The 57,537-nt window shown below is 65.5% G+C and carries 48 protein-coding genes, 2 tRNA genes and 3 rRNA genes (2 of these 53 cut by a window edge); 36 read left to right on the top strand and 17 right to left on the bottom strand.

Features of this window, described 5'->3' with window-relative positions:
- The 21 genes from ACF3ND_RS01305 to ACF3ND_RS01205 form a co-directional block, all read left to right on the top strand.
- A protein-coding gene (locus tag ACF3ND_RS01305; protein WP_394063505.1) for an NAD/NADP octopine/nopaline dehydrogenase family protein crosses the window boundary here: on the top strand, window positions 1–364 show its final stretch. 719 nt of this gene lie to the left of the window's left edge; the window shows 364 of its 1,083 coding nt (coding positions 720–1,083); its start codon lies off the left edge, out of view; it ends in the stop codon at window positions 362–364.
- Window positions 364–1,371, top strand: coding sequence for a 3-hydroxybutyryl-CoA dehydrogenase (locus ACF3ND_RS01300; protein WP_394063503.1), 1,008 nt, complete (start codon window positions 364–366; stop codon window positions 1,369–1,371). The genes ACF3ND_RS01305 and ACF3ND_RS01300 overlap by 1 nt, the downstream gene beginning before the upstream one ends.
- Complete coding sequence (locus ACF3ND_RS01295) at window positions 1,368–2,342, top strand: ABC transporter substrate-binding protein (protein ID WP_394063501.1); 975 nt, start codon at window positions 1,368–1,370, stop codon at window positions 2,340–2,342. The genes ACF3ND_RS01300 and ACF3ND_RS01295 overlap by 4 nt, the downstream gene beginning before the upstream one ends.
- On the top strand, window positions 2,339–3,103 hold the full coding sequence (locus ACF3ND_RS01290) for an ABC transporter ATP-binding protein (protein ID WP_394063499.1): 765 nt from the start codon (window positions 2,339–2,341) through the stop codon (window positions 3,101–3,103). The genes ACF3ND_RS01295 and ACF3ND_RS01290 overlap by 4 nt, the downstream gene beginning before the upstream one ends.
- Complete coding sequence (locus ACF3ND_RS01285) at window positions 3,100–3,885, top strand: ABC transporter permease (RefSeq protein WP_394063497.1); 786 nt, start codon at window positions 3,100–3,102, stop codon at window positions 3,883–3,885. The genes ACF3ND_RS01290 and ACF3ND_RS01285 overlap by 4 nt, the downstream gene beginning before the upstream one ends.
- Window positions 3,886–3,889: 4 nt before the next feature.
- Window positions 3,890–4,705: an ABC transporter permease gene (locus tag ACF3ND_RS01280; RefSeq protein ID WP_394063495.1), complete on the top strand. Its 816-nt coding sequence runs from the start codon at window positions 3,890–3,892 to the stop codon at window positions 4,703–4,705.
- Between the two features lie 115 nt (window positions 4,706–4,820).
- Window positions 4,821–5,294 carry a MarR family winged helix-turn-helix transcriptional regulator gene (locus tag ACF3ND_RS01275; RefSeq protein ID WP_394063493.1) on the top strand — a complete coding sequence of 158 codons (474 nt, stop codon included), beginning with the start codon at window positions 4,821–4,823 and terminating at the stop codon, window positions 5,292–5,294.
- 433 nt (window positions 5,295–5,727) lie between these two features.
- Window positions 5,728–6,930, top strand: coding sequence for an ABC transporter substrate-binding protein (locus tag ACF3ND_RS01270; protein ID WP_394063491.1), 1,203 nt, complete (start codon window positions 5,728–5,730; stop codon window positions 6,928–6,930).
- Window positions 6,931–6,938: 8 nt separating this feature from the next.
- Window positions 6,939–7,808, top strand: coding sequence for a branched-chain amino acid ABC transporter permease (locus ACF3ND_RS01265; RefSeq protein ID WP_394063489.1), 870 nt, complete (start codon window positions 6,939–6,941; stop codon window positions 7,806–7,808).
- Between the two features lie 11 nt (window positions 7,809–7,819).
- Window positions 7,820–8,758, top strand: coding sequence for a branched-chain amino acid ABC transporter permease (locus ACF3ND_RS01260; protein WP_394063487.1), 939 nt, complete (start codon window positions 7,820–7,822; stop codon window positions 8,756–8,758).
- The gene (locus tag ACF3ND_RS01255) at window positions 8,755–9,513 is read left to right on the top strand and encodes an ABC transporter ATP-binding protein (RefSeq protein WP_394063485.1); all 759 of its coding nucleotides are present in this window, start codon (window positions 8,755–8,757) and stop codon (window positions 9,511–9,513) included. Before ACF3ND_RS01260 ends, ACF3ND_RS01255 begins: the two co-directional genes overlap by 4 nt.
- Complete coding sequence (locus ACF3ND_RS01250; protein ID WP_394063483.1) at window positions 9,510–10,226, top strand: ABC transporter ATP-binding protein; 717 nt, start codon at window positions 9,510–9,512, stop codon at window positions 10,224–10,226. Before ACF3ND_RS01255 ends, ACF3ND_RS01250 begins: the two co-directional genes overlap by 4 nt.
- A gap of 1 nt (window position 10,227) precedes the next feature.
- On the top strand, window positions 10,228–10,920 hold the full coding sequence (locus ACF3ND_RS01245; RefSeq protein WP_394063481.1) for a 4'-phosphopantetheinyl transferase family protein: 693 nt from the start codon (window positions 10,228–10,230) through the stop codon (window positions 10,918–10,920).
- Between the two features lie 56 nt (window positions 10,921–10,976).
- Complete coding sequence (locus ACF3ND_RS01240; protein ID WP_394063479.1) at window positions 10,977–12,617, top strand: (2,3-dihydroxybenzoyl)adenylate synthase; 1,641 nt, start codon at window positions 10,977–10,979, stop codon at window positions 12,615–12,617.
- A gap of 2 nt (window positions 12,618–12,619) precedes the next feature.
- Complete coding sequence (locus ACF3ND_RS01235) at window positions 12,620–12,865, top strand: phosphopantetheine-binding protein (RefSeq protein WP_394063477.1); 246 nt, start codon at window positions 12,620–12,622, stop codon at window positions 12,863–12,865.
- 25 nt (window positions 12,866–12,890) lie between these two features.
- A complete protein-coding gene (locus ACF3ND_RS01230; RefSeq protein ID WP_394063475.1) occupies window positions 12,891–16,814 on the top strand; it encodes an amino acid adenylation domain-containing protein in 3,924 nt (1,307 codons plus the stop codon).
- A 3-nt stretch (window positions 16,815–16,817) separates the two neighbouring features.
- Window positions 16,818–18,068: an enterobactin transporter EntS gene (gene entS, locus ACF3ND_RS01225; protein ID WP_394063473.1), complete on the top strand. Its 1,251-nt coding sequence runs from the start codon at window positions 16,818–16,820 to the stop codon at window positions 18,066–18,068.
- 97 nt (window positions 18,069–18,165) lie between these two features.
- Window positions 18,166–19,563, top strand: coding sequence for an ATP-binding protein (locus ACF3ND_RS01220; protein ID WP_394063471.1), 1,398 nt, complete (start codon window positions 18,166–18,168; stop codon window positions 19,561–19,563).
- Between the two features lie 60 nt (window positions 19,564–19,623).
- A complete protein-coding gene (locus ACF3ND_RS01215) occupies window positions 19,624–20,829 on the top strand; it encodes an isochorismate synthase MenF (RefSeq protein ID WP_394063469.1) in 1,206 nt (401 codons plus the stop codon).
- Between the two features lie 13 nt (window positions 20,830–20,842).
- Window positions 20,843–21,481, top strand: coding sequence for an isochorismatase family protein (locus ACF3ND_RS01210; protein ID WP_394063467.1), 639 nt, complete (start codon window positions 20,843–20,845; stop codon window positions 21,479–21,481).
- Window positions 21,482–21,497: 16 nt separating this feature from the next.
- Window positions 21,498–22,286: a 2,3-dihydro-2,3-dihydroxybenzoate dehydrogenase gene (locus ACF3ND_RS01205; protein ID WP_394063465.1), complete on the top strand. Its 789-nt coding sequence runs from the start codon at window positions 21,498–21,500 to the stop codon at window positions 22,284–22,286.
- Between the two features lie 686 nt (window positions 22,287–22,972).
- Here ACF3ND_RS01205 and ACF3ND_RS01200 read toward each other — a convergent pair.
- The 7 genes from ACF3ND_RS01200 to apaG form a co-directional block, all read right to left on the bottom strand.
- Window positions 22,973–24,547, bottom strand: coding sequence for an alpha/beta hydrolase-fold protein (locus ACF3ND_RS01200; RefSeq protein WP_394063463.1), 1,575 nt, complete (start codon window positions 24,545–24,547; stop codon window positions 22,973–22,975).
- Window positions 24,548–24,741: 194 nt separating this feature from the next.
- Window positions 24,742–26,274 carry a methyl-accepting chemotaxis protein gene (locus tag ACF3ND_RS01195; RefSeq protein ID WP_394063461.1) on the bottom strand — a complete coding sequence of 511 codons (1,533 nt, stop codon included), beginning with the start codon at window positions 26,272–26,274 and terminating at the stop codon, window positions 24,742–24,744.
- Between the two features lie 182 nt (window positions 26,275–26,456).
- The gene (locus tag ACF3ND_RS01190) at window positions 26,457–27,890 is read right to left on the bottom strand and encodes an EAL domain-containing protein (RefSeq protein WP_394065756.1); all 1,434 of its coding nucleotides are present in this window, start codon (window positions 27,888–27,890) and stop codon (window positions 26,457–26,459) included.
- 507 nt (window positions 27,891–28,397) lie between these two features.
- Window positions 28,398–29,129: a DsbC family protein gene (locus ACF3ND_RS01185; protein WP_394063459.1), complete on the bottom strand. Its 732-nt coding sequence runs from the start codon at window positions 29,127–29,129 to the stop codon at window positions 28,398–28,400.
- A gap of 41 nt (window positions 29,130–29,170) precedes the next feature.
- Window positions 29,171–30,364, bottom strand: a complete 1,194-nt coding sequence (locus ACF3ND_RS01180) for an FAD-dependent monooxygenase (RefSeq protein WP_394063457.1) — start codon at window positions 30,362–30,364, stop codon at window positions 29,171–29,173.
- Window positions 30,361–31,644 (bottom strand): murein transglycosylase A, encoded by a 1,284-nt coding sequence (locus tag ACF3ND_RS01175; protein WP_394063455.1) that lies wholly within the window; start codon window positions 31,642–31,644, stop codon window positions 30,361–30,363. Before ACF3ND_RS01175 ends, ACF3ND_RS01180 begins: the two co-directional genes overlap by 4 nt.
- A gap of 31 nt (window positions 31,645–31,675) precedes the next feature.
- Complete coding sequence (gene apaG / locus ACF3ND_RS01170; protein WP_394063453.1) at window positions 31,676–32,050, bottom strand: Co2+/Mg2+ efflux protein ApaG; 375 nt, start codon at window positions 32,048–32,050, stop codon at window positions 31,676–31,678.
- A gap of 117 nt (window positions 32,051–32,167) precedes the next feature.
- Between apaG and rpe the strand changes: the two genes are divergently transcribed.
- Window positions 32,168–32,863 carry a ribulose-phosphate 3-epimerase gene (rpe, locus tag ACF3ND_RS01165; protein ID WP_394063451.1) on the top strand — a complete coding sequence of 232 codons (696 nt, stop codon included), beginning with the start codon at window positions 32,168–32,170 and terminating at the stop codon, window positions 32,861–32,863.
- Between the two features lie 69 nt (window positions 32,864–32,932).
- Here rpe and ACF3ND_RS01160 read toward each other — a convergent pair whose 3' ends face one another.
- Window positions 32,933–34,735, bottom strand: coding sequence for a GGDEF domain-containing protein (locus ACF3ND_RS01160; RefSeq protein WP_394063449.1), 1,803 nt, complete (start codon window positions 34,733–34,735; stop codon window positions 32,933–32,935).
- A gap of 209 nt (window positions 34,736–34,944) precedes the next feature.
- On the opposite strand from ACF3ND_RS01160, the gene ACF3ND_RS01155 reads away from it, so the two are divergent.
- The 10 genes from ACF3ND_RS01155 (at window position 34,945) to ACF3ND_RS01110 (ending at window position 44,551) form a co-directional block, all read left to right on the top strand.
- On the top strand, window positions 34,945–35,625 hold the full coding sequence (locus tag ACF3ND_RS01155) for a phosphoglycolate phosphatase (RefSeq protein WP_394063447.1): 681 nt from the start codon (window positions 34,945–34,947) through the stop codon (window positions 35,623–35,625).
- Between the two features lie 223 nt (window positions 35,626–35,848).
- On the top strand, window positions 35,849–37,369 hold the full coding sequence (gene trpE, locus ACF3ND_RS01150; protein ID WP_394063445.1) for an anthranilate synthase component I: 1,521 nt from the start codon (window positions 35,849–35,851) through the stop codon (window positions 37,367–37,369).
- Window positions 37,370–37,407: 38 nt separating this feature from the next.
- On the top strand, window positions 37,408–37,971 hold the full coding sequence (locus ACF3ND_RS01145) for an anthranilate synthase component II (RefSeq protein ID WP_394063443.1): 564 nt from the start codon (window positions 37,408–37,410) through the stop codon (window positions 37,969–37,971).
- Between the two features lie 4 nt (window positions 37,972–37,975).
- Window positions 37,976–39,010 (top strand): anthranilate phosphoribosyltransferase, encoded by a 1,035-nt coding sequence (trpD, locus tag ACF3ND_RS01140; protein WP_394063441.1) that lies wholly within the window; start codon window positions 37,976–37,978, stop codon window positions 39,008–39,010.
- Window positions 39,007–39,807: an indole-3-glycerol phosphate synthase TrpC gene (gene trpC, locus ACF3ND_RS01135; RefSeq protein ID WP_394063439.1), complete on the top strand. Its 801-nt coding sequence runs from the start codon at window positions 39,007–39,009 to the stop codon at window positions 39,805–39,807. The genes trpD and trpC overlap by 4 nt, the downstream gene beginning before the upstream one ends.
- Window positions 39,804–40,265, top strand: a complete 462-nt coding sequence (locus ACF3ND_RS01130; RefSeq protein WP_394063438.1) for an HIT family protein — start codon at window positions 39,804–39,806, stop codon at window positions 40,263–40,265. The genes trpC and ACF3ND_RS01130 overlap by 4 nt, the downstream gene beginning before the upstream one ends.
- Window positions 40,266–40,415: 150 nt before the next feature.
- Entirely contained in the window at window positions 40,416–41,573 is a 1,158-nt protein-coding gene (locus ACF3ND_RS01125) for a cytochrome P450 (RefSeq protein ID WP_394063436.1), read from the top strand.
- A gap of 167 nt (window positions 41,574–41,740) precedes the next feature.
- Complete coding sequence (locus ACF3ND_RS01120; RefSeq protein WP_394063434.1) at window positions 41,741–43,489, top strand: ribonucleoside triphosphate reductase; 1,749 nt, start codon at window positions 41,741–41,743, stop codon at window positions 43,487–43,489.
- A gap of 127 nt (window positions 43,490–43,616) precedes the next feature.
- Window positions 43,617–43,799: an anaerobic ribonucleoside-triphosphate reductase gene (gene nrdD / locus ACF3ND_RS01115; protein ID WP_394063432.1), complete on the top strand. Its 183-nt coding sequence runs from the start codon at window positions 43,617–43,619 to the stop codon at window positions 43,797–43,799.
- Window positions 43,796–44,551, top strand: a complete 756-nt coding sequence (locus ACF3ND_RS01110; RefSeq protein WP_394063430.1) for an anaerobic ribonucleoside-triphosphate reductase activating protein — start codon at window positions 43,796–43,798, stop codon at window positions 44,549–44,551. Before nrdD ends, ACF3ND_RS01110 begins: the two co-directional genes overlap by 4 nt.
- Here ACF3ND_RS01110 and ACF3ND_RS01105 read toward each other — a convergent pair.
- From ACF3ND_RS01105 to ACF3ND_RS01095, 3 genes are all read right to left on the bottom strand, one after another.
- Window positions 44,548–45,045, bottom strand: a complete 498-nt coding sequence (locus ACF3ND_RS01105; protein WP_394063429.1) for an SCP2 domain-containing protein — start codon at window positions 45,043–45,045, stop codon at window positions 44,548–44,550. The two genes, ACF3ND_RS01110 and ACF3ND_RS01105, sit on opposite strands and share 4 nt — an antisense overlap.
- A gap of 66 nt (window positions 45,046–45,111) precedes the next feature.
- The gene (locus ACF3ND_RS01100; protein ID WP_394063427.1) at window positions 45,112–46,014 is read right to left on the bottom strand and encodes a U32 family peptidase; all 903 of its coding nucleotides are present in this window, start codon (window positions 46,012–46,014) and stop codon (window positions 45,112–45,114) included.
- A gap of 20 nt (window positions 46,015–46,034) precedes the next feature.
- Entirely contained in the window at window positions 46,035–47,075 is a 1,041-nt protein-coding gene (locus ACF3ND_RS01095; protein WP_394063425.1) for a peptidase U32 family protein, read from the bottom strand.
- 209 nt (window positions 47,076–47,284) lie between these two features.
- On the opposite strand from ACF3ND_RS01095, the gene ACF3ND_RS01090 reads away from it, so the two are divergent.
- Complete coding sequence (locus ACF3ND_RS01090) at window positions 47,285–47,506, top strand: DUF2249 domain-containing protein (RefSeq protein ID WP_394063424.1); 222 nt, start codon at window positions 47,285–47,287, stop codon at window positions 47,504–47,506.
- Between the two features lie 3 nt (window positions 47,507–47,509).
- Window positions 47,510–48,877 (top strand): hypothetical protein, encoded by a 1,368-nt coding sequence (locus ACF3ND_RS01085; RefSeq protein WP_394063423.1) that lies wholly within the window; start codon window positions 47,510–47,512, stop codon window positions 48,875–48,877.
- Here ACF3ND_RS01085 and ACF3ND_RS01080 read toward each other — a convergent pair.
- The 6 genes from ACF3ND_RS01080 to ACF3ND_RS01055 all read right to left on the bottom strand — a co-directional run bounded on the left by ACF3ND_RS01080 (window position 48,834) and on the right by ACF3ND_RS01055 (window position 55,324).
- Window positions 48,834–49,586, bottom strand: coding sequence for a Crp/Fnr family transcriptional regulator (locus ACF3ND_RS01080; RefSeq protein ID WP_394063421.1), 753 nt, complete (start codon window positions 49,584–49,586; stop codon window positions 48,834–48,836). The two genes, ACF3ND_RS01085 and ACF3ND_RS01080, sit on opposite strands and share 44 nt — an antisense overlap.
- Before the next feature lie 394 nt (window positions 49,587–49,980).
- A 5S ribosomal RNA gene (gene rrf, locus ACF3ND_RS01075) occupies window positions 49,981–50,093 on the bottom strand.
- A gap of 181 nt (window positions 50,094–50,274) precedes the next feature.
- Window positions 50,275–53,156 (bottom strand): 23S ribosomal RNA (locus ACF3ND_RS01070).
- A 378-nt stretch (window positions 53,157–53,534) separates the two neighbouring features.
- Window positions 53,535–53,610: transfer RNA gene (locus ACF3ND_RS01065), tRNA-Ala, on the bottom strand.
- Window positions 53,611–53,620: 10 nt separating this feature from the next.
- Window positions 53,621–53,697 (bottom strand) — tRNA-Ile (locus ACF3ND_RS01060).
- Between the two features lie 90 nt (window positions 53,698–53,787).
- Window positions 53,788–55,324 (bottom strand): 16S ribosomal RNA (locus ACF3ND_RS01055).
- Together the 16S, 23S and 5S rRNA genes with 2 tRNA genes alongside form the textbook arrangement of a ribosomal RNA operon.
- A 1,142-nt stretch (window positions 55,325–56,466) precedes the next feature.
- On the opposite strand from ACF3ND_RS01055, the gene ACF3ND_RS01050 reads away from it, so the two are divergent.
- Both ACF3ND_RS01050 and ACF3ND_RS01045 read left to right on the top strand, forming a co-directional pair.
- On the top strand, window positions 56,467–57,204 hold the full coding sequence (locus tag ACF3ND_RS01050) for a uracil-DNA glycosylase (protein ID WP_394065875.1): 738 nt from the start codon (window positions 56,467–56,469) through the stop codon (window positions 57,202–57,204).
- A gap of 36 nt (window positions 57,205–57,240) precedes the next feature.
- On the top strand, window positions 57,241–57,537 hold the 5' portion of the coding sequence (locus ACF3ND_RS01045; RefSeq protein WP_394063419.1) for a hypothetical protein. 33 nt of this gene lie beyond the right edge of the window; 297 of the gene's 330 nt are visible here — the first part of the coding sequence; its start codon is at window positions 57,241–57,243; its stop codon lies off the right edge, out of view.

Raw genomic sequence — 57,537 nt, 5'->3', positions numbered from 1 at the left:
GCGCGAAGCCCTGGGCTATGGCGCGCCGCACTTCCCGCTGTCCGACCACTACGAGAACGACCAGTGGATGTACGGCGACCGCTCTTCGCACGCCAAGCTGGTCAAGAGCGGCGACTGGCGCGAGAAGATCGACCTGCAGGAGCACCGCTACATGCGCGAGGACACCATGCTGGGCCTGGCCTTCCTGGCCTCGGTGGCCGACTGGGCCCAGGTCGACGCGCCCGTGACCCGGGGCCTGCTGGCCGTGGCCGGCGCCATCGTCGGCCAGGACCTGCGCCGGGGCGAACGCACGCTGGGCGCCCTGGGGCTGGACGGACTGAGCCGCGCCCAGATGCAGGAGCTGCTGGCCAACGGGAGGGCCTGATGAACGCCTCCGCCCCCATCGTCGCGGTGGGCGCGGGGCGCATGGGCCGGGGCATCGCCCTGGCCTACGCGCTGCGCGGCCATGCCGTGACCCTGCTGGATTTCAAGCCCCGCGGCGCGCAGGACAGCGCCCGCCTGGAAGCCGACATACGCCGGGAACTGCGCGCCACCCTGGAGCAGCTGGCCGAGCTGGGCCTGTTTCCGGCCGAGCAGGCCGACAGCCACCTGGCCCGCATCGCGCTGGCCCGCCTGGACGAGGCGGCCGGCGTGCTGGCCGGCGCGGACCTGGTCTATGAAGGCGTGCCCGAAACCCTGGAAGCCAAGCGCGACGCCCTGGGGCGCATCGCGCGGCATGCGCGGCCCGACGCCCTGATCGCGTCCACGACCTCCACCATGCTGGCCTCGGACCTGGCGCCCATGGTCAGCCATCCGGAACGCTTCCTGAACGCCCACTGGCTCAATCCCGCCTTCCTGATCCCGCTCGTCGAAATCAGCGCGCACCCCGGCACCAGCCAGGACGCGCTGGAGCGGCTGCGCGGCAATCTGGAGTCCATCGGCAAGGTGCCGGTGGTCTGCGGCTGCCATCCCGGCTTCATCGTGCCGCGCCTGCAGACCCTGATCATGAACGAGGCCGCCCGCATGGTGGACGAGGGCGTGGCCAGCGCCGCCGACATCGACAAGGCCACCCGCTACGGCCTGGGCTTTCGCTTCGCCAGCATAGGTGTGCTGGAGTTCATCGACTACGGCGGCAACGACATCTTGTATCACGCGGGCAATTACCTGGCGCAGAACCTGGATCCCCAGCGCTACGCCGTGCCCGACATCATCGCCCGCTACATGGAAAGCGGGCGCAACGGCCTGCGCAGCGGGCAGGGCTTTCACGATTACCCGGCCGAGCAGGAACAGGCGTACCGCCGCGATGTGCTGGCGCGCGTCCTGGGCATGCTGCGCCACGTCGGCCTGGCCCCCGCCGGCGCCGATCACCTCGCCAAGGAGACACAGGAATGAAAAAACGCGCTGCACTGCTGTTCGCCCTTATCGCCTGCCAGGGCCTGGCGCAGGCCCAGGACGTTCCCACCCTGCGCGTGGGCTGGACCATTCCGGGTGAAGAAGCCAAGTACCTGATGGCCAAGCGCCCCGAGCTGTTCCCCAACCTGGGCAAGGCCTACCAGATCCAGTGGACCCAGTTCCAGGGTACCTCGCCCATGGTGCAGGCCATGCGCGCCAAGGTGCTGGACTGCGCCACCATGGCGCCCATGTCGCTGGCCAACGGCGCCATCGAAAGCGGCCTGAAGGCCTACATCGTGGCCCAGCACGTGCACTCGGACGCGGGGCACTTCTCCGTGTACTGGGCCGTGAAAGAGGACAGCCCCATCAAGACGGCCGCCGACCTGAAGGGCAAGGTCATCGGCACCAACGCCTACGGCGCGGGGGTGTACTTCGACATGCTGCTGTGGCTGCGCCAGAACGGCATCGATCCGGACAAGGACGTCAAGATCGTGGAAACGGGCTTTCCGCCGGCCGCCGACGCCATCCGCAGCGGCCGCATCGACGCCGGCCCCATGGCCCAGCCCTTCGCCCTGCTCAATGAAGAAAAAGGCGGCCTGCGCAAGCTGTTCTCCCTGTCCGAAGTGGCCAGCCCCTCCGTGCAGATCTTCGAGGGCTGCAGCCAGGAATACAGCGACGCCCACCCCGACGTCGTGCGAGCCTACGTCCAGGACCTGAAGCACGCCATGAGCATGATGAACAAGGATCCGTCGCTGGCGGTGGAGGTCGCCTCGCAGGTGACGCGCGCGCCCAGGGAGCTGCTGTCCAAGTACCTGTTCACCGACAAGGACTTCGCGCGCGTGCCCGACATGCAGCCGGACCTGGACTCCATCCAGAAGACCTATGACCGCTACCACGAGGCCGGCTTCCTGAAGCAGGCCCTGAACGTGCGGGACTTCTACCGCGCCGACCTGCGGGAGGACACGCCATGATAGAACTGGACGGTGTGGGCAAGATCTTCAGCACGCGCCGAGGCAGTTCGCACACGGCCCTGCGCGACATCGCCCTGGACATCCCCGCCGGCCGCTTCGTCTCCATCCTGGGACCGAGCGGCTGCGGCAAGAGCACGCTGCTCTACATGATAGGCGGCTTCGAGTCCTGCTCCAGCGGCCAGATCCGGGTCCAGGGCAAGCCGGTCACCGGCCCCGGCCCGGACCGCGGGCCGGTCTTCCAGGAATACGCCCTGTTTCCCTGGAAGACGGTGCTGGGCAATGTGGCCTACGGCATGCAGGAACAGGGCGTGCCGCGCCGCCAGGCCGAAGAGCGCGCCCGCGAGTGGCTGGACAAGGTCAAGCTGGGGCCCTACGCCTCCTTCTATCCGCGCGAGCTCTCCGGCGGCATGCGCCAGCGCGCCGCCATCGCCCGCACCCTGGCCTACGAGCCCGGCATCCTGCTGATGGACGAGCCCTTCGGGGCCCTGGACGCCCATACCCGCGTCAACCTGCAGACCGAACTGCTGACATTGTGGGAACAGTTGCGCAACACCGTGGTCTTCGTGACGCACGGCGTGGACGAGGCCGTGTTCCTGTCCGACACCGTGGTCGTGATGACGGGCTCGCCGGGCCGGATCAAGGAAATCGTGGACATAGACCTGCCGCGCCCGCGCGTGCGCGCCGAGCTGCTGCGCAACCCCGTCTACCAGGACACCATCATCCGGCTGGAACAGTCGCTGATGGCGGAGGCCCACTCATGAGCCCGCGGCACTGGTACGAGCGCCGCTGGGCCACGCTGGTCCTGGCCGCCGCCCTGGTGCTGCTGGCCTGGGCGGGCCTGGCCCGCTGGGTCGGCCTGGACTCCTTCCCCGGCCCCGAGGCGGCGCTGCGCGAGCTGCCCGCCCTGGTCGCCGATCCCACGGCCTGGAGCGCCATCCTGCAGTCGGTGGGGCGCATGTTCGCCGGCTACGCCCTGGCCCTGGCCGTGGCCGTGCCGCTGGGCCTGGCCATGGGCCGCAGCCGCCTGGTCTACACCCTGTTCTATCCGCTGGTCGCCCTGGCCTACCCCATGCCCAAGGCGGCGCTCATGCCCATCCTGATGCTGTGGTTCGGGCTGGGCGACTTTTCCAAGATCCTGGTCATCGCCATGGGCGTGTCCCTGCCGCTGCTCTACCACAGCTATCACGGCGCCTGCCGCATCGAGCCCAAGCTGGTCTGGGTGGCGCGCTCCATGGGCATGGGCCCGCTGGCGCGGCTGGGCAAGGTGATGCTGCCCGCCGCCCTGCCCGAGGTGATGATAGGCTGCCGGGTCGGGGTGGTCATGGCGCTCATCGTCATGGTGTCCTCGGAGATGATCGCGCGCCAGGAAGGCATAGGCAATCTGCTCTTCACCTCCATGGACATGGCCCAGTACCCCACCGTCTACGCCGTGATCGTGCTGCTGGCCGTGCTGGGCATCGTCTGCGACGCCTTGTTCGAGCAGGTGCGCAAGCGCTGCACGCATTGGTACGACTCGGCCCAGGCCTTGATCGACAAGGGATGAACCCATGACAAGCAAAACCTTGCCCTCCGCCCGCCTGGAACCGCGTCCCGCGGCGGCCTCCATGCCCGCGCGGCGCTGGAGCCTGTCGGGCCTGTCGCTGTGCATCAGTCCCGCGCTGCTGCTCATCGTCTGGGAACTGGCCACCCGCCTGGGCTGGGTCAGCCCGCAACTGCTGCCCGCGCCCTCGGCCATCGCGCTGCGCGTGCTGGAGCTGGCCGGACAGGCCGACTTCTGGCGCAACCTGGGCATCACGGTCTATCGTCTGCTCAGCGGCCTGCTGATCGCCTCGGCGCTGGGCGTGGCGCTGGCGCTGGCGGCCCAGCTCTCGCGCTGGAGCGCTTTGCTGCTGGACGCCCTGATCCGCCTACTGGCGCCCATCCCCAAGATCGCGCTGTACCCCGCGCTGATCCTGATCCTGGGCTTCGAGAGCGCCTCCAAGATATCTTTGGTGGTCTCGGACGCCATCTTCCCGGTGCTCATGGCCACCTGGGTGGCCGCCCAGACGGTGGACCGCAAGCTGATCTGGTCGGCGCGCGCCGCCGGCGCCTCGCGGGCGGCCTGCCTCTGGAAAGTCGTGCTGCCGGCCATCTGCCCCACCGTGCTGGCCGGCGTGCGCGTGGCCGGGGTGATCGCCTGCGTGGTCGTGTTCCTGGCCGAGATGATCGCCTCCACCGACGGCCTGGGCCACATGCTGACCACCGCCGCGCGCAGCTACCGCATCACCGACATGTTCGTGCCCCTGGTGTGGATCTGCCTGCTGGGCTTTGCCCTGAACCTGGCGATTGCCGCCTTGCAGCGCAAGGTGGATCATACGGGCTGACACGGCCACTCTCCCGGCCGCATCCACAGGCGCGGCCGGGACCTTGCGGGCCCGCTCCGCCGGCACGAGGGAGCAGGCCTGTTTTTTTTGACGATTGCGTGGAACCAGAACAATCATGACGACCCCTACCCCGGCCGGCGCCGCCACCGACGCCTATACCGGGCACGACACCTTCATCCCCTATCTGCTGAACCGCACCACCTCGGCCCTGAACGCCGACTTCCAGATCCTGCTGCGCAGCCATGACCTCACGCTGCTGCACTGGCGCGTGCTGGCCTTCCTGAACGAGACCGACGGCCTGGGGGTCAGCACCCTGGCCCAGTACACCGATGTGGACCAGACCACCTTGTCCCGCGCCCTGGTCGTCATGGAGAACGCCGGCTACATCTCCCGCCAGCCCAGCCCGCAGGACCAGCGCATGGTGCTGATCCATATCCAGGAGCAGGGCCGGCGCCACTTCCTGCACGTGCTGCCGGCGGCGCTGGACATCCACCTGCGGGCCATCCAGGGCTTCTCCGCCCAGGAGCTCAAGCAGTTGCGGCAGTTCCTGAATCGCATCCGCGCCAACATCAACGGGGAGGCGGCCTGATCGGGGAAGAACTCCACTGAACATTCATACCTTCAGGCTCTCACCCGCATTCCGACGTTGAGAACATTTTTTTCATCAAACTGCGGACAGGAACGGGTCGATAACAAAGCAGGCTTTTGAGAAGCCGCCTTATCGACCAGCCGATGCAAATATGCCGATAAGGAATGTCCTGTCACATCATTACTTCGAATTACCTCGCCCGTTTGGGCCAAGTGAAGCGATGCTGTTTTCTCGAGGGGGGGCCGGCCCGCCCAGGCCCGCCTCAAGAAAGCCGAGACTTCCTCCTGCTTGGCCCGAAAGGCTACCTGCGCTTTACGCTTTATTTACCAGGCAAAAGCTCCTAAAATGATAATGATTAACATTTAGTAGAGCATCCGCACGCTCTGAAGCGGTAATCAGAGGCGCGGCCGCCTATCTTGCGGAACCAGAATTCGTGACCACCTCCCACCCCAGCGCTGGCCGACGCCAGCTCCTGCTGGCCGCCGCGGCCAGCCCCTTGCTGTTCGGCGTGCCGCGCCTGCTGCGCGCCCAGGACGGCCCTCTGAAGATCGCCCTGCTGACCTCGCTGTCCGGCCCCTTCGCCTCGCTGGGCGAGAGCATGCGCGCCGGCCTGGAGCTGATGCTGCAGCAGTGCAATTACGAGATGGGCGGACGCAAGGTGCAGTTGCTGGTCGAGGACGACCACGGCAAGCCCGATGAAGCCATCCGCAAGGTGCGCAAGCTGATCTCGCGCGACCGCATCGACGTGCTGGGCGGAGTCATCAGCGCCAACATCGCCTTGGCCATCCGCGACATCGTGCACGACGCCCAATTGCCCACCTTCATCTCCAACGCCGCCGCCAACGCCCTGGCGCGCGAGGCGGCCAGCCCCTACGTGTTCCGTCCCACCAAGACCAGCTGGATGCTGGGCCACACCGGCGCGCTCTGGACCTACGAACGCATCGAAAAATCCGGCGGGGTCACCCTGGGTTCGGACTACACGGCCGGACGCGAATACATCGAAGACTTCGCCCATACCTACCAGGAACAGGGCGGCTCGCTGGGCGAGCGCATCTGGACGCCGCTGGGCACGCCGGACTTCGCGCCCATCATCATGAACCTGGCGGCCAGCAACCCCAGGTTCGTCTACACCTTCCTGGCCGGCGCGGACGCCGTGCGCTTTCACCAGCAGATGCAGGACTACCAGCTGCACGGCAAGATCCAGGTGATCGGCCCCGGCGCCCTGTACGACCAGGAAGACGTGGTCACAGCCGTGGGCGAAGCCGCCCTGGGCGGGGTCAGCACCTTCCACCAGTCGCCCGGCGCGGCCGGCGCCCAGGAATTCGCGGCCGCCTACCAGGCCGCGCGCGGCCGCCTGCCCGGCGAGGCCAGCACCTCCGGCTACGTCACAGGCCAGGTCATCAAGGCCGGCCTGGACGCCGTCAAAGGCGATCTCTCCAGCAAGCCGGCCTTCAAGCAGGCGCTGCTGGACAAGCCCATAGACACCGCCTTCGGGCCGCTGCAATTCGACCCGCGCAACAACCAGTCCATCCTGGACATCTACGTGAACGAAGTGCGCAAGGACGCGCAAGGGCGCCCCTTCAACACCGTCGTGCACACCTACTCCCGCATCCAGGACCCCGGCCCGCGCAGCTGAGCACCGCCTTGTCTTACTTCCTGCTTCAAGTCCTGAACGCCCTGTCCTTCTCGGCCCTGCTGATGTTGGCGGGGCTGGGGCTGTCCCTGGTGCTCAGCCTGATGAACTTCATCAACCTGACCCACGGCTCCTTCTTCCTGCTGGGCGGCTACATCGGCGTGCAGTGGCTGGCCTCGGGCGCGCCCTGGTGGCTGGCCTTCCCGGCCGCCTTCGTGCTGTGTGCCCTCATGGGCTGGCTGCTGGACCGCTTTCCGTTCCGCCAGTTCTACCAGCGCACCCACCTGATGCAGGTGCTGCTGACCTACGGCATCTCGGTCATCTTCGCGGACCTGATGCGCTGGGGCTTCAGCGCCGACACGCTCTCGCCCGTGCTGCCCCAGGCGCTGCGCGGCGTCGTGTGGATACTGGGCCTGCCCTTCCCGGCCTATCGCCTGTTCCTGATCGCCACCGGCCTGACGCTGGCCCTGCTGTTCTGGCTGCTGCTGGACCGCACCCTGTGGGGCGCGGCCATACGCGCCTGCGTGCAGGACGCCGGCATCGTCGAGACCCTGGGCCTGGATTCGCGTCGCCTGTTCGCCATCGGCATGGCGCTGGCCGCCGGCCTGGCCGGACTGGGCGGGGCCCTGGGCGCGGGCATGCTGTCCGTCTACCCCGGCCTGGACGAGGAAATCCTGCTGCTGGCCCTGCTGGTGGTGGTCATCGGCGGTCTGAACTCGGTGCGCGGCACCCTGCTGTGCGCCCTGATCCTGGGTTTTGTCAGCACCTTCGCCCGCGTCTGGGTGCCCGCCTTCGCCAATGCCGCCACGCTGGCGGTCATGCTGGGCATGCTGGCCATCTGGCCGCGCGGCCTGAGCAGTCCTTCCACGCGTCAAGTTTAGGAACCTGTTCAATGCGCACCCGATCCACCTCCCCGCTGTCCTCCTGGCTATGGCCCGCGCTGGCCAGCCTCGTACTGCTGAGCAGCGCGGCCTGGGGCGATCCCTTCCTGTGGCGCTTCGCCACCGAAGCCCTGCTCATCGGCTGCGCGGTGCTCAGCATCAACCTGCTGATCGGCTACGGCGGCCTGGTGTCCCTGGGCCACGGCGCCGTGTTCGGCTTTGCCGGCTACGCGACCGCCATCGCCAGCCAGTCGCTGGGCGCCAGCCTGCCGCTGGTGCTGGCCGTCGGCATCCTGGCCGGCGTGCTGCTCTCGGTCCTGATGGCCCTGGTCAGCCTGCGCACATCCGACCTGTTCTTCCTGGTCACCACGCTGGTCGCCGGCCAACTGGTCTGGGAAGTGGCCTTTCGCTGGCGCGAGCTGACCGGCGGAGCCGACGGCCTGCGCGGATTCCCCCGCCTGAGCCTGGGCGACATCCCCCTGAGCGCCCCCTACACCTTGATGACGCTGGCCCTGGCATTGGCGCTGCTGTGCTGGCTGCTGCTGCGCTCCTTCAGCCGCGCGCCCATCGGCCTGGCCCTGGTCGGCCTGCGCGACCAGCCCCTGCGCATGGCCGCCCTGGGCTACCAGGCCTGGCGCATCCGCCTCTGCGCCTTCATGACGGCCGGCGCGGTCGCGGGCGCGGCCGGCGGCCTGTACCCTTTCGCCAACCAGTACGTCAGCCCGCAACAGGTGCACTGGAGCTTCTCGGCCACCCTCATCATCATGGGCGTGATCGGCGGCATACGCACCTGGCGCGGCGCCTTCATGGGCGCGACCGTCTACCTGTTCGCACAAACCTACCTGAGCTCCTACACCGACCGCTGGCAGCTGCTGGTGGGCCTGATCTTCGTGGCCACCGTGCTCTTCATGCCCAACGGCCTGGCCGAGCGGCGCAGGAGATCTTCGTGAGCGCACTGCTGAGCTTGCGCGGCGTGGCACTGCGCGTGGGCGGACTGGAGATCCTGAGCTGCGTGGACCTGGACCTGCAGGCCGGCGAGACCCTGGGACTGATCGGCCCGAACGGCGCCGGCAAGACCACGCTGTTCAACATCATCAACGGGATGGCCCGGCCGTCGGCCGGTCAGGTGCTGCTGGACGGCGCCGACCTGCGCGCGCGCAGCCCCATCCAGCGCGCCCGGCTGGGGCTGGTGCGCAGCTTCCAGACCAGCCGCATCTTTCCCGAACTGAACCTGCTGCAGAACCTGGCCCTGGCCGTGCGCCTGAAAAAAGGCTGCGCCTACCGCTGGTGGGGCCGCGGCGCCGCGCGACGCGACAGCGAAGCCGCCGCCCTGGCGCTGCTGGAGCACAGCGCCCTGGCCGGCCGCGGCCACATTCCGGCCCGTTCGCTGTCCTACGGCGAGCAGCGCATCCTGGACCTGCTCATCGCCCTGGCGCAGCAGCCGCGCGTGCTGCTGCTGGACGAACCAACCGCAGGGCTGTCCGAATCCGAGTCGCGCGAGGTCATGGCCCTGGTGCACGCGATGCGCGGCCAGTGCGCCGTGCTGCTGATCAGCCACGACATCGACATCGTCTTCCAGGAGTGCGACCGCATCGCCGTGCTGTCCTCCGGAAGCCTGCTGACGACCGGCACCCCGGCGCAAGTGCGCCGCCACGCGGGCGCGCGCCAGGCCTACCTGGGCGAACTGGCCCTGGAGACGGCATGAGCACAGACTTGACACTGGCCGGCGTGTGCGCCCGCTACGACAGCGCCGACATCCTGCAGGACATCAGCCTGGACATTCCCGCCGGGCAGAGCGTGGCCCTGCTGGGGCGCAACGGCGCCGGCAAGACCAGCCTGCTGCACTGCCTGTTCAACATGGGGCCGCAGTGGCGCGGCCAGGTCCGCGTCAAGGGCCAGGACATCGCCGGCTGGCCCACGCACCGCATCGCCCGCCTGGGCATGGCGCTGGTGCCCCAGGGGCGGGGCCGCTTCCCCACCCTGACCGTGGCCGAAAGCCTGCGGCTGGCCGGCCTGGCGCGCCGCGTCCGCCCCGCGGACGCCTGGACGCTGGAGCGCATCTATGACGCCATGCCGCGCCTCCACGAGCGCCGCCGCTCCTCCTGCGCGGCGCTCAGCGGCGGCGAGCGGCAACTGCTGGCGCTGGCCCGCGCCCTGCTGACGCAGTCCTCCATCATCCTGCTGGACGAACCCAGCGAAGGGCTGGCGCCCATGACCATCGAGGACACCCTGATGCCCCAGCTCCAGCAATTGCGCGAGCAGGGCATCACCGTGCTGCTGGCCGAACAGAACCTGAACCTGGCCCTGCGGCTGGCCGACCGGGCGCTGCTGCTGGGCCACGGGCAGCTGGTGTACGACGGCCCGGCCCGGCAACTGCGCCAGGACGCCGCGCTGCTGCAGCGTCACCTGGGGCTCTGACGTGCTCCGCCTGTTCGCCCTGTCCCTGCCGCTGCCGCCCGGGCTCCTTCCCTGGCTGCAAGCGCAGTTGCCGGACGGCGTCCGGGCCCGCATCGCCCGGCGCCGCCGGCCTGGCGACCAGCACCTGAGCCTGCTGGCCCACGCGGCCTTGCGCCACCTGCTGGCTCCGCTGCTGGGCTGCGTCCCGCAGGAACTGCCCGTCCGCATCCTGCCTCACGGCAAGCCCGTCCTGGACACCCCACGCCCCGACCTGCACTTCAGCCTGTCGCACAGCGGCGAACGCGTGCTGCTGGGCTTCGCCGACCAGCCGCTGGGCGTGGACATCGAGGCCATCCGCCGTCCCGTGGCGCCCGCCCTGCTGCGCCAGTGCAGCCTGCCCGCCGAACAGGACTGGCTGCGCAGCGATGCGGACTTCTACGCCTTGTGGTGCGCCAAGGAGGCCGCCCTGAAGCAGGCCGGCACCGGCTTCAGCATAGGCCCCCGGGAACTGGCCCTGGACGCCCATCCCGAGCTGGGCTGCGGCGTGCGTTCGGCTCATCCCGTCCTGGACGGGCTGCGCGTACAGAGCAGCGCGCCCGAGCCGGGCTACGCCGCCGCCCTGTGCCTGCCGGCAGCGCTGCCGCCCTGGCGGATCGAATACATGGACCCCGTGCGCCTGCCCGAAAGCAGGCTGGATCGCGCGCCGGAAACCTGAACGCGAGGCCCTGTCCCTACACAAGCCACTCTTTTTATGTAATAGTTCTCATTACCATGATGACGTCTATTCCTGTTGAACAAACCTGGCCCGAAGAATTCGCCCAGCGCTACCGCGCCGCCGGCCATTGGCAAGGCGAAACCTTCGGAACCCTGCTGCGCACGCGCGCGCAACGCCACCCTGAACGCGAAGCCGTCGTCGGCGGGCAACAGCGCTGGACCTACGGCGCGCTGGACCAGTACGCCAGCCAGATCGCCGCCGGCCTGCTCAAGGCGGGCCTGCGCAAGGGCGACCGCGTGCTGGTGCACCTACCCAACATCCCTGAATTCATCAGCGTGATCTTCGGCCTGTTCCGCGCAGGCCTGCTGCCCGTCTACGCGCTGCCCGCGCACCGCATCACCGAGATCGAACACTTCGCCAACAGCGCTCCGGCGCGCGCCTACATCGGCGTGGACCAGCACGCGGGCTTCGATTACCTGCCCCTGGTGCGTGAACTGCGCGAGCGCTGCCCGCAGGTCGAACACGTCTTCATCGTGGGCCGGGCCCGGGAATTCACCTCACTGGCGCAGCTGCAGGCCAGCGCCCTGGATATGGACGTGCCGGCCTCGGCGGCCCAGCCCTCGGACGTGGCCTTCCTGCAGATCTCCGGCGGCAGCACCGGCCTGTCCAAGCTGATCCCGCGCACGCACGACGACTACATCTACACTCTGCGCGAAAGCGCCGAGATCGCCGGCCTGGACCAGACCAGCGTCTTTCTGGGCGCGCTGCCCATCGCGCACAACTTCCCCATGAGCTCGCCGGGCTTTCTGGGCGCCCTGTACGCCGGCGCCAAGGTGGTGCTGAGCCCGGCGCCCAGCCCCGACGCCTGCTTCGAGCTGATCGAGCGCGAAGGCGTGACGGACACCAGCCTGGTGCCGCCGCTGCTGCTGCTCTGGCTGGAGGCCGCCGGCAAGGCCACGGCCCGTCTGGATTCCCTGAAAGTCATCCAGGTCGGCGGCGCCAAGCTGAATGCCGAAGTGGCCAAGCGCGTGCGCCCCACCCTGGGCGTCACCCTGCAGCAGGTTTTCGGCATGGCCGAAGGCCTGGTCAACTACACGCGCCTGGACGACCCCGAGGACATCATCGTCAACACCCAGGGCCGCCCCATCAGCCCGGACGACGAGATCCTGATCGTGGACGACAACGGCCAGCCCGTGGCGCCCGGCCAGACCGGCTATCTGCTCACGCGCGGCCCCTACACGATCCGCGCCTACCACAACAACCCGGCCGCCAATGCGCGCTCCTTCACCGAGGACGGCTTCTACCGCACCGGAGACGTGGTGCGCATGACGCCCGAAGGCTACCTGGTGGTGCAGGGCCGCGCCACCGACCACATCAACCGCGCCGGCGAGAAGATCTCCGCCGAGGAGATCGAGGACCACCTGCTGGCCCACCCCAATGTGTTCGACGCCGCCGTGGTCTCGGTGCCCGATGAATTCCTGGGCGAGCGCAGCTGCGCCTTCATCATCCCCAAGCAGGACAAGCCGCGCGCCGTGGAGCTGAAGAAATGGATACGCAGCCGCGGCCTGGCCGACTTCAAGGTGCCCGACCAGATCGTCTTCGTGGACCGGTTCATGGAAACCGCCGCCCTGAAGATCAGCCGCAAGGAGCTGCGCGCGCAACTACGCCAGCAATTGGAAAACACGACGCAAGAATGACTATGAACACCCCTCTCACCCTGGAACGCATGCGCCAGGACATCGCCGCCATGCTGCACGAAGACCCCGAGGACATCCAGGACGACGACAACCTGATGGACCTGGGCCTGGACTCCATGCGCGTCATGACGCTGGCCACCCGCTGGCGCGAAGCCGGCGCGCCCGTCGAATTTTCGGAGATGGCCTCGGTCGTCACCCTGGGCCAATGGTGGGCGCTGATCGAACGCGCCCAGCAAGGCACCCGCTGATTCACCCCGTTGCACCCGTTCCGCGATGTCTGACCCTGTTTCCAATCTCCCGCTGCGCCCCCTGACCGAAGCCCAGGAAGGGCTGTGGTACGCCCAACGCCTGGATCCGCTCAACCCGGTCTTCAATACCGGCCACTGCACGGAGATCCGCAGCCCCCTGGACATCGCCCTGTTCGCCCAGGCCGTCAACGCCACGCTGGCCGAGGCCGACGCCCTGGCGCTGCGGATGGCGGACACGGCCGAAGGGCCTCGCCAGTACGTCTGCGAGGCGGCGCGCATCCGGCTGGAGATCATGGACCTGTCCCAGGCGCCGGACGGGCATGAGCAGGCCCGGCGCATCCTGCTGGCCGATCTGCATACCCCGCTGGACCCCGCCAGCGCGCCGCTGGCCCGCCACATCCTCTTCGTGCTCGGCCCCAGCCGCTACCTGTGGTATCAGCGCATACACCACCTGGCCGCCGACGGCTACGGCATGGCCCTGATCGAGACCCGCGTGGTCAAGCTCTACAAGGCCTTGCTGCAGGGGCGCCCCGACCAGGGCGAGCCCCTGCTGCCCTTCGCCCTGCTGCAGGACGACGACCAGGCCTACCGGAACTCCGAACGCCGCGCCAAGGACCGCCAATTCTGGCTGGACGCCCTGGGCCCGGCCGAGCCGGCCCAGAGCCTGGCCGAATCCCAGGCGCTCAGCGACCACCGCTTCCTGCTGGCGCGCGCCGCCGTCGACCCCGCGCTGACCGGGAGGCTGCAGGAGCTGTCCCGGCGCAGCGACATCAGCTGGCCCGACATCCTGACCGCCCTGACGGCCGCCTACGTGCGCCGCCACACCCGCCAGGACGAATGCATCGTGGGCGTGCCCTGGATGGGCCGCCTGGGCAATGTCAGCGCCCGCATCGTAGCCACCGTCATGAACGTGGCGCCGCTGCGCCTGCGGATCGACGAATCCCTGCCGCTGGAGCAATACCTGATACAGGTCGCCAAGGCCCTGCGCCAGGCGCGCCGCCACGGCCGCTACCGCAGCGAGCAGTTGCGCCGCGACCTGGGCCTGCTGGGCGGCATGCGCCGACTGCACGGCCCCATCATCAACGTGCTCCCCTTCGACGCGCCCTATGAACAGGCCGGCCTGGACGCCAGCCAGACCGTGCTGTGCGCCGGCCCCGTGGAAGACCTGAACTTCACTTTCCGCGCCCAGCCCGACGCGGGCGGCATGCGCCTGGAAGTGGAAGCCAATCCGCGCCTTTACACCCAGGACCAGATCCAGACCCATCTGCGGCGCCTGGAACAGTTCCTGATCCGCGCCCTGCAGGCCGACACGCTGGCTGCCGTGCCCACGCTGACCGACGCCGAGCATCGCCACTGGATCGAAGAGGTCAACCAGACCGCGCACCCCGTGCCCGAGACCACGCTCTGGGCCCTGATCGAAGAACAGCTGCGCCTGCGCCCCGATCAGCCCGGCCTGGAGTTCGACGGCCAGGTGCTCAGTTACGCCCAGATCGATCGCCAGAGCGCCAACCTGGCCGCCCAGTTGCGCCAGGCGGGCGTGCAGACCGGCGACATCGTGGCCGTGGCCCTGCCGCGCTCGCTGGAACTGGTGCTGTCCCTGCTGGCGATCCATCGCGCCGGCGCCGGCTACCTGCCGCTGGACCTGCAGCAACCCCAGGACCGCCTGAACACCATTCTGCAGGCCGCCCGGCCGCGCCTGTTGCTGGCTCAGCCCGGCTGCGCCCTGCAGGCTCCCGTGCTCACGCCGCGCCCGCAGGACGACACCGACGCCGACGCCTGGACCCCGGCGGGCTCGCATCACCCGGCCTACATCATCTACACCTCGGGCTCCACCGGCGCGCCCAAGGGCGTGCTGATCAACCACGACGCCATCGTCAACCGGCTGCTGTGGATGAAGACCCACTACGGCATAGGTCCGGGCGAACGCATCCTGCAGAAGACGCCGGCCACGTTCGACGTGTCCGTCTGGGAATTCTTCCTGCCTTTCCTGAGCGGCGCCACCCTGGTGGTCGCGCCGCCCGAGGCCCACAAGGATCCCGCCCATATCGCCCGCCTGATGCGCGAGCGCGGCATCACCGTGCTGCACTTCGTGCCCTCCATGCTGGCCGCCTTCCTGGACGAGCCGGCCGCCCGCGGCCTGGCGCCGCGCCTGGTGTTCTGCAGCGGCGAAGAACTGCCGGCCGCCACCCGCGACCGCTTCCACGCCACCCTGCACGCCGAGCTGCACAATCTCTACGGCCCCACCGAAGCCGCCGTGGACGTCTCCTGGTGGCCGGCCTCGCGCCAGGACCGCTCCCAACCCATCCCCATCGGCTTCCCGGTCTGGAACACGGCCCTGTACATCCTGGACGAACAGTTGCGGCCCGTGCCGCCCGGCGTGGCCGGCCACCTGTATCTGGCCGGTCGCCAGCTGGCGCAGGGCTACTGGGGCCGCCCCGACCTGACGGCCGAACGCTTCGTGCCCGATCCCTTCGCCCTGCATGGCGACCGCATGTACGCCACGGGCGACGTGGCCCGCTGGCGCGAGGACGGCGCCGTGGTCTTCCTGGGACGTTCGGATCACCAGATCAAGCTGCGCGGCCAGCGCATCGAACTGGGCGAGATCGAAGCCGTGCTGGCCCGCCACCCGGACGTGGCCCATGTGGCCGTGATCGCCCGCGAGGACACGCCCGGCCAGATGGCCATCGTGGCCTACTGGGTGCCGCAGCCGCGCAGCGGCGCCGACGAGGCCGCACTGGCCGCCTTTGTCGGCGAGCACCTGCCCGCCTACATGATCCCGGCCGCCTGGGTCGTCCTGCCCGAGCTGCCCGTCACCGCCAATGGCAAGCTGGACCGCAAGGCCCTGCCGGCGCCCGCGCTGCAGGCCCGGCCTGCGGGCCGGCCGCTGAGCGGCGCCACGGAGCAGCAGATCGCCGCCGCTTTTGCCGTCGTCCTGGAAAGCAATGAAGCCTTCTATGCCGACGACGACTTCTTCGCCCTGGGCGGCCACTCCCTGCTGGCCGCCAAGCTGGCCCTGATCCTGCGCGAGCAGCGCGGCCAGGATATTTCCCTGGGCACGATTTTCGAGTATCCGACCATCGCCCGGCTGGCGCGCCACCTGGACCAGGCCGGCGCGGCCGCGGGCGACGGCTTCGGCCCGCTCATCACGCTGCGCCCGGCGCAGGACGAACAGCCCGCCCTGTTCGTGATCCATCCGGCCGGCGGCTTGTCCTGGTGCTACGGCGCGCTGGCGCGCCGCCTGCCGCCGGGACGCGCCATCTACGGCCTGCAGGCCGGCGTGCTGTCGGACGAGGCCCTGGGCCTGGACGCCAGCCTGGAAGCCATGGCGCAGGCCTACGCGGACCGTCTCGAACAGGCCCAGCCGCAAGGCCCCTATCATCTGGCCGGCTGGTCGGTGGGCGGCATCATCGCCCAGGCCATGGCCGTGGAGCTGCGGCGCCGCGGGCACGGCGTGGGTCTGCTGGCCCTGCTGGACGCCTACCCGAGCGACGCCTGGCGCGGCCAGCCCGAACCCGAACCCAACGCCATCTACAAGGCGCTGCTGCATATCGCCGGCCACGACCCGGACAGCCTGCCGGACGTGGCGCTGACGCGCGAAGGCGTGATCGGCTTTCTCAAGCGCAGCGGCCATCCCCTGGCGGAATTGCCCGACGCCCGCCTGGACAGCGTGTTCCAGGTCGTGGAGAACAACAACCGGCTGGTGCGCCGCCACCGCCACCAGGCCTACGACGGCCCGGTGCTGTACTTTCGCGCCGCCCTGGACCATGCGGGCACCAACCTGCACCCGGACCTGTGGCGGCCCTACGTCGCGCAGCTCGAGAGCCATGACATCGCCTCGCTGCACGCCCACCTGACCGGCCCCGAAGCCGTGGCCGTCATGGCCCCGCTGATGGAGTCGGCCATGGTCCGCGCCGAACAGGCCGCGGCCCAACCTGTATGTGATGCCTGATCCATGTCTGTAAGCCGTTTCCTCCTGGACATTTCCCCGCTGCGCGAGAGCCGCGCGTTCCGCTACGCCTACTTCGCGCGCGCCGCCACCGTGCTGGTCACCGGCATGCTGATGGTGGCGGCCAGCATCCAGCTCTACGATCTGACCCAGTCCAGCGTGGCCGTGGCCTTCCTGAACGTGTCCATGGCCACGCCCATGGTGATCGCGCTCATCATCGGCGGCGTGCTCTCGGACCGCATGGACAGGCGCAGCCTGATGGTCTGGTCGCGCAGCGTCTACATCATCAGCGTGGTGCTGTTCCTGGTGAACACGCTGCTGCCCCAGCCCGGCGTCTGGCTGATCTACCTGGCGGCCGCCATCGGCGGCGCGGCCGGCGGCATCAGCGTGCCGGCCATGATGGCCGCCACCCCCGCGCTGGTGGGCCGCGACAAGCTGGCCGCGGCCGCCGCCTTGTCGGGCCTGGCCATGCAGCTGGGCGGCATCATAGGCCCGGCCCTGGCCGGCCTGCTGATCTCCGGTCCCGGGCTGATCTTCTGCTATGTCATCGTGCTGTGCGGCGTCGTCGTCACTCCCCTGCTGTTGCGCGCCCTGCCTTCCCTGCCTCCGCAGACCGGCAACCGCCCGCCGCAGAAGGCCTTGCAGTCGCTGCAGGACGGCCTGCGCTTCGTGGCGGGCAATCCGCTGCTGCGCGCCCTGCTGCTGATCGACCTGGCCGCGCTGATCCTGGCCACGCCCCTGGCCCTGCTGCCCGAATGGGGCGACGCCATCCTGGGCATGGGCGCGCAAGCCACCGGCTACCTGTATGCGGCTCCCGCCGTGGGCGCGACGCTGGCGGCCCTGTCCAGCGGCTGGTGCCGACAGGTGGCCCGCCCCGGCGCGGCCATCGTGGCGGCCGTGCTCATCTGGGGCCTGGCCGTGGCCGCGCTGGCGCTGCATGCCTCGCTGGCCTGGGCCCTGGCCTGCCTGGCCGTAATGGGCGCCGCCGACACGATTTCCAAGATCCTGCGCATGGCGCTGGTCCAGAAGCACACGCCCGACTATCTGCTGGGCCGGGTCTCCAGCCTGTGGATGACGCAGTATTCACTGGGCCAGGCCCTGGGCAACGTGCAGATGGGCTACCTGTCCCGCCTGCTGCAGCCCGCGCTGGCCGTGACCGTGGGCGGACTGGCCTGCGCCGCCATGGCCGCCGGCTTCGGCGCCCTGAATCGGGGCCTGCGCGCGGTCCGTCAACAGGATGCGCCGCCCCATGCCTGAGTTTCTTCATCCGTTCCGTTTTGCCTTGCTGTACACCTGTAGCAGGACGTCCCGGCCGGGACGTCCCGACGCCCGAACTTTTTTTTAGGATAAATAGATGCAAATCAATTTCAATTGCATTCGTCATACTCCTGCCAGCCTGCTGCGCAAGGCCGGCCTGAGCGCCGCCGTCCTGTCGCTGTCGCTGGCCAACGCCTTTGCCGCGCCGTCGTTCGATCAGCCCGACCCGGACTTCCGCGGCATGGTCAACGCCGCCGGCGTGGTCTACCCGGGCTCCGACGCTCAACTGGCGGGCCGCGGCTTCACGCCCGGCCAGGAAGTCATCCTGCTGCAGAACGGCAACGCCCTGACCCAGGACGCCCTGGTCGCCGACAAGGACGGCAACATCAGCGCCAAAGTCGCCATTCCGGCCCAAGCCGCGACCGGCCTGCACCCCGTGGTCGTGCAGGTCAGCAAGCCCTCGGCCGCCGCCGTGTTCGAGCTGAAGGTCTCGCCCAAGATCGAGCTGAGCGGCCAGGACAAGTTCGAGCTGCAATCGCAGCATCTGGTCCCCGGCCTGTACCAGAGCGCCTACAGCCCCAGGAGCAAGGCGCTGTTCGTGACCTCCGCCGTGGGCCGCCCACCCGTCAAGGAGTCCCAGCTGCTCAAGGTCAATCCCCAGACGCTGGCCATCGAAGCCCGCGTGACGCCCGCCGCCCAGAAAGGCCGTGACGACGGCCAGGTGCAGGCCGTCTACGGCGTGGGCGTGGACGACGCCCACGGCAACGTGTGGGTCACCAACACCCGCAGCAACACCGTGTCCGTCTACAGCCAGAAGGACCTGAAGCTGGTCAAGCAGTTCGAGGACGGCGCCGCCAGCCATGCCCGCGACGTGGCCATCGACGAAAAGGCCCAGCGCGCCTATGTGTCTTCGCCCGGCTCCAAGCTGATCTCGGTGTTCGACACCAAGAAGCTCGCCGCCCTGGAGCCCATCGAGCTCAAGTCCAGGACCCGCAAGGAGCTGAGCCCCATGAGCCTGGCCCTGGACAGCGAGCACGGCCGCCTCTATACCGTCAGCGCCAGCACCAATGAGCTGATCATCGTCGACCTGAAGAACGGCAACGCCCAGACCGTCCACGCCCTGCCCGGCGCGCGCGGCGCCGCCGGCGTGGCCGTGGACAGCAAGAACGAGCAGGTCTACGTGGCCTCCCAGGGCAGCGACAACCTGCTGATCGTCGACGCCAAGGACGGCAAGGTGCTGCACCAGGTTCTGGTGGGCGCCGGCGCGCTGAACGTGGCCTATGACCCCAAGACCGAACTGGCCTACGTGGCCTCGCGCGGCGCGGGCACCGTCACGGCCGTCAACGGCAAGGGCGAGATCGTGGCCAACCTGGACGGCGGCAGCTTCCCCAATCACGTCTCGCTGGACGGCCTGGGCAATGCCTACCTGGTCAACAAAGCCAAGGGCAAGGACGACCCGACCGCCGACCGCATCACCCGCATCCACCTGAAGTAAGCCCGCAACGGCCCCCGCGGGGGCCCGACCGGCCAGTCGATTGAACCGAAAGGGGCTCCCATGAACAGCCGAATCAGTGATGAAGTCCGAGCCTGCACCATCGAGCAATGGCTGCAGCACTACCAGGCCGGCAGCACCGTGTTCGCCTCGCCCACCGTCAGCCTGATGGCGCAGGGCACGGCGCTGGAACTGCACACGACCAACGCCCAGGGAGAGTTGCTCGCGCAATCGCGGGACCTGCTGGAGCAGGCGGGCCGGCGCGGCCTGGCCGCTCCCCTGCTGCTGGGAGCCATCCCTTTCAATCCGGCCCGCCAGGCCTACCTGCGCGTGCCGGCCCAATATCGCCGCGACCCGGTGCTGCTGCGTCCCGTGCAGCGTCCGCCGCTGGCGCGCTCGGCCAACACCGTGGCCGCGCAACGCCTGCAGCCCGACGGTCCCGGCTACGAAGACAGCGTCGCCCGCATCCTGGAAGTGATGCGGGCGCAGGGCATCCAGAAAACCGTCATGGCGCGCACCGTGTCCGTGACGCTGGAGCAGCCGCTGGACCGCCTGACCGTCTTGCGCAACATGCTGCACGGCAATCCCGCCGGCTACACCTACGCCATGCCCTTGCCGGGCGGCGACGCCGGCGATCCCGCCACCTTCTTCGGCGCCAGCCCCGAACTGCTGGTGCGCCGCCACGGCGAGCGTGTCACCGTCAACCCGCTGGCCGGCACCGCGCCGCGCCATGCCGACCCGCAGCGCGACCAGGCCAGCGCCGAGCGCCTGATGGCATCGGGCAAGGATCTGCGCGAGCACGCCTACGTCATCGACGAAGTGGTGCGCATCCTGTCGCGATTCTGCGACGAGCTGGAGGTGCCCGAAGGCCCCAGCCTGACCAGCACGGCCAATCTCTGGCACCTGTCCACCCGGATCAGCGGCCGCCTGCGCGACCCGGGCACCAGTTCGCTGGAACTGGCCCTGGCCATGCACCCCACCCCGGCCGTGTGCGGCTACCCCACGCTGCCGGCCATGCAGGCCATCGAAGCCGCGGAGTCCTTCGAGCGCGGCTTCTTCGCCGGCGCCATAGGCTGGAGCGACCATGAAGGCAACGGCGAATGGGCCGTGGCCATACGCTGCGCCCACTACGAGCGGCAGCGCCTGACGCTGTCCGCCGGCGCCGGCATCGTCGAGGGCTCGCGCCCCGAACTGGAGCGCCAGGAGACCGGCAACAAACTGATGACCCTGATTCACTCCCTGGGCCTTGCCCAGGACATAACCATCTGACGGAGACCCGGCCATGACCATTCATGCGCTTCCCAGCTACCCCCTGCCCGAGGCCCCGGTGGCCAACCGCGTGGACTGGCGTCCCCAGGCGCAACGCGCCGCACTGCTGATCCATGACATGCAGGCCTATTTCCTGCGCAAATACGATATGGATCAGGCGCCCATTCCCGCCCTGATCGAGCGCATCGCCGCCTTGCGCGCCCTGTGCCGGGAACTGGGCATTCCCGTGTTCTACACGGCCCAGCCGGTCGAGCAGCCCGTGCAGGACCGCGCCCTGCTGAATGATTTCTGGGGGCCGGGCCTGACCAATCCGCAGTTCCATGAGCAGCAGGCCGTCATTCCCGAACTGGCGCCCGGCGAGAACGATATCATGCTGACCAAATGGCGCTACAGCGCCTTCCAGCGCTCCAACCTGCGCCAGCAGCTGGCCGAGCTGGGCCGCGACCAGCTCATCATCACCGGCGTCTACGCACACATAGGCTGCATGAGCACGGCCCTGGAAGCCTTCATGCAGGATATCCAGCCCTTCCTGGCCATAGACGGCGTGGCGGACTTCTCGCTGGAGGAGCACGAGATGGCCGTGCGCCACGTCTCCCAGCGCTGCGGCGTCAGCCTGACCTGCGCCCAGATCCAGGACAGCCTGAAAGCCTGATGGAGACCGCCGCGACATGAGCACATCAACACTGGAGTTCGACGCCGAATGCATCGCCGTCACCGGCGCGGCCAGCGGCATAGGCGCCGCGGTGACGCGGCTGCTGCTCGAACGCGGCGCGCGCGTGATCGCCCTGGACCTGGACGCCGACGGCCTGGCGCGCCTGGGCGAAGCCGGGCGCAAGGAGCGTCTGTCCTGCCACACGGTGGACGTCAGCGACGCCCAGGCTGTGGACCTGGCCCTGGCCGAGGGCCAGGAGAGGCTGGGCCCCATCCGGCGCCTGGCCTGCGTGGCCGGGGTGCTGCAGATGGGCCGCATCACCGAGCTGAGCAACGAGCAATGGGACCGCACCTTCGCCATCAACGCCACAGGGGTCTTCAACGTCTGCCGCAACGTGGCCAAAGGCATGATGGAACGCCGCCAGGGCGCCATCGTGACGGTCAGCTCCAATTCCGCCGCCACCCCGCGCATCGCCATGGGCGCCTACGCGGCCTCCAAGGCCGCGGTCAGCCAGCTGACCCGCTGCCTGGGCCTGGAACTGGCCGAGTACGGCATACGCGTGAACATCGTCTCGCCCGGCTCCACGGACACGGCCATGCAGCAGGCCATGTGGAAACAGGGCAGTTCGCGCGAGACCGTCATTGCCGGCTCGGGCGAGCACTATCGCCTGGGCATCCCGCTGCGGAAAATCGCCCGCCCCGAAGAAGTCGCCGAAGCCGTGCTGTTCCTGCTCTCGGACCGCGCCAGCCACATCACCCTGTCCGACCTGCGGGTGGATGGCGGGGCGACGCTGGACCAAGGATAAGCCTACTCGCGGCGATTCATACTGCCGCTGCCCCATTCGTTCTTTAGGCAGACTGGCACAAAGACTTTCTTTCTTGAAACGTGTTTGCTGCCTGATCGGTGCCGCGGACTTGGTCGATAGCAAAGATAGACTTTGTGGAGACGCCGTTTCAGGCAGGGGCGGGGCAAGCCGCCAGCCCAGCCTGCCCCGCCCCTGCCTGAAACGGCTCACAATGTCCATGACATCAACCAGGCGCTTTGCATCGTAAGAAGTCTGATTCCCCAGACGAAACGTAGGGGCTCCACTCAAGCAAAGGGATTCTTCCCTCCAGGATTTCCCAGCCTGCAGGAAATCGTCTGTCCTGCCCTGCTTCTAGCCCAAACCCGCAAGTGATAGACGCCTCACCTTCGATCTGCAGCAGTCAAACGACATCCATATCCCAGGATCGATCAATCCGCATCGCGACAACCCTAAATAAGCCTGCCGACACGGTAAAACTGTCGCACTGCCGTTTGGGCAAAGCAAAACGGTGCTGTTTTCTTGAGGGGCGCCGGCCCGAGCCGGCGCCCCTCAAGAAAACCAAGTTTCTCCCGCTGCGCCCAAACCTTCGGCCTGACGCAAGACGAGTGCTTGGCCTAAGCCTGCCACCTAAGCTTCTGCTTTGAAGCGCTCGATCTGCCGTCAATCAGCAGACCCTGGCCTGGACTTTACTCACCCCGCCCCGCCTCCGCTCCAGCAGGCCGGCCGAGCAGATGCTCCAGCCCCAGAGCCAGTGCGTCGCGCCAGGCCACGTAGTCGTGGCCGGTCGAGCTCTCGTCATAGCGCACGTCATAGCCGCGTGCGCGCAGCACGTCGTACAGGTGGCGGTTGGCCTGAACCAGGCTCACGTCCAGGCCCGAACCCGAATTTTCGAAAATGCCCGCCGACATATAGACCTTGACCGGCGCGGCCGGCGCGTCGGCGATGCGGCGCGTCAGCCACTGCCCGCGCTCGCCGGACGGCCCCCACCAGTACGAACCCGACAGGCTCAGGACATTGCCGAAATACTGCGGCAGGCGCCAGCCGGCATGCAGGGCCGCCAGCCCGCCGTAGCTCGAACCCGCGATCACGGTGTCGCCGGCGGCCGCCGCCACCCCATGGGCGGCCAGCCAGGGCATCAGCTCCATCCGCAGGAATTCGATATAGGCGTCATTGGGCGGCAGCTCGCGCGAACGGGCGGCCGAGCCGGGGTTGTCGACCAGCACCACCCAGGCCGGCGGAATGCGACCCTGTTCGATCAGCGCATCGACCAGGACAGGTGCATTGGCGATCTCGCGGTACTCGCGGCCATCGAACAGGATGAGCAGATGGCGCAGGTCCGCCGCCTGGCTGCCGGCGGGCTGATAGATATGGATGTCGCGCTCATTGCCCAGCGCCTTGCTGGACAGGCGGCCCGAACGCCACTGGCCCTGCGGCTGGTCCGCCGCGCTCGCCTGCACCTGCGGCGCCGGCGCCTGGGGCAGGCGCAGCACGGAGCCGCCCTCGAACAGGTCGGCACTGTCCTCGGGGATCAGGCGGGCATTGTAGGGATCGCGCTGCAAGGTGGCGCGCAGGGCCGCGCGCCGCTCCGCCGGGCGGACATGGGGCACGTCCGCCGCCACCCGGTAGCTGAAACGGGCGTCGCGCGGTACGTCGTAGCTGATGTACCAGATGTCCGAATCGCCCAGGCGGCGCATGCGGTCATTGTAGGAAGCCGGGCCGCCATGGATGCGCACATTGTCCCGCGCGCCCCGCCACACGAAGGTGATGCGATCGTGCGTGGCGCTGTAACGCTCCACCAGAGGCGAGCCGACCCGCTCCACATAGTCCCAGAAACGATCGGAAGATTCGCCGGCCCGCAAGCGCAAGGCCCATTGCCGGATCACTTCGCCCTGGATCGGCTCAGCCTGCTCGGGCGCCTGCGGGGCGGAAATGGACGTGAGCTGCCATTCGTAGCTGCCCTGCCCGGCCACCCGCAAACGATATTCCCCTGCGGAGCGCGCCACAAAACCGAATGGGCTGCCGTCGTCCTCATCCTGGGAAAGGCGGCGGATGCGTTTGCCGTCCGGCCCGAGCAGCTCCAGCGCGACCGCACCGCTCTGCCGCCAGCGTCCCTGCACGAAATCATCCTGCTGCAAGCTGAGTATGCGTTCGTGATGCTCATGCGCCTGGATCTGCCCCTGGGCCGATGGAAGAGTCGCCGTCCAGGCCGTCCCTGCCGTCATTGCCGCCAACACCGCCGCCACCGCACGCGTGCGCCACATACTCGTACTCCCGCTGAAACCGTGAACCAACAGGCAGTATACGATCAAAAATAATGAGAATTACTATCAATTGAACGAAATACTGCCTGACTGCATGATGAAGAGCCCCGTGCAATGGGCCGGAGCTTCTTCATCACCATACAGATGCAGCCTGGCCTCGGCTGCCAGGCCGCGGCTCGCGTTTTGACACGCGCTCAAGCCAGGCGGAAAGTCTGGATCAGGCGGTTCAGCTCCTGCACCTGGTCCTGCAGTTCGCTGGAGGTGTTGGCCACCTGGTCCACCATGTCGGCATTCTGCTGCGTGGCCGAGTCCAGTTGCCCCACCGCCACATTGATCTGCTCGATGCCGATGGTCTGCTCGCGCGTGGAGGCCGCGATCTCGTGCACGATGGTCATGACCTGGGAGCTGCCCGTCACCATCTCCTCGATGACCCCGCCCACCTGCTCCATCAGCAGCACGCCTTCGCGCGTGCTGCTGGAAGAGGCCTCCACCAGATGCGCGATCTCCTGGGCGGACGCCGTCGTGCGCTGCGCCAGGGCGCGCACCTCGCCGGCCACCACGGCGAAACCACGCCCCTGCTCGCCGGCGCGCGCCGCCTCCACGGCAGCGTTCAAGGCCAGGATATTGGTCTGGAAGGCGATGGAATTTATCACGTTCGTGATGTCGGCCACCTTCTGGCTGGTCTCGCGGATGGCATCCATGCGATCGACAAGCTGGCTGACCATCTGCCCGCCGTGCTGGGCCGTCTTCTGCACCTGGGTCGACACCTCTTCGGCCCGCACCGCATTGTCTTCGCTCATGCGCACCGTGCCCGTCATCTCTTCCATGGCGGAGGCCGTCTCCTGCAGCGCGGCGGCCTGTTGCGTGGTGCGGCTGGACAGCTCCAGATTGCCGCTGGACAGCTGCACCGCGCCGCCGGCGATCACGCCGCTGCTGTGCTGAAGCGTGCGCATGACCGCGCCCAGCTTGATGCGCATCTGCTCGATGGAGGCCATCACGCTGTCCGCCGGGATGTGGCGCAGCGAATGGGACACGCGCAGGTCGCCGTCGGCGATGGCGTGCGCGACATCGCGCAGCAGCGTGGGCTCGGCGCCCAGCTCGCGATAGATCTGGCGCGCCAGCACGCCCGCCACCAGGGCCAGCAGCGCGACCAGCACCGCCAGCACCAGTGCGGACTGCCAGAGGCGCTCGTAGAACTCGGACTGGATGTCGTCGATGTACACGCCCGACGTCAGCACCCAGCCCCAACTGGGCATGCCCACGCCGTAGGCCAGCTTGGCGGCGATCTGCTTGTTGCTGAGCTTGGGCCAGACGTATTCCAGGTAGCCCGAGCCGCCGCCTTCGCCGATGCGGCCCAGCTCCGCGAAGGTCCGCACTCCATTGGCGTCGGTCAGGTCGCTCATGTCCTTGCCGTCCAGGTCCGGGCGGGTGGGATTCATGATGGACACCCCCTTGGTGGACAGCACCGAGACATAGCCCTCCTGGCCGAAACGGATGCTGCTGATGCGCTGCAGGGCCTGGCGCTGGGCCACGTCCTGCGTCAAGACGCCTTTCTGCACCAACTGCTCGTAATCCTGCGCGATCTGCAGCGCAATATGCACGATCTGCTGCAGATTGGTCTTGCGCTCCTGCAACTGTGCCTGATAGAGCTGATAGCTATCGAAAGCAAAGACCGACAACATGGCCAGCAGGCTCAAGGCCAGCGGCAACCACAATTTCTGTTTCAAGCTCAAACGCATCACACACCCCATCCCCACACGGAAAAGAACAAGCCCCTACGCACGCACAGGCCGGTCGTGTTTACACGGCCGGCCTGTGAGCAAGACTCATCGAACAGACTGGGTAACGGCGTGAAATGCCAATATTTAACCGATGTTACATGTCGCAAACATGAAGATGCCAAATTCCATCAGTGTCCGGCTCCGGTCAGGCGGCGCGGATTTTCATTATTGCTGCTGAAGGCCGGCTCGCTGCTGGCCAAGGTGAGCAGGAAGCCGTCCTCGGACATCAGTTCGGACGTAAGCTGGCCCTGGTAATGGCTGAGTTCCAGGCTCAGTGCGAGGTCGCGCTGCTCCAGCGTGTCCACGCCCTTGACCACTACTTCCAGCCCCAATTCATTGATCAGATGGCAAGCCGTCTCCAGCAAGGCCTTGAAGGTCGGCTCCGCGCAGGCCCGCTTGATCACCTGCGGCTCGAGCTTGATGCCGCGTATGGGCCACTCGCGCAGGCGGCTCAAGTGGTGATTTTCGATGTCCGCGCTGCTCAGCCATACTTGCACCCCGCTCACGCGCAGATACTCCAGGCTCGGCACCAGCTTGGGGAAGTCCCCCAGCATATTGTCGCTGAACACATCCAGCTCGATGCTGGCCGGGTCCAGCTCGAACTGGCGCAGCAGGCTGGGCAATCGCTTGTAGCAATGCTCCAGCATCTCCGCGGGCAGCTTGATGCCGATATGGCTGGCCCGCAGGGAATACTCCTGCCACCAGCGGCGCACGTCGCTCATCAAGGTCTGCATCATCCATTCGCACAAGGCCTGGCGGCGGTCCAGGTCCGTGATGTGCTGCAGGAGGCGGTCGGCGCCCAGGCGCTGGCCGCTGGGCGCGGTCCAGAAGACCTGGGCGTCCACGCCGCTGTACTGGCCCGAGCCGGCCGCCACGCGCAGCTGATAGCAGAACGACAAGGCTTGCGTGGTGCGCGGATCCAGCACATCCAGGGACTCCACGGCGCGCAGCAGCTCGGCGGGAATGGCGTGCTCCAGCACGGGCTCCTCGCGAAACGGCTGGAATTCCATGACTTCCTGCTCATGCGGCTCCAGATGCGCGACCAGCCTGCCGGTGAAGGTATAGCCCCAGCCATGCACGGATTTGATGGGCAGCGCCACCCCGGCCTGCGAAGCCTTGCGGCGCAACCGGCTGATCAGCGAATCCACGGCGCGGCTGTCGCCGGCCGCAATGCCCTTGTCGCGCATCAGATCCTCGCGGCTGAAGCGGGCGTCCGCATGGCGCACGAAGGCGTCCATCAACTGGCGCTCGCTGTGCGTCAGCTCAAGGCTGACGCCCTGGGGCGAGACCAGCGTCCACCCCTTGTCGCGCAGGACCCATTCCTCGGCTTCGGGCTGGCCCTGGCCATCGGGGGCCGCGCCGGCCGGCTCGCCCGCCGGCACGTGCAGCAGCCGGCGACGCACGGCATGGCACCAGGCCATGAGCTCGGGCACGTCGACGTCGGCCGGCACGCAGGCATCCGCCCCGGTCAGCAGCAACTGCACGCGCAGGCTGGCCGACAGGTCCTCGTGCATGGCCACGATGCCCAAAGCCTCGAAGTCGTTGCGCAGCTTGGCAACCATCAAAGGGACATAGCCGATCTCGACAGGAAAAAGGAGGAGGTCTGCCTGCGCGGTGCGGCACGCGTCCGCCACCATGTCCAGCGACCCCAGTACGGTTGTCTTGGCGCCAAAAAGCGAAAGCTGTTCCTGCCAGGACTGCAGACTTTCACCATCCTCCAAAACAACCAACACGCAGTGTGCATGTTCCATAGGCGCCTACTATTCAAATACTTATTGCGCCGCCCTCGTCACAACTGTGGACGGACAACTGTTTTTCTTTCAACAGTTCCGATTATCACTTCAACAATACGCAGTAAAAAGTCAAGAATCGTCAAATTGTGGCGTTTGAAAACTTTTGTCTTGGAAATCATGCCCATACCAAACAAATAGCATGACAAGAATGCGTTTGCATGACCGGAATTGCTTTAACAATTGCTACTAAAAAACACTTATAGTTTTCATAGCATTTAAGCATAAAAAAACCCGCCATATGGCGGGTTGCTCTACATCATGCGCTAGAGGAAACGCTTACTTCGCGGCGGCAGCCTCCAGGCGCGCCTGCAGCTGGTCGGCGGGCAGCCAGCCATCGGCGCGCGTGCCATCGGCGAAATAGATGGCGGGCGTACCCTGGATGCGCAATTGCCGGCCCACGGCCAGCAACTGGTCCAGGGGATGATCGCAGGATGCGTTCCCGGGCCGAGCGCCCTTGCCCATCCAGGCCGTCAAGGTCTGGGCGGGATTCTTGGCGCACCAGATATCTTCCGCCTTGCGCCGGCTGTCCGGCCCCAGAATGGGAAACATCAGGCTGTAGACGGTGACGTTGTCGATGTCCTGCAAGGTGGCGTGCAGCCGCTTGCAGTAGCCGCAATTGGGATCTTCGAAGACCACCATGCGGCGGCTGCCGTCGCCCTTGACCAGCTTGATGGCCTTGTCCAGCGGCAGGGAATCCAGTGAAATCTTGTTCAGTTCCTGCATGCGCTGCTCGGTCAGGTCCACGCGGGTCTTGCTGTCCAGCAAGGCGCCCTGCAGCACGAAGCTGGCCTGCTCGTCGGTGTACAGCAAGGTGCCGCCAACCTGTACTTCCAGCAGATTGGGATAGGGCGTGGCGCGGATGGCGTCCACCTGCACGCCGGGAAAGGCGGACTCGAACGCCTTGCGGGTGGCCTCGTAGCGGGCCGCCGAGGGCGCGCCGGCGGCCTGGACCAGGCCGGCCGCGGACAGCAGCGCAACGGCTAATACAGTTCGAACTTGTTTATACATGGAACAGCTTCCTTTACATGGCAGCCCGGCGCCCAGCGCCATCAGAACAACAGGGAACCAGGCGCGACCCCGGCCGCATGCGCAATGATACGCCGCTTCACCCATGGCAGGCGATCCACCAGCTGCATGCCTGCATTGCGCACCAGCGAAGCCGGCGCGCCCGACGCGGCGAACAGGCGGTACAGGCCGTCGGTGGCCGCCCGCATGGCCGCGATGGGTTCGGCGCGCGCGCGCTTGTAGCGGTTCAGCACGCGGATGTCCCCCACCGAGCTCTGCGGGCTGCGCGAGGACAGCGTCTGGATCAGGGCGTCGATGTCGCCCAGCCCCAGGTTCAGGCCCTGCCCGGCCAGCGGGTGCACGCGGTGGGCGGCATCGCCCACCAGCGCCACGCCCGGCGCGACCATGCCGCTGCGCTCGAACGTCAGCGGGAAGCCGTGCACGGGACTGCGCAGGCTCAGCTCGCCCAGGCGTGCGCCCGTCATGGCGCGCAGGCTGGCCTGCAGATACTGCACCTGCTCCTGCCCCTTCAGGGCCAGGACGCGCTCGGCCTGCGTCCGCGACACGGACCAGACCATGGACACCTGCGGCCGGCCGTCCACGTCGGGCATGGGCAGCAGCGCCAGGATGGAGTCGCCGGTGAACCACTGCACGGCCACCTGCTGGTGCGGGCGTTCGGCGTTCAAGTGGGCGACCAGGCCCAGGTCGCCATATTCCCGACCCTGGTGCTCGATGCCGGCCGCCGCCCGCAAGGGCGAACGGGCGCCGTCGGCCCCCACGATCAGGTCGGCCTGCAGACGCTGCCGGCCGGCGGTGACCACGGCGCCCGGCTCCAACTGCTCGAAGCGATCCTCGATCCAGGGCACGCCGAACACCTGCAGGGCCTGACGCAAGGCTCGCTCCATCTCGCCGGACTCCAGAATCCAGGCCAGGCAATCCTGCGCATCCTGCCAGGCGTGCAGATTGACGCAGCCGCCCGCATCGCCATGGACTTCCATGCCCTGTACGGGTTCGATGCGTTCGGCCGGCATCAGGTTCCACACGCCCAACTGCGTCAGGAAACGCTGGCTCGCGGCCGACAAGGCGTAGACGCGCGGATGATACTGCCCCGGCGCCAGCTCCATGGCCTTGTAGGCCGGCGCCAGGATCGTGACGTCGAAGCCCGCCTTGCGCAGGCCCAGGGCGCAGGCCATGCCGGCCAGCCCGCCCCCGCACACCAGAATTCGTTCGTTTTTCATCGCGCGCTCGGAGCTCCTGCGTTGCGTGGCCAGAGCAGCCACATTTCACCCTTCTGCTTCATGCGCCCGGCCAGGGCGCCGGCCTGATCGCCCGTGCCCCAAAAGAAGTCGGTGCGCGCCGCGCCCTTGATGGCGGCGCCGGTGTCCTGGGCGAACACCAGGCGCTGCAGGGGCTGGCCCGAACCGGGATGCGTGGTGGCCAGGAATACCGGCGTGCCCAGCGGCACGAAGGTCGGATCGATGGCCACGGAGCGTTCCCCGATCAGTGGTATGCCGTAGGCGCCCTTGGGCCCCAGTTCCGGGTCCACGATGCGCTCTTCCTTGAAGAACACCATGGCGGTATTGACGTTCATCATCTCCTGCACGCGCTGCGGATTGCGCTGCGCCCAGGCCTTGATGTTCTGCATGGACGTCTGCGCCAGCGGCATCTCGCCCTGCTTGGCCAGCCACTGGCCCACGGAGGCGTAGGGACGGCCATTGTGATCCGCATAGGCCAGGCGCACGGCGCTGCCGTCGGGCAGCAAGGCGCGGCCCGAGCCCTGGATCTGCAGGAAGAAGCCTTCCACCGGATCCTCGGCGTAGACGATCACCGGCGGCTGGCGGTCCGGATTGGCCACGATCTGTTCACGCGTGTCGTAAGGCACGATGCGCTTGCCCACCTGCTTGCCGCGCACGCGCTTGCCGGCCAGCTCCGGATACAGGCCGCCCAGGTCTATGGTCAGCAAGTCATCCGGCGCGGCGAACAGGGGCCATTGATATTGCCCGCTGCGCGAGCGCGAAGCCTTGAGCAGGGGTTCGTAATAGCCGGTGACGGTGTTCTGCGCGACCTGCCCGTCGCTGGTCAGCAGGCGCCAGGGCTGGAGCTGCTGCTGCAGAAACTGGCGTATGGCGGCCGTATCGCGGCTGTTCGCATCCAGCCCGGCCGACGCCGCGGCCTGGCAGACCGGCTGCCAGGCGCGCGGATTGGCGCGCGCCGGCATGGCCAGCGAACCGCTGACCGGACGCATCAGGCCCTTGCAGTTGTTGATGAAGCCTTTCCAGACATGGTCCAGCGTGTCGGCCTGCCAGCCCGGCAGGGCGGACCAGTTCACGGCCTGGTATTTTCCGGCCAGCGCGCGCGCCGGGGTTTCGGGCAGCGCCGAGAGCGCGGGCACGCGCAGGGGCTGCAAGGCGATGTCGCCGGTATCGGACGGAGCCTCGGGAGCGGCCCCGTGGTCGACGGGGGCCGTGGAACAGGCGGCCAGCGCCAGCAGCACCGGCAGGCAATAAGCGATCTTCATGGATGGAGCCATAATGCGGGGGAGGAGAGCCTTAATGCAGGGTACGGGGGGAGGCCAGCACGAACTCCTCGATGGGGACCTCGAAGGGAACGCCGTTCTCGCCGACGCACTGGTAGCTGCCGCGCATGGTTCCGATAGGGGTGTGCAAGGGGCAGCCGCTGGTGTATTCGAAGGATTCGCCCGGCGCCAGCACCGGCTGCTGGCCCACCACGCCCAGGCCGCGCACTTCCTGGACCTGCTGGTTCTCATCGGTGATCACCCAGTGACGACTGATGATCTGCGCCGACTGCTGCCCATGGTTGGTGATCCGCACGGTGTAGGCAAACACATACTGGTTGCTGTCGGGTTCGGATTGCTCAGGCAGGTACTGGGGCGTCACGCGCACCTCAATATCGTCAGGCTTCATGATGGCTTCCAATTTACGGCTGTACAAATGCGGGGCGCGGCAGACGAGCCCGCTTGAAACTGCAATAATGACATACGCACACGTTTTACGTGATGTCTAATCTTTACCACTCCTATTATGTCCCAAGCCAGCTCCACCCGCATCGCCCCCAGTCTCCTGTCTGCCGATTTCGCCCGCCTGGGCGAAGAAGTGCGCAACGTCGTCGCCGCCGGCGCCGACTGGATCCACTTCGACGTCATGGACAACCACTTCGTCCCCAACCTGACGTTCGGCCCCATGATCTGCGAGGCGCTGCGGCCGCACACCAGCGCCCCCATCGACGTGCACCTGATGGTCGAGCCGGTGGACGCCCTGATTCCGGCCTTCGCCAAGGCCGGCGCCGACATCATCACCTTCCATCCGGAAGCCTCGCGCCACGTGGACCGCACGCTGTCGCTGATCCGCGACCACGGCTGCAAGGCCGGCCTGGTGTTCAATCCGGCCACCTCGCTGCACTGGATGGACTACGTCATGGACAAGCTGGACATCGTGCTGCTGATGTCCGTGAACCCCGGCTTCGGCGGACAGAGCTTCATTCCCGGCACGCTGGAAAAACTGCGCCAGGCGCGCGCGCGCATCGACGCCTGGACGGCCCAAGGCGGCCAGCCCATCCTGCTGGAAATCGACGGCGGCGTGAAAGTGGACAACATCCGCCAGATCCGCGCAGCCGGCGCGGACACCTTCGTGGCCGGCTCGGCCATCTTCGGCAAGCCCGACTATGCCCAGGTCATCGCCGACCTGCGCGCCCAGATCGCGCTGGCGGAACAGGACTGAGCCGCACCGCGCCCTTCCAGCCCCGCCTGGGCTCGCCGCGAACGGCCGGTCCCATGCGCGGGCGCATGGTCATTGCATCACCGTACCGCAACTGAAACGGGACTGGCTGATCATGTCTTCGGGATGGCGCCGCTCCACGAACAGTGCGTTGCCCTGGATCTTCTTGGCCTGCGCCTTGGCGGAGGTGGCCAGCTCGGCGATCAGCGAACCCGAATACAGCTCGGGCCTGTCCACCATCACCACGCCCAGCGACAGGCTGACCAGCGGGTGGAACACGGGCATTCCCTGCCGGTTCTCGGCCAGATAGCCGCCCGCCTGCAGATGCTCGCTCAGGTACAAGGGCTCCAGCTCGCGCGCCAGCTCCTGCAGGATGGCGTGACAGCGCTGCGACCAGTCCGCGCTGGTGAAGACCAGGATGAAGTCGTCGCCGCCCACGTGCCCCACGAAATCCGCATCGCGCACGGCATGGCGCGTGAACAGCTCGGCCATGGCGCGCAGCAGCTCGTCGCCCTTGCGGTAGCCGTACAGATCGTTGTAGGGCTTGAAATGATCCAGGTCCGCGTAGCAGACCGCGAAACTCTCGCGGCTGCGCAGCAGCGCATCGATGTGTTCGTTGATGGGCACATTGCCCGGCAACTGCGTCAGCGGATTGGCGTAGCGCGCGGTCATGATCTGGATCTGGGTGATCTCGCGCATCAGCTCCACGCTGGAGCCCAGCCCCATGTACTCGCCGTCCGAGGTGATGATGAAGCCGTCGCTGAGCGCATCGTCCGCGCCTTGCGACATCAGCGTGCCCAGCTCCAGCAGGCTGGTGTCGCAATCCACGATCAGGGGCGCGGTCTCGATGAACATCGAGCAGGGCTTGTTGCCGTAGAGCTCGCGGTGATAGGGCCGCGCGAGCTGGTCGTACAACTGGCTGCGGCGCAGGATGCCGGTGGGCCGCCCGTCGCGCAGCAGGACCACGGCGCTCAGTTCGGGATGGCTCTGGAACAGGTCGTAGACCCGGTTCGTGGGCGTATGGTCGGAGACGGCGGGCGCCGTGCGCAGCAGCCGGCGCACGCTCATGGAATTGCGCCCCTGGGCCGAGCGCCGCGAGCGGACTGCGGCGGGCCCGAACAGGGCGGCCTGCGCCGGCTCCAGTTGCGGCGGCGGAAAAGGCTGCGGACGGCACAGCAGATAGCCCTGGCCGCAAGCCACGCCCAGATGACGCAAGGTGCGCAGCTCGGCCTCGGTTTCTATGCCTTCGGCGATCACCGTGGACTGCGCGTGATTGGCGATGTCGCAGATGGAACGCACCAGTTGCTGCTTGAGCAGGTCGGTGTCGATGTCGCGCACGAAATACTTGTCGATCTTGACGTATTCGGGCCGCAGCTCGGACCACAGGCGCAGCGAGGCGTAACCTTCGCCCAGGTCGTCGATGGCGAACTGCAGGCCTTCCCGGCGATACAGCTCGGTAGCCTGGCTCAGGTGGTTGTAGGTGACGGTGCGCTCGGATTCAGTCAGCTCGACCACTACCCGGTCCCATTCCATGTCGGCCAGTTGCGGCAGCGCCGCGCGCCGTTCCTGCCGGGTGGACGCCAGCAGGCGCATCACCATGTCGGGGCTGGAATTCAGGAACAGCTTGCCCGCCAGTCCCTGGCGCGTGAAGCTGGCGGTCAGCTCGCGGCAGCACAGTTCTTCCAGTTCCCAAAGGCGCCCGCACTGGCGCGCTGCGTCAAACAGCGCCAGGGGCGAATGAAAGCCGCTCTGTTCCGGTCCGCGGATCAAGCCCTCGTAGCCCAGGATGAAACCCGACCGCAGGTCAACGATAGGCTGGAAGACGGGTGTGACTTGTTTTTCTTTGAGAATCTGGTGAAATGTGTCGAGCATCATACTTCCGCTCCCACGGCCTTTCCGAACGGAAGGCCGAAAGCCAAATATGTAACTAAATGCGGCGCACTCACTTTAACGGATAAGCTCAGGCAAACATAGCGGCCATATGGTAATCACTTAATCTGAATCAAATCCTGAAGCTCTCGAAAATATTTAAGCTTAGACATTAACAGGGACGTGACAATATTTTGTCACAAGCTCGCTACAAAATGATGAAATTTTTCTCCGCCTTGTTCGATCTGGACGGCACGCTGCTGGACACCATTCCCGACCTGGCCCTGGCCTGCAACGCCATGCGCGCTGACCTGGACCTGCCTGCGCTGCCCCAGGAACGCATCGCCACCTTCGTGGGCAAGGGCACGGAAAACCTGGTGCGGCGCGCCCTGGTCGATGTTCCCGGCGCCGCCCCGGATACAGCGCAGGCGCTGGACTTGTTCCACCGGCACTACGCTTTGTGCAATGGCCGCCACAGCCGGCTCTATCCCGGCGTGCTGGAGGGCCTGCGAGACTTCCTGGATCAGGGCCTGCGCCTGGCCGTGGTCACCAACAAGCCCGAACGCTTCGCCCGCCCCTTGCTGGAGCAGACCGGCCTGGCGCCCTACTTCGAGCTGGTGGTGGGCGGAGACACCTGCGCGCGCAAGAAACCCGATCCCCTGCCCTTCCTGCACGCCTGCGAACAGCTGGGCATGGCGGCCGCAAGCACGCTGGTGGTCGGCGACTCCCTGAACGACGCGCAGGCCGCGCGCGCCGCCGGCATCCCCGTCCTGCTGGTGCCATATGGCTACAACGAAGGCCGAGACGTGCAAAGCCTGGAATCCGATGGTATAGTTGCTTCCATCGCTTGCGCGGCCCGCTGGGTGCGCCAGGCCAACCAAACAGCAAACGCGTAACATTACTCATGTCTACTTCCCTCAACGTTCGCATTACCTACGGCGCTTATTGGCGCTGGTGGCGTTCGTGTATCGGGTAGACATAAACCCTGTAGTCTGGCGGCCGTAACAACACAGCAGCACCTGCGGATCGCCTCCAGGAAAACAAGCCCGGTAATCACAACGACCGGGCTTTTTTTGTTTCTGTCCGGCTCGTCGTACCCACTGACCCACCGAGACCCCCATGACAGAAATAGAATTCAATGCCCTGGCCGCCGAAGGCTTCAACCGCATCCCGCTGATCGCGGAAACCTATGCTGACCTGGACACCCCCCTCTCGATCTACCTGAAGCTGGCCCACAACAGCCCCGAAGGCGGCCGCTACAGCTGCCTGCTGGAATCGGTGGTCGGCGGCGAGCAGTTCGGCCGCTACTCCTTCATCGGCCTGCCCGCCAAGACCGTGATCCGCAGCCGCGGCCGCCACACCGAGGTGCTGCACAACGGCAAGGTGGTGGAAAGCGTGGAAGGCGACCCGCTGGATTTCATCGAAGGCTTCCAGGCGCGCTTCAAGGTCGCCCTGCGCCCCGGCATGCCGCGCTTTGCCGGCGGCCTGGCCGGCTATTTCGGCTACGACACCGTGCGCCACATGGAGCCCTCGCTGGGCGAGAGCCCCAACCCCTTCCCGGCGGGCCAGGAAAACGGCGTGCCCGACATCGTGCTGCTGCAGATCGACGAACTGATCATCGTGGACAATCTGGCCGGCCGCACCTACCTGCTGGTCTACGCGGACCCCGCCCAGCCCGAGGCCTACGTGCAAGCCAAGCGCCGCCTGAAGGAGCTGCGCGAGAAACTGCGCACGCCCGTGGTCATCCCCTACGCCTACGCCAGCATGCAGACCGAATGCGAGCGCGACTTCGACAAGAAGGACTACCTGGAGGCCGTGCGCCGCGCCAAGGAATACATCGCCGCCGGCGATCTGATGCAGGTCCAGGTGGGCCAGGTCATCACCAAGCCCTTCCGCGACTCGCCCCTGTCCCTGTACCGCGCGCTGCGCTCGCTCAACCCCTCGCCCTACATGTACTTCTGGAACTTCGACGACTTCCAGGTCGTGGGCTCCTCTCCCGAGATCCTGGTGCGCCAGGAAGAGCATGTGCAGGACGGCCGCCACAGCGAACGCGTCACCATCCGCCCCCTGGCGGGCACCCGCAAGCGCGGCGCCACGCCCGAGGCCGACGCCGCCCTGGCCGCCGAGCTGCAGGCCGACCCCAAGGAGCGCGCCGAACATCTCATGCTGATCGACCTGGCCCGCAACGACATCGGCCGCATCGCCAAGACCGGCACCGTGCAGGTCACCGACACCATGACTATCGAGCGCTACTCGCACGTGCAGCACCTGGTCTCCAACGTGTGCGGCGAGCTGCAGGAGGGCATGAGCCAGATGGACGTGCTGCGCGCCAGCTTCCCGGCCGGCACCCTGACGGGCGCCCCCAAGGTGCGCGCCATGGAACTGATCGACGAACTGGAGCCCGTGCGCCGCGGCATCTACGGCGGCGCGGCCGGCTACCTGAGCTACTCGGGCCAGATGGACCTGGCCATCGCCATCCGCACCGGCGTCATCAAGGACGGCATGCTCTACGTGCAGGCCGCCGCCGGCATCGTGGCCGACTCCGATCCCGAAAAGGAATGGCAGGAGACCGAGGCCAAGGCGCGCGCGGTCATCCGCGCCGCCGAACAGGTGCAATTCGGCCTGGACGAACCCATCTAAATCCCTGATTGCGACCTCTTTCCGCCGGAGTACTTCCCATGCTGTTCATGCTCGACAATTACGATTCCTTCACCTACAACCTGGTCCAATACTTTGGCGAACTGGGCCAGGAGGTCGTGGTGCGGCGCAACGATCAGGTCACCCTCGAGGAGATCGAAGCCCTGGCCCCCACCCATCTGTGCGTCTCGCCCGGGCCCAAGTCCCCGGCCGATGCGGGGCTGTCCGTGGCGCTGATCCAGTACTTCGCGGGCAAGCTGCCCATCTTCGGCGTATGCCTGGGCCACCAGGCCATCGGCCACGCCTTCGGCGGGCGCATCGTGCGGGCGCGGGAAATCATGCACGGCAAGGTCTCGCCCATCACCCACCGGGGCACCGACCTGTTCAAGGGGTTGCCTTCGCCCTTCAACGTGACGCGCTACCATTCCCTGGCCATCGAGCGCGACAGCCTGCCCGACTGCCTGGAAGTCACCGCGCAGACCGAGGACGGCGAGATCATGGGCGTGCGCCACCGCGAACTGCCCGTCTACGGCGTGCAGTTCCACCCCGAATCCGTACTGAGCGAGCACGGCCACGCCCTGCTGAAGAACTTCCTGGAAATCTGATCACATGAACACCATCACCCCCACCGAAGCGCTGGTGCGCTGCATCGAGCACCGCGAGATCTTCCACGACGAGATGCTGCACCTGATGCGCATGCTCATGCGCGGCGAAATGTCTCCCCAGATCGCCGCCGCCCTGCTGATGGGCCTGCGGGTCAAGAAGGAAAGCGTGGGCGAGATCACCGCCGCCGCCCAGGTCATGCGCGAGTTCGCCACCCCCGTGATCACCCCCGACCCCAGCGAGCTGCTGGACATGTGCGGCACCGGCGGGGACGGCTCGAACACGTTCAACATCTCGACCGCGGCCATGTTCGTGGCCGCCGCCGCCGGCGTGAAAGTGGCCAAGCACGGCAATCGCAGCGCCTCGTCCTCGTCGGGCAGCGCGGACGTGCTCGAGGCCCTGGGCGCCAGCCTGGTGTTCTCGCCCGAGCAGGTCGCCGCCAGCATCGAGGAAACCAATATCGGCTTCATGTTCGCCCCCGCCCACCACGGCGCCATGAAGAACATCGCCGCCGTGCGCAAGGAACTGGGCGTGCGCACCATCTTCAACATCCTGGGCCCGCTCACCAACCCGGCCAGCGCGGGCAACCAGCTCATGGGCGTGTTCCACCCCGACCTGGTGGGCATCCAGGTGCGCGTGATGCAGCGCCTGGGCGCCAAGCACGTGCTCATCGTGCACGGCAAGGACGGCATGGACGAGGCCTCGCTGGGCGCCGCGACCCTGGTGGGCGAGCTCAAGGACGGCCAGGTGCACGAGTACGAGATCCACCCCGAGGACTTCGGCATGGCCATGACCTCCAATCGCAGCATACGCGTGAACAGCCGCGAAGAGTCGGCCGCCCTCATCATGGAAGCCCTCAATAACCAGGAGGGGACGGCTCGTGATATTGTTGGCCTCAATGCCGGGTTGGCCATTTATGCGGCCAACCGCACGGACTCCATCGAAGCCGGCCTGAAGCTGGCCTTCGAAACCATCGCCAATGGCGCAGCCCGAGAAAAACTCGAACAATTCTGCTCCTATACAAGGAAGTTAAACGCATGAACGACATTCTGGCCAAGATCCTCGACACTAAGAAAGCAGAAGTCGCCACGGCCCGCCAACTGCGCAGCGAATCGGACGTGCTGCGCGAAGCGAAGAACCGGAACGACCTGCGCGGCTTTGCCAGCGCCATCGAAGACAAGATCGCCCAGGGCAAGCCCGCCATCATCGCCGAGGTCAAGAAAGCCTCGCCGTCCAAGGGCGTGATCCGCAGCGACTTCAACCCCACCGAGATCGCCTCCAGCTACGCCGCGCATGGCGCCGCCTGCCTGTCCGTTCTGACGGACGTGCAGTATTTCCAGGGCGCCTACGACCACCTGCGCCAGGCGCGCGCAGCCTGCGCCCTGCCGGTGCTGCGCAAGGACTTCATCATCGACCCCTACCAGATCATCCACGCCCGGGCCCTGGGCGCGGACTGCATCCTGCTGATCGTGGCCGCGCTCAGCCCCCAGCAGCTCAAGGAATACGAAGCCGTGGCCCAGGAACTGGGCATGGACGTGCTGGTGGAAGTGCACGACCGCGCGGAACTGGACACGGCGCTGGACATGCAGACCTCCCTGCTGGGCATCAACAACCGCAACCTGCGCACCTTCGAGACCAGCACCCGCAACACCCTGGACCTGCTGCCCTTCATCCCCGCCGGCAAGCGCGTGGTGACCGAGAGCGGCATACACACGGTCGAGGACGTCGCCCTGATGCGCGAACACGACGTGCAGGCTTTCCTGGTGGGCGAAGCCTTCATGCGCGAGCCCGATCCCGGCGTGGCCCTGCAGAACCTGTTCTTCGGCCAGCCCGCATGAAGCAGGCGGGCTGCCCCCTGTGTGCGCTCGAACCCGGCCGCCTGCTGTGGTCGGGCGCCGGACTGCATGTGCTGGAAGTCGCCGACAGCCCCTTTCCGGGCTACACGCGCGTCATCTGGCAGGATCACGTCGCCGAGATGACGGACCTGTCCGGACCGCAGCGCGAACTTTTGATGGAGGCGGTATACCTGGTGGAGGCCGCCCTGCGCGAACATCTGCAGCCGGCCAAGATCAACCTGGCCCAGTTCGGCAACCAGGTGCCGCATCTGCACTGGCACCTGATCCCCCGCTGGACGGATGATCCGCTCTTTCCCGATTCGGCCTGGTCGCCCGCCCCGCAGCGCACGCCGGAACAAGCCCAGGCCTGGTCCCGGCGCCGCGATGCGCTGCTGGCGCAATTGCCCGGCTGCCATCGTCATCTGCGACAGGTGCTGCAAACGCGTCTCGCAGGCGACTGATGCCAGCCTGCGGCCGCGCACGCCGCCGCCAGCATTGTTCAAGCAATAACTATTTGGCCGGCAGGGTGGCTGGCGAAAAAAGCTGTATCAAGGTGCTACAGTGAATTCGGATTTCGCCCGGAATCCGCGTTCTACTGATGAGGTGCCTTCATGCCCCTGCACCACAGCTGGACTGCGCCCGTCGACGCGACGACCGACCCTCTGGTCCATTACGATGCGCAGCGCCGCCTCTGCCCCGTCGCCCGCGACGACGACCTGCAGTATGCCGTGTTCCGGCACGCCGACGCCCTGCGCCTGCTGCTGGAGCACGACACCTTCAGCAACCAGGCCTCCCGCCATCGCTCCGTTCCCAACAGCATGGATCCGCCCGAGCACGGCGTCTACCGCCGCCTGATCGAGCCCTACTTCAGCGCCGAGCGCCTGGCGCAATTCCTGCCCGCCTGTCGCCGCATCAGCGCGCAGTGCATCGCCGCGCTGCCGCAGGACGGCGTGGCGGACCTCATGAGCACGCTGGCCCACCCTTTCGCGTTGCGCATGCAATGCGCCTTCATGGGCTGGCCCGACAGCCTGCACGAACCATTGCGACAATGGGTGCAGCGCAAGAACGAGGCCACCCGCTCGGGCAACCCGCAAGCCACGGCCCAGGTCGCCCAGGAGTTCGAAGCCTTGCTGGGCCGGGTGCTGGCCGTCTTTCGCCACGCCGATCCGCCCGGCCAGGACGCCACTTCGCGCCTGCTGCGCGAAACCGTAAACGGCACGCCGCTGCAGGAAGCCGAGATCACCAGCATCCTGCGCAACTGGACCGTGGGCGAACTGGGCACCATTGCCGCCAGCGTGGGCATCATCGCCCACTACCTTGCCACGCATCCGGATCTGCAGAAACACCTGCGCCGCCACCCCGGGGACGTGCGCCGCGCCAATGACGAAATCCTGCGCATTCGCGCGCCCCTGATGGCCAACCGCCGCAAGACCACTCGCGAGGCGGATGTCTCCGGGACGCGGGTGCCTGCCGGCGCGCGCCTGACCTTGCTGTGGGCCAGCGCCAACCGGGACGAAGCCGTGTTCGGCGATCCGGACGAGTTCCGGCTGGACCGCGATCCGGCCCTGAACCTGCTGTACGGCGCCGGAATCCACGCCTGCCCGGGCGCAGAGCTCGCACGCATGGAACTGGAAAGCATCATCCAGGCCCTGCTGGCGGCCACGGACTCCTTCCTGCCCGAGCCAGGCCACCGCCCGCGCTACGCCACCTATCCTGAAGGCGGGTTCGAGACGGTCCCGCTGCGGCTGCAGCGCACGCCGTCCCCTTGAGCCGGCACAGGCCTGAGGCGCCGACGGCGGGCGACGCCGGCCAAGCCGCATCGTCCGCCGCTCGGAATTAACCTGGATCAAGTCTGGAGCAAAAAAACCGGGAAGCGTCTTGAAAGCACTACATATAGTGCCTAGCATCTACCTACGCACTATATGTAGGATTCATCATGAACGACAGGACCGCCCCCCGCACCCTGGCCAGGCCCGTGCCGCAGATCGACATCATCCGTTCCGTCACCGAGTACCTGGACCGCCAGGATTGGCGGGTCAACGCCAACGCCAACCAGGGCTACTCGCTGGGCGGCCTGATCCTGAACACCTCGGGCAAGATGATCGCCAACTACTGGCTCAGTCACGTCTACCCCGAGACCATAGGCCAGGCCCACCGCCAGGCGGACCTGCACATCCACGACCTGGACATGCTCTCGGGCTACTGCGCCGGCTGGTCGCTGCGCATGCTGCTCACCGAAGGCCTGAACGGCGTGCCCGGCAAGATCGAATCCGCGCCACCCCGCCACATGTCCAGCGCCGTGGGCCAGATCGTGAATTTCCTGGGCACCTTGCAGAACGAATGGGCCGGCGCCCAGGCTTTCAGCTCTTTCGACACCTATATGGCGCCCTTCGTGCGCAAGGATGCCATGGACTACCCCCAGGTGCTGCAATGCATGCAGGAGCTGATCTACAACCTGAACGTCCCGTCCCGCTGGGGCACGCAGACGCCCTTCACCAACCTGACCTTCGACTGGACCTGCCCCGAGGACCTGCGCGCGCAGACGCCGGTCATCGGCGGCCAGGAAATGCCCTTCTGCTACGGCGAGCTGCAGCGCGAGATGGACATGATCAACCGCGCCTACATCGAGGTCATGACCCAGGGCGACGCACGCGGGCGCGCCTTCACCTTTCCCATCCCCACCTACAACATCACGGCGGATTTCGACTGGCACAGCCCCAACGCGCAGCGCCTGTTCGAGATGACCGCCAAGTACGGCCTGCCCTACTTCCAGAACTTCATCAACTCCGAGCTCAAACCCAACATGATCCGCTCCATGTGCTGCCGCCTGCAGCTGGACCTGCGCGAACTGCTCAAGCGCGGCAACGGCCTGTTCGGCTCGGCCGAGCAGACCGGTTCGCTGGGCGTGGTCACCATAAATTGCGCGCGCCTGGGCTACCTGCATCGCGGCGACGCCCAGGGCCTGTTCGCCCGCCTGAACCAGCTGCTCGAGCTGGGCCGCGACAGCCTGGAAATCAAACGCCGCGTCATCCAGGAGCACATGGACCAGGGCCTGTTCCCCTACACCCGGCGCTACCTGGGCACCTTGCGCAACCACTTCTCCACCCTGGGCGTGAACGGCATCAACGAAATGATCCGCAACTTCACCGGCGGCGAACACGACCTGACCACGCCCTGGGGGCACGCCTTCGCCGTGCGCCTGCTGGACCACGTGCGCACCCGCATGGTCCAGTTCCAGGAGGACACCGGCCATATGTACAACCTGGAAGCCACGCCCGCCGAGGGCACCACCTACCGCTTCGCCAAGGAAGACCGGGCCCGCTGGCCGGACATCCTGCAGGCCGGCACGCCGGACATGCCCTACTACACCAACTCCTCGCAACTGCCGGTGGGCTTCACCGACGACCCCTTCGAGGCGCTGGAACGCCAGGACGAACTGCAGCGCAAATACACGGGCGGCACCGTGCTGCACCTGTACATGACCGAACCGCTGTCCACCGCCGACGCCTGCCGCACCCTGGTGCAAAGGGCACTGAGCCGCTTCTCCCTGCCCTACATCACGGTCACTCCCACCTTCTCCATCTGCCCCAAGCATGGCTACCTGCCCGGCAAGCACGAGTTCTGCCCGCATTGCGATGCGGACATCCTGGCGCGCAAGCAGGCCGCCTGCCGGCACGAACCATGAGCGCCATCGCGCCCGCCCATCCTCACGCTGCCGGCCATTGCCTTGCCATGCAGAATGAAGGCGCCAAGCGGCACACCGACTTTCCATTCTTCCGTGGCCCGGCCCGGATTCTCACCAGGAGCTTTCCATGACAGACACCACGTTCACCCTCGATGACGCCGAACGCCAGCCTTGCGAAATCTGGACGCGGGTCATGGGCTACCACCGCCCCATGTCCTCGTTCAACATCGGCAAGCAAGGCGAATTCCATGAGCGGCGCTACTTCACCGAACAGCGCGCCGGCCTGAACCCCGAACCGCGCACGGCATGACCACGCGCCTTTGCACCGGCCCCGCCGCTCCCGCTCCCTCCGGGGCGGCGGCGCGCCTGAGGGTGGGCGGCTTCGTCCCCTTTACCGCGACCGATTACCCCGGCCGCCTGGCGGCGGTGATCTTCGTGCAAGGCTGCCCCTGGCGTTGCGGCTACTGCCACAACCCTCATCTGCAGGAACGCACTTCGGACAGTCCTCTGGACTGGGAAACCATCCTGGACTTCCTGCGCCGCCGCGCCGGCATGCTGGACGCGGTCGTCTTCAGCGGCGGCGAGCCCACCATGGACCCTGCCCTGGGCGCGGCCATGCGCACCGTGCGCGACCTGGACTTCAAGATCGGATTGCATACGGGCGGCACGCATCCGCGCCGCCTGCGCGAAGTACTGCCCTGGACGGATTGGGTGGGCCTGGATGTGAAAGCAGGCTTTCAGGACTATGACGCGATCACGCGGATCCATGGCAGCGGCGCCGCCGCGCAAGCCAGCCTGGATATCCTGCTGGAGCACGGCGCCGACTTCGAATGCCGCAGCACCATACATCCTCGTCTGCACAGCCCCGACGCGCTGCTGTCGCTGGGTCGCCGCCTGCATGATCTGGGCGTGCGGCGCTACGCCCTGCAGGTATTTCGTGCGCAAGGCTGCCAGGACGCCGCCTTGAATGACAGCGGAAAGGCGCTGGGCGCCTACCCCGGAGACGCCGTCATCCGGACGCTGGCTGGATGGTTTCCTTCTTTTGATGTGCGGCGCGCCTAGGCTCTCAGGCTCCGGCGCGGCATGGGGCCGCGCCGCAAGACGGCCCACCCCTGCCGCAGCACGGCGCGCGGCTGCAGGACGCCCGGGTCCAGCGAGTCCAGGGTGTTCTTGACCATCAGGCCCAGCTCGGTATCGCCTTCTATCACCAGGCGCCGGTTGAAGAACAGGGTGTCCGGGTCCTCGCCGCGCTGCAGCAGTTGATAGAAGTCCCAGGCATTGGCGCGCAAGGTCAGGTCCGGCGCCGGGCCGCCGCTCGCCAAGGGCTGGAAAGCTCCGTTGCGCCAGGTGTAGTCGAACTCCAGCCGCGCATCGGCCACCTGCAGCCGCAGGCGTCGCCCCTCCAGCCGCTGACAGGTGTCGGCAGGCAGGTGGGGCGCCATCAGCAGATTCAAGGCGCTGGCCAGCGCCCGGGAACCGGGCCAGCGCGGCAGGCATTGCAAGAGGCCAGCCAGGGGGGCTGGGACTCGCGGGGTGGGCGAGGAAGAAGCGGTCATCGTCAGATCTCCAGGAATCCGGATGGTGAATAACTCAAGCCTTGCGGCTGATGCAAAGGTGCGCGCTCAGAAACGCTCGGACACGGGCGAAACCATGTCCAGGCCCGGCCGGCCGTGCCAGAAGCCATTGCAGGCGCTGGACGGCAACAGCTCCAGCAACTGCTCATGCGCGACCGTGCTGGCCTGGCGCCCGTCCGCGACATCGCGATAAAGCCTGAGGACCTCGCCCATGCCGCGGGACTGCGGACTGAGACGGATCACGTCCACGCCCAGGCTCTCCAGATCACGCAGTTCGTGCAGCAGGGTGTAGACCCAGGCGGACTGCGTCTGTATGCCGTTGATGGTCAGGAAGCCCTGGCCTTCGCGCGTCTCCAGCAGAAGTCCGTCGGGATGGTCCATGCAGACGTACTGGCAGTTGTCCTTGGGCAGGTTGCGATTGCGGGCCGTGAAACACCGCGCTGAAAAAGCCAGGGGCAGGCGGCCGAAGGCGAAGACCTCGGTTTCCAGGCCGCGGGGCCTGTCCTGCTGGAGCTGCGCCAGGCCGGCGCGCCCCATTTCCAGCGGCATGACCCAGCGCACGGCGCCCTGCGAAGCGATCAGCTCCAGGGCCGGCGCATTGTAGAGGTTCAGGAAGGGACCGGCGACGAAGTCCCGGCCCTGCATGCGGCGCACCGCGCCCATGTCGTTGGCCTCGACCAGGTAGCGGCCGTGTTCGGTCACTTTGCGCAGGGTCGTCATGTCCCGGCCCGACTCCAGCAATACCTGCGTGGACAGGATCGGGGTCTTGCCGGCCTGGACGAGCATGTCGGCCACTTCCAGCCAATCCTCCAGGCGCAGTTCGTGCCGCCGGGAGCAGACGGTTTCCCCCAGGTAGACCAGGTTCACCGGCCACTCGCAGGCCGATTCGTAGAATTGCAGCACGGCGATGCGCGACCAGTAGTATTGCAGGGGTCCCAAAGCGAATTTCATGATCGTTCTCCGTCGCCGGCTTATTTCCAGGGCCGCGAGTACGCGCCCAGCGTATGCTGCTGGCCTTCGGCCAGCTTGTTCAGGGCGCCCATCCAGGCCGGATGCACCGAATAGCGCGCCGTGCGGGACTGCGCCAGATCTATGGCCTGGCGCCAGACCTGTGTGACCTGGGCGACGTAGGCCGGACTGCGCTGGCGCCCTTCGATCTTGATGGCGGCAACGCCCGCGGCCAGCAGCTGCGGCAGCAGCTCCAGCGTATTCAGGCTGGTGGGCTCCTCCAGGGCGTAGTAATTTTCGCCGGCCACATCGAAGCGGCCCTTGCACAGTGTGGGGTAGCCCGCGTTCTCGCCGTCCTGGTAACGATCGATCAAGACCCCGTTCAGGCGCGACTCCAGGCCGCGCTCCGTCTGTTCCCAGCGCACGTGCCGGGCCGGAGAGCAGACGCCATGCGTGTTGGGAGACTCTCCGGTCGCGTAGGAGGACAGGGCGCAGCGCCCTTCCACCATCACGCACAGGCTGCCGAAACCGAAGACCTCCACCTGCACGGGCGCCTGCTCGCAGACTTGCTCGACCTGCGCCATGGACAGCACGCGCGGCAAGACCACGCGCTGGATGCCGAAATGATCGTGATAGTAGGAAATGGCCTCGGGATTGGTGGCCGAGCCCTGGACCGACAAATGCAGGCGCAGGTCCGGATGGCGCTCGCGGGCGTAGGCCATGAGGCCCGGATCAGCCATGATGACGGCGTCCACGCCGGAGCCGGCGGCCCGGTCCACGGCATCGCGCCACAGGCGCCAGGCCTGCGGCTGCGGGTAGGTATTGAGGGCCAGGAGGACTTTGCGGCCGCGCTCGTGCGCATAGCGCATGCCTTGTTCGATCGCCTGGGCGTCGAAGTTCAGGCCCGCGAAATTGCGCGCATTGGTCGCATCGCGAAAACCCAGGTAGACGCTGTCCGCGCCATGATCGATGGCGGCTTTCAGCGCCGGCAGGCTGCCGGCCGGGCAGACCAGCTCCAGCCGCGGTTCCAGAGGCGGGACAGCCGCCCGAGATACTGTATTCATGAGACTCCCGATCAGACATCTCGCCGGGGCCCGCCCCGGCTCGGCAATGCCCACCACTATGCCCGCTCCTGCCGGCGCCCTCCTTAACCCACATCAATTCCTGCGCATCTTCTGATCACGGACAAACCGGGATCATTCAGAATCGGCAGCCGGGGACCGGCCTGGCCCACAATGCCAGCAAGCCATTCCAACTCTGATCGAGCACCCTCATGACAAGGACTGAAACACGGCTGGACATGCGCGGCCTGCCCGCACCGCAACCCCTGGAGCACTGCCTGGAAGCGCTGGCGGGACTGGCGCGCGGGCAGGAGCTCATCATGCTGATCGACCGCGAGCCCTTCCCCCTCTACGCCATCCTGCAACGCCATGGCTTCGAGCACGACTGCATGGCATGCGGTACGCATTACCGGCTTGTCATACGACGGACCTGAACCATGCAGCGCGCCCTGTCCATCGACCGATCCCCGCCCCTGGCCCTGAGCCTGCCCTTTTTCCTCAACGTGCCGCTGTTCGGGCTGCTGGCGTCCATCCTGGCCGCCTGGACGGGCCCCGAGTTGTTCACGTCCCGCTGGCATCCTGCCGCGCTGGCGCTGACCCATGCCTGGACGCTGGGCGTGCTGGGCAGCGCCATGCTGGGCTCCCTGCTGCACATCCTGGCCGTCGCCGCCAATGTACGCCTCGCCCTCCCCGGAGCCATGAGTCTGGCCTTGTGGGGTCTGCTGAGCGCCGGCACGCTGCTGCTGATTATGGGTTTCATGACATGGCAGCGCTGGACCTGGCTGCTGGCGGCCTTGTCACTGGGCGCGGCCCTGGCGGCTTATCTGGGCGTCATGGCCGCGGCGCTATGGCGCCAGCGCCGCCAGGTATTCCCGGGCGCCCGCGAGATCTTGACGCCGGTGCGCCTCGCCCTGGCGTTCCTGGGCCTGACCCTGCTGTCGGGGCTGGCCATGCTGCTGGCGCTGGGCCTGGACAGGCCTGTACCCAATCTGCTCGACAATCATGTGGCATGGGGTCTGGGCGGCTGGGCCGGCCTGCTGTTGATGGCCATGTCTTTTCAGCTGCTGCCCATCTTCCAGGTCACCGAACTCTACCCGCGCCCTCTGGTGCGCTGGCTGCCCTGGACCTTGGCCGGCCTGCTGCTCGCCCGCTGGGCGCTGGAGCCCTTGCCCGGCCCCTGGCTGCCGCTGCGCGAGCTGCTGCAATACCTGATCCTGCTGTCCTACGCCTTGTGGGCAATCGTCACCTGGATCCGACTATGGCGCCGCAAGCGTCCCAAGGCCGACGTCAGCACGCTGTTCTGGTACAGCGCCCTGGCCAGCCTGCTCGCCTGCGTGCCCCTGGGCTTCTGGCTGAACACGCCCGCAGGCCAGGGCTCCGCCTTGAGCATCGGCATCCTGCTGATCATGGGCGCGCTCGGCTCGGCCGTCTCCGGCATGCTCTACATCATCGTTCCCTTCCTGCTCTGGCGGGAAGCCCAGCAAGCCGTACCCTTCGACGCAGACAAACCCGAGCAGACCCGCGAACTGTTGCGCCTGGTCCCCAAGACCGGCCACTATATGCCGCAATCGGCCGCACGCCGGCACTGGGTATTGCACAGCGCCGCCGTTCTGGTCTGGGCCCTGGCCGCATTGGGCGGGCGTGTGTTTGCGTGGATGGCCGCTCCTGTGCTGTTTCTGTCTTTTGCCGTGCTGGCTTGGAACCTGTGGACGGCATGGCGACGCTACCGCGAATGCCTCAGCGCTATCGCTGCGTATGCCCCTACCCGCGATACTGGCGCAGGGCCTCGCTGTCCAGAATCGTGAAATTGCGGCGCTGCACGCGGATCAGGCCGCGGTCCATCAACTCGCGCAAGGTGCGCGACAAATGTTCGGGCGTCAGGTTGAGCCGGGAAGCAATCACCGACTTGCCCACATCGATACGGAACGGCTTGCCCTCTTCGCCCGGCCACTCCTGCAGCAGATAGGACACCAGGCGCTGCACGCCGTTCTGCAAGGTGTAGGACTCCAGCTCGCCCATCAGGCGGTACAGGCGCTCACTCAGCCCGGCCAGCATGCGCCGAGCCACGCCCGGGCTTTGCTCCAGCCGGGTGAACAAGGTGTCGCGCCCGACATGCAGCAACAGGGAGTCCACCAGCGCCTGCGCCGTGACGATGTAATTGCGCTCCATGAACATCAGGGCTTCGCCGAAACCTTCGCCCGGTCCCACCAGGCGCACGACCCGCTCCAGGCCTGAAGAGGACACGAAGACCAGCTTGATGCGTCCATACACCACCACGTGAAAGCCCAGGCAGGGATCGCCGCTGCGAAACAGGATATCGCCCCGCAGGGCATGGATTTCCCTCGTGCCCAGGGCAATGGGCTCCAGCTCGCTGCGGGGCAATTCCTTGAAGAGCGGCAGATGGGCAAGATGAGCCTGTATGCGCGTCAGACGCCGCGCCTCCTCCTGGGCGGTGAAGCCGGAGCCTGCCGATCGTTGCGCAGGCTCTTGATCACGACTGTCCGGTTCCGTCATGGCCAACTCCGAAATCAAAATAAGACCTCGGAAAGACTGACACACTCCATCCCTTCCTGGACGGGCAGGACCATGCCCTGCTTGATGCAGGTCAACGGGACGGGTCAGGACATTCAATGACTGGAAGCCGGGCCGCCTCCGAGCGCCTGGTGCAGCGGCCTGCACGAGGATTGGGTACGGCGCGGGTTCCGAGCCGCGCCGAGACGCTGGCGGCTGCCAGCCGCGCCCGGGCGAGCGCGACGGGAGGCCGGATGTGTCGGGCGCAGTCGCCCGCCCTGCAGGGGGGCAGGCGCGGCTAGGGTTCAGGCCGCGGGCATGCGCCGCCCTTGTTGCGGGCGCGCGTAAAAAGCAAAACCCCCGCAAGGGTAGCTTGCGGGGGTTTTGGCGGATAAGAGCTTGACGATGACCTACTTTCACAGACGTCCGTCCACTATCATCGGCGCGAAGGCGTTTCACAGTCCTGTTCGGGATGGGAAGGCGTGGGACCACCTTGCTATGGTCGTCAAGCGTAACTGGTTGCCGGGTCGCCTTGCGAGGCGGCCTGGCCAATATGGAAGAAGCACCGCGTTCGGGATCAGTACGGATCGCGAACACGTGTCTCGAAGGGTTGGAGCGCGGGCTGCGCTGCACATTCAATATTTACGTTCTGTGGTCAACAACTTGGACTCGCTACAACCACAAGGGTTATAGGATCAAGCCACACGGGCAATTAGTACTGGTTAGCTACATGCATTACTGCACTTCCACACCCAGCCTATCAACGTCCTGGTCTCGGACGACCCTACAGGGGGGTCAAGCCCCCGGGATACCTAATCTTCAGACGAGTTTCCCGCTTAGATGCCTTCAGCGGTTATCTCTTCCGTACGTAGCTACTCGGCAATGCCATTGGCATGACAACCGATACACCAGTGGTACGTCCACTCCGGTCCTCTCGTACTAGGAGCAGGCTCCGTCAAGTATCCAACGCCCACGGCAGATAGGGACCAAACTGTCTCACGACGTTTTAAACCCAGCTCACGTACCTCTTTAAATGGCGAACAGCCATACCCTTGGGACCGGCTACAGCCCCAGGATGAGATGAGCCGACATCGAGGTGCCAAACACCGCCGTCGATATGAACTCTTGGGCGGTATCAGCCTGTTATCCCCAGAGTACCTTTTATCCGTTGAGCGATGGCCCTTCCATACAGAACCACCGGATCACTATGTCCTACTTTCGTACCTGTTCGACTTGTCAGTCTCACAGTCAAGCACGCTTATGCCATTGCACTATCAGAACGATTTCCGACCGTTCCTAGCGTACCTTCGAACTCCTCCGTTACACTTTGGGAGGAGACCGCCCCAGTCAAACTGCCCACCATGCACGGTCCCCGATCCCGATAAGGGACCTAGGTTAGAACCGCAAACAGACCAGGGTGGTATTTCAAGGATGACTCCACGCGATCTGGCGACCACGCTTCAACGTCTCCCACCTATCCTACACAGGCCGGTTCACAGTCCAATGCAAAGCTACAGTAAAGGTTCATGGGGTCTTTCCGTCTAGCCGCGGGGAGATTGCATCATCACAACCATGTCAACTTCGCTGAGTCTCAGGAGGAGACAGTGTGGCCATCGTTACGCCATTCGTGCAGGTCGGAACTTACCCGACAAGGAATTTCGCTACCTTAGGACCGTTATAGTTACGGCCGCCGTTTACCGGGGCTTCGATCAAGAGCTTGCACCCCATCACTTAACCTTCCGGCACCGGGCAGGCGTCACACCCTATACGTCCACTTTCGTGTTTGCAGAGTGCTGTGTTTTTAGTAAACAGTCGCAGCCACCGATTCACTGCGGCCTCGTCATGCTCCGTGCGCAGGCACTTCACACTACAGAGGCATACCTTCTCCCGAAGTTACGGTATCAATTTGCCGAGTTCCTTCTCCTGAGTTCTCTCAAGCGCCTTGGAATATTCATCCCGTCCACCTGTGTCGGTTTGCGGTACGGTCTCGTAGAGCTGAAGCTTAGAGGCTTTTCTTGGAACTGCTTCCAGTCAGTTTAGAGCCGAAGCTCTATTCAGTCACACCCTTGAATTACGCACCCGGATTTGCCTAAGTGCCTTCTACGATGCGCCAACGGGGACATCCAACACCCCGATGACCTTCTGCAATCCGTCCCCCCATCGCACTCTACGACGGTGCGGGAATATTAACCCGCTTCCCATCAGCTACGCATCTCTGCCTCGCCTTAGGGGCCGACTCACCCTGCGCCGATGAACGTTGCGCAGGAAACCTTGGACTTACGGCGAGGGGGCTTTTCACCCCCTTTATCGCTACTCATGTCAGCATTCTCACTTCCGATACCTCCAGCATCCCTCACAGGACACCTTCACAGGCTTACGGAACGCTCTCCTACCATGTGTACATAGTACACATCCGCAGCTTCGGTCTATGGCTTAGCCCCGTTACATCTTCCGCGCAGGACGACTCGATCAGTGAGCTATTACGCTTTCTTTAAAGGATGGCTGCTTCTAAGCCAACCTCCTGACTGTCTATGCCTTCCCACTTCGTTTCCCACTTAGCCATAGTTAGGGACCTTAGCTGGCGGTCTGGGTTGTTTCCCTCTTGAGTCCGGACGTTAGCACCCGGTGCTCTGTCTCCCACGCTGTACTTGTCGGTATTCGGAGTTTGCCATGGTTTGGTAAGTCGCTGTGACCCCCTAGCCATAACAGTGCTCTACCCCCGACAGTAATACGTGAGGCACTACCTAAATAGTTTTCGGAGAGAACCAGCTATCTCCAGGCTTGTTTAGCCTTTCACTCCGATCCACAGCTCATCCCCTAATTTTTCAACATTAGTGGGTTCGGTCCTCCAGCACGTGTTACCGTGCCTTCAACCTGGCCATGGATAGATCGCCTGGTTTCGGGTCTACACCCAGCGACTGAATCGCCCTATTCGGACTCGCTTTCGCTACGCCTCCCCTATTCGGTTAAGCTTGCCACTGAATGTAAGTCGCTGACCCATTATACAAAAGGTACGCAGTCACCCCCGAAAGGGCTCCTACTGTTTGTATGCATATGATTTCAGGATCTATTTCACTCCCCTTCCGGGGTTCTTTTCGCCTTTCCCTCACGGTACTGGTTCACTATCGGTCGATCACGAGTATTTAGCCTTGGAGGATGGTCCCCCCATATTCAGACAGGATTTCACGTGTCCCGCCCTACTTGTTCGACGCTGAGTTCCACGTCCTGGATTTCGTCTACAGGGCTATCACCTGCTACGGCTGGACTTTCCATTCCATTCGACTATCCAAGACGCTAAAACGTCCAGGCTGCTCCGGTTTCGCTCGCCACTACTTCCGGAATCTCGGTTGATTTCTTTTCCTCGAGTTACTGAGATGGTTCAGTTCACTCGGTTCGCCTCCACACACCTATGTATTCAGTGTGGGATACCGCATTGCTGCGGTGGGTTTCCCCATTCGGACATCTACGGCTCAAAGCTTGTTTGCCAGCTCCCCGTAGCTTTTCGCAGGCTACCGCGTCCTTCATCGCCTGTGATCGCCAAGGCATCCATCATATGCACTTATTCGCTTGATCCTATAACGCTTACGGCTATAGAACCGATGAGTATACGTTGTTGCCGTTCATCAATCCTTAGCTGTCATCCCATCCGAGGAAGGGACAACGTCTATATTTTTGAGAACTTGTTGAACATAAATTGTTCGTGTTGCAATCACAACCCGTGCATTGTCTACACCGCCTCCAAAGAGTCGATGCGTATCAGACAACACACCTTCGTTGTGCTTCTTCCAGATTGTTAAAGAGCAGATCGTGGGTTGGCTAACCCAACGAGCAGCGCTCTTGCAAAAGAACGCTCTTCGTTGAATCTCGCGCTGCGCCCGGAGTACATCCGGGCCTGCCCCGCTCATGTCATGACGTCCAGTACTGTGTCGCCGCACCGCCTGCAGCAGGCGGTGGTGGAGGATGACGGGATCGAACCGACGACCCCCTGCTTGCAAAGCAGGTGCTCTCCCAGCTGAGCTAATCCCCCGAGGTAATCGTGGTGGGTCAAGTTGGAATCGAACCAACGACCCCCGCCTTATCAAGACGGTGCTCTAACCGACTGAGCTACTGACCCATCTGTCACCAGTGGGCGATACCCTATGGTCATGACCTAACTAACAGCCAATAAGTGTGGACGCTTTCGCTTTGCGAGCCCTTCGCTCTGAAAGGAGGTGATCCAGCCGCACCTTCCGATACGGCTACCTTGTTACGACTTCACCCCAGTCATGAATCCCACCGTGGTAAGCGCCCTCCTTGCGGTTAGGCTACCTACTTCTGGTGAAACCCACTCCCATGGTGTGACGGGCGGTGTGTACAAGACCCGGGAACGTATTCACCGCGACATTCTGATCCGCGATTACTAGCGATTCCGACTTCACGCAGTCGAGTTGCAGACTGCGATCCGGACTACGATCGGGTTTCTGAGATTAGCTCCCCCTCGCGGGTTGGCGACCCTCTGTCCCGACCATTGTATGACGTGTGAAGCCCTACCCATAAGGGCCATGAGGACTTGACGTCATCCCCACCTTCCTCCGGTTTGTCACCGGCAGTCTCATTAGAGTGCTCTTGCGTAGCAACTAATGACAAGGGTTGCGCTCGTTGCGGGACTTAACCCAACATCTCACGACACGAGCTGACGACAGCCATGCAGCACCTGTGTTCCGGTTCTCTTGCGAGCACGGCCAAATCTCTTCGGCTTTCCAGACATGTCAAGGGTAGGTAAGGTTTTTCGCGTTGCATCGAATTAATCCACATCATCCACCGCTTGTGCGGGTCCCCGTCAATTCCTTTGAGTTTTAATCTTGCGACCGTACTCCCCAGGCGGTCAACTTCACGCGTTAGCTGCGCTACTGAAGCCTAACGGCCCCAACAGCTAGTTGACATCGTTTAGGGCGTGGACTACCAGGGTATCTAATCCTGTTTGCTCCCCACGCTTTCGTGTCTGAGCGTCAGTATTATCCCAGGGGGCTGCCTTCGCCATCGGTATTCCTCCACATCTCTACGCATTTCACTGCTACACGTGGAATTCTACCCCCCTCTGACATACTCTAGCTCGGCAGTTAAAAATGCAGTTCCAAGGTTGAGCCCTGGGATTTCACATCTTTCTTTCCGAACCGCCTACACACGCTTTACGCCCAGTAATTCCGATTAACGCTTGCACCCTACGTATTACCGCGGCTGCTGGCACGTAGTTAGCCGGTGCTTATTCTGCAGATACCGTCAGCAGCGCCCTGTATTAGAGGGCGCCTTTTCTTCTCTGCCAAAAGTACTTTACAACCCGAAGGCCTTCATCATACACGCGGGATGGCTGGATCAGGGTTTCCCCCATTGTCCAAAATTCCCCACTGCTGCCTCCCGTAGGAGTCTGGGCCGTGTCTCAGTCCCAGTGTGGCTGGTCGTCCTCTCAAACCAGCTACGGATCGTCGCCTTGGTAGGCCTTTACCCCACCAACTAGCTAATCCGATATCGGCCGCTCCAATAGTGAGAGGTCTTGCGATCCCCCCCTTTCCCCCGTAGGGCGTATGCGGTATTAGCTACTCTTTCGAGTAGTTATCCCCCGCTACTGGGCACGTTCCGATACATTACTCACCCGTCCGCCACTCGCCGCCAAGAGAGCAAGCTCTCTCGCGCTGCCGTTCGACTTGCATGTGTAAAGCATCCCGCTAGCGTTCAATCTGAGCCAGGATCAAACTCTTCAGTTTAATCTCTGTGGTTGTCCCGTCTTGCGACGAGACCGATTGTGTCTCAAAGAAAAATTCAGAGTTTACACAAGGTAAATCTTCATTTTTCGTCTGTGAGCACTTGATACAAACTTGTGGCGATTCCCATTAAGGGATTCGGCCCGCTCATGCCAAGCGCCCACACTTATCGGCTGTTAATTGTTAAAGAGCAGTGACAGTTGCCTGTCGTCCCGGCTGCCTTGGCGTCGCTGAATCAGCGTTGCTGTTGGAGCAGCAGAGAAACGAGATTATGAAGTGCTTCGTGCAGCGTGTCAAGCATTTTTTTGAAGTTCGTTTGAAGTCCATTTCCTTCAAACCGCTTCCTGCTCGACCGGAGCGAACCGCCCCGCTACTGCCTGAACCGCTTCACAAGCCGCAATGGTAAATCCTCAATCCTGAGCACTTAACATTGCCGTCTCGTTTGCAGAACTTCAAACTATAACACAAGAATTTAAATCCGTGCAAGTTTTCTTTTCTGCTTCAGCTCGAACGCTTTCGGTGCGGGCCTCTGGGCCAAGGCGGTGAAAGCAGCTCAAACCGCTTGCCGCTTCGCTTAGGGAAAACCCCGTTCGCTGCAGCAAGAAAGAAACTATAGCACGGTGTTTTCCGACAACGCAAGCTTTTTGACAAGAATATTTCAAGCGCATCTAGGGATTTCCCTTAAGTCCAGCTTCAACCCCATGAAAGAAAACAAGAAACACGAAAAAGAAACTAAATGTAAATTAAATTCCGCCGCCTGGATCGAAAAGATGTGGCGCCCTGCCCTTCTCGCTCAAGCGGACTCTGACGCCAAGGGCCAGGCCGAAACCGGGGTGTCCGCCATCATTGAACCCCATCCCGGCCTGCCGGCACCTGTACACTCCGCCTTGCTGACAGGCTGCCGCCTTTGCCGATCGACAGGCCCGCCCCTTGCCGCCGCCTAGCCCAGTCCCCTATATATAAGAAAGATGGGTTCCATATAGTAGAAAGGAAGCGCCGGCCTTTGCTTGCCTGCGGTCAACGGATACTTACAGTGGCAGCCTGCTCCCGCCTTACAATACAGAGACAATCAACAAGCGATCATCATCATGGCTCGTTCCCCTTCTCCCCGCTCCACGGAGCAGCTCAGCCTGATTGGCGACGACATGCTGGCAGGCAATACGCTGGAAGGCAGCGTCCTGTCCCATGTCGCCCGCTTGCCCGCGGACTGGCAGGCGGCGCTGGGCAGCCCGGAACTGCAGGCCACCCTCAAGACGCTGTCAGCCTGGCTGGACAAGGAACGCGCCGACGGCGCCACCATTTACCCGTCCGCGCCTTTTCGGGCCCTGCAGTTGCTGCCGCTGCACGAAGTCCGCGTCGTCATCCTGGGACAGGATCCCTATCATGGCCCCAACCAGGCGCAAGGCCTGTCCTTTTCCGTGCCCGATACCTGCCCGGCGCCGCCCAGCCTGCGCAATATCCTTAAAGAACTGCGGCAGGAATACCCTGACCAGCCCGAGCCAGTCAGCCACGACCTGAGCAACTGGGCCCGCCAAGGCGTGCTGTTGCTGAACGCGTCCCTGACCGTGGAAGACGGCCTGCCCGCTTCTCATGCCAAGCAAGGCTGGGAGTCGGTCACGGACGCGCTGCTTGTCCAGTTGGCGCGCCAGAGCGCGCGCCCCATCGTCTACATGCTTTGGGGTGCCCACGCGCAAGCCAAGGCGGAACTGATCCGCCAACACTCGCAGGGCCCCTTCCTGATCCTGGCCGCCAACCATCCCTCGCCTCTGTCCGCCCGCCGGCCGCCGGTACCCTTCATCGGCTGCGGCCACTTCCGCCAGGCCAACGACTGGCTGACCGAACAAGGCGTCGCCCCCATCCAGTGGCTGGCCACCGGACCCTGACATCACTCTATATATAGATAGAAGAAACACGCCATCATGCCCCTGACTCCCGCCGATCCCGCCCTGAGCGCCGAGGAACAACATGCCTTGTGGTCTTCGGAGCTGATCCAGCAATATGCCTGGCAATTCGAGGGCGCCACGCCCCTGGCCGTGCCGCTGGCCTGTCTGCCTTTGCTGGAAAATCTGTTCAAGCTGGTCGACGAAACCATCAAGGACTCGTTCGACCGCTCCCTGTTCTGCTGGACCGACCTGAAGCTGGACGAATCCGGCCTGAAGGCCTGGTATCTGGGCGTGGAAGACTACGACGCCGTCATCGAGCCTTATATAGAGAGC

This window comes from Alcaligenes sp. WGS1538, from assembly GCF_043187505.1.
Lineage (GTDB): Bacteria > Pseudomonadota > Gammaproteobacteria > Burkholderiales > Burkholderiaceae_B > Alcaligenes.
The sequence above is the reverse complement of the archived record's forward strand: the minus strand, read 5'-3'. Positions and strand labels throughout refer to the sequence as shown.

Coding starts and splice junctions, on each gene's coding strand:
- ACF3ND_RS01205 (WP_394063465.1), top strand. CDS start 21,498: ATGAGCACATCAACACTGGAGTTCGACGCCGAATGCATCGCCGTCACC.
- entS (WP_394063473.1), top strand. CDS start 16,818: ATGTCTGTAAGCCGTTTCCTCCTGGACATTTCCCCGCTGCGCGAGAGC.
- ACF3ND_RS01160 (WP_394063449.1), bottom strand. CDS start 34,735: ATGATGCTCGACACATTTCACCAGATTCTCAAAGAAAAACAAGTCACA.
- apaG (WP_394063453.1), bottom strand. CDS start 32,050: ATGAAGCCTGACGATATTGAGGTGCGCGTGACGCCCCAGTACCTGCCT.
- ACF3ND_RS01095 (WP_394063425.1), bottom strand. CDS start 47,075: ATGAATACAGTATCTCGGGCGGCTGTCCCGCCTCTGGAACCGCGGCTG.
- ACF3ND_RS01285 (WP_394063497.1), top strand. CDS start 3,100: ATGAGCCCGCGGCACTGGTACGAGCGCCGCTGGGCCACGCTGGTCCTG.
- ACF3ND_RS01090 (WP_394063424.1), top strand. CDS start 47,285: ATGACAAGGACTGAAACACGGCTGGACATGCGCGGCCTGCCCGCACCG.
- ACF3ND_RS01220 (WP_394063471.1), top strand. CDS start 18,166: ATGCAAATCAATTTCAATTGCATTCGTCATACTCCTGCCAGCCTGCTG.
- ACF3ND_RS01080 (WP_394063421.1), bottom strand. CDS start 49,586: ATGACGGAACCGGACAGTCGTGATCAAGAGCCTGCGCAACGATCGGCA.
- ACF3ND_RS01250 (WP_394063483.1), top strand. CDS start 9,510: ATGAGCACAGACTTGACACTGGCCGGCGTGTGCGCCCGCTACGACAGC.
- ACF3ND_RS01155 (WP_394063447.1), top strand. CDS start 34,945: ATGATGAAATTTTTCTCCGCCTTGTTCGATCTGGACGGCACGCTGCTG.
- ACF3ND_RS01235 (WP_394063477.1), top strand. CDS start 12,620: ATGAACACCCCTCTCACCCTGGAACGCATGCGCCAGGACATCGCCGCC.
- rpe (WP_394063451.1), top strand. CDS start 32,168: ATGTCCCAAGCCAGCTCCACCCGCATCGCCCCCAGTCTCCTGTCTGCC.
- ACF3ND_RS01190 (WP_394065756.1), bottom strand. CDS start 27,890: ATGGTTGCCAAGCTGCGCAACGACTTCGAGGCTTTGGGCATCGTGGCC.
- ACF3ND_RS01110 (WP_394063430.1), top strand. CDS start 43,796: ATGACCACGCGCCTTTGCACCGGCCCCGCCGCTCCCGCTCCCTCCGGG.
- ACF3ND_RS01275 (WP_394063493.1), top strand. CDS start 4,821: ATGACGACCCCTACCCCGGCCGGCGCCGCCACCGACGCCTATACCGGG.
- ACF3ND_RS01215 (WP_394063469.1), top strand. CDS start 19,624: ATGAACAGCCGAATCAGTGATGAAGTCCGAGCCTGCACCATCGAGCAA.
- ACF3ND_RS01120 (WP_394063434.1), top strand. CDS start 41,741: ATGAACGACAGGACCGCCCCCCGCACCCTGGCCAGGCCCGTGCCGCAG.
- ACF3ND_RS01300 (WP_394063503.1), top strand. CDS start 364: ATGAACGCCTCCGCCCCCATCGTCGCGGTGGGCGCGGGGCGCATGGGC.
- ACF3ND_RS01085 (WP_394063423.1), top strand. CDS start 47,510: ATGCAGCGCGCCCTGTCCATCGACCGATCCCCGCCCCTGGCCCTGAGC.
- ACF3ND_RS01230 (WP_394063475.1), top strand. CDS start 12,891: ATGTCTGACCCTGTTTCCAATCTCCCGCTGCGCCCCCTGACCGAAGCC.
- ACF3ND_RS01105 (WP_394063429.1), bottom strand. CDS start 45,045: ATGACCGCTTCTTCCTCGCCCACCCCGCGAGTCCCAGCCCCCCTGGCT.
- ACF3ND_RS01100 (WP_394063427.1), bottom strand. CDS start 46,014: ATGAAATTCGCTTTGGGACCCCTGCAATACTACTGGTCGCGCATCGCC.
- ACF3ND_RS01280 (WP_394063495.1), top strand. CDS start 3,890: ATGACAAGCAAAACCTTGCCCTCCGCCCGCCTGGAACCGCGTCCCGCG.
- ACF3ND_RS01295 (WP_394063501.1), top strand. CDS start 1,368: ATGAAAAAACGCGCTGCACTGCTGTTCGCCCTTATCGCCTGCCAGGGC.
- ACF3ND_RS01185 (WP_394063459.1), bottom strand. CDS start 29,129: ATGTATAAACAAGTTCGAACTGTATTAGCCGTTGCGCTGCTGTCCGCG.
- trpD (WP_394063441.1), top strand. CDS start 37,976: ATGAACACCATCACCCCCACCGAAGCGCTGGTGCGCTGCATCGAGCAC.
- ACF3ND_RS01240 (WP_394063479.1), top strand. CDS start 10,977: ATGATGACGTCTATTCCTGTTGAACAAACCTGGCCCGAAGAATTCGCC.
- trpC (WP_394063439.1), top strand. CDS start 39,007: ATGAACGACATTCTGGCCAAGATCCTCGACACTAAGAAAGCAGAAGTC.
- nrdD (WP_394063432.1), top strand. CDS start 43,617: ATGACAGACACCACGTTCACCCTCGATGACGCCGAACGCCAGCCTTGC.
- ACF3ND_RS01175 (WP_394063455.1), bottom strand. CDS start 31,644: ATGAAGATCGCTTATTGCCTGCCGGTGCTGCTGGCGCTGGCCGCCTGT.
- trpE (WP_394063445.1), top strand. CDS start 35,849: ATGACAGAAATAGAATTCAATGCCCTGGCCGCCGAAGGCTTCAACCGC.
- ACF3ND_RS01125 (WP_394063436.1), top strand. CDS start 40,416: ATGCCCCTGCACCACAGCTGGACTGCGCCCGTCGACGCGACGACCGAC.
- ACF3ND_RS01180 (WP_394063457.1), bottom strand. CDS start 30,364: ATGAAAAACGAACGAATTCTGGTGTGCGGGGGCGGGCTGGCCGGCATG.
- ACF3ND_RS01050 (WP_394065875.1), top strand. CDS start 56,467: ATGCTGGCAGGCAATACGCTGGAAGGCAGCGTCCTGTCCCATGTCGCC.
- ACF3ND_RS01290 (WP_394063499.1), top strand. CDS start 2,339: ATGATAGAACTGGACGGTGTGGGCAAGATCTTCAGCACGCGCCGAGGC.
- ACF3ND_RS01260 (WP_394063487.1), top strand. CDS start 7,820: ATGCGCACCCGATCCACCTCCCCGCTGTCCTCCTGGCTATGGCCCGCG.
- ACF3ND_RS01130 (WP_394063438.1), top strand. CDS start 39,804: ATGAAGCAGGCGGGCTGCCCCCTGTGTGCGCTCGAACCCGGCCGCCTG.
- ACF3ND_RS01145 (WP_394063443.1), top strand. CDS start 37,408: ATGCTGTTCATGCTCGACAATTACGATTCCTTCACCTACAACCTGGTC.
- ACF3ND_RS01200 (WP_394063463.1), bottom strand. CDS start 24,547: ATGTGGCGCACGCGTGCGGTGGCGGCGGTGTTGGCGGCAATGACGGCA.
- ACF3ND_RS01210 (WP_394063467.1), top strand. CDS start 20,843: ATGACCATTCATGCGCTTCCCAGCTACCCCCTGCCCGAGGCCCCGGTG.